Raw genomic sequence first — 57,671 nt, 5'->3', positions numbered from 1 at the left:
ATCCGTTTAGCATGTTGTGCTTTAATAGTTTCAGCTATAGGAACGATAAATTCTTTTACTTGATCTCTAAAAACTTTAACATCTTGATCACTATATCCAATCCTTTGCATGCGATCATAACCAAGTTGAACAAAATTGTCATATCCTAATTTTATAGCTATTTCATGTCTAACTTGAACAAGTTCATCATAAATTCGATCAAAATCTTCTAAATGAGCCTTGAAAAATTTTTCTTTCGTTATGTATGCCTCTCTACGTATATTTCTATCTTTATTTATTAAATATTTGCTAAACTGTGATAAATTTAATTGCTCTCCTTTATATTCAATTTCTGCTGAGGCAACTAATTTATCATATTTACTTACTAACTTATTTTCTTTTACGAGTAATTCATTGATTGAAGGGTGATAAGTGTTTAAAGCAACTTCAGCTAAAGAAAATAATTGTTGACCAAAATGTTTAATTAGCTCGTCTTTAAATTTAGAATTAAGCAATGATTCATAAAATAGGTTATCTAAATTTTGTATTTTAGGCATATTTTCATCAAAAAAGTCTCTTTCCTTACTATAAAAATCATCGTGACTGTCGATAGATGCTCTAATGTAAGCAATGTTGAAGTATGTATCTGTATGATTTCTTATTTTGTTTATTTTATTTATAGTTTCTATAGCTTCAGCAATTGTTTCAGCGTGATTTAATATTTTTAAAAGTGATTTCGTTTTTTGTTCTTTTTCTTCAATGTTTATTTGTTCATATTGATATTCTTTAAATGTAAGTGTCATAATTTTCCCTCCATATTAAAAGTATTATAACATTATCAATATAATAATTACTTGAAAATTGCGAAAACTGTAATGTGGGCATATAATATTATTTGAAAAGAGGTGTATTGATATGACTAAAAATAATGAACAATTATCTTTAGAAGTAGCAGCTTTAACTAGGGAAACTAAAGAACTTGGAATTCCTATTATGATTGTATTTGAGGGTGTTCCAGCTTCAGGGAAGACAAGACTATCTAACGAACTTTTATTAACACTTGATGCAAAATACACGCGTTTTATACCTACAAAGTCTCCTACAGAAGATGACCTTAGGTACCAATTTTTGCAGAAATATTGGAACAGTTTACCTGCTAGAGGAGATATTAACATTTATTTTAGAAGTTGGTATGCATATTTTATTGAATACCAAGAAAATAAAATCAAGAATTCCATTTATAATAAATATCATGTATTAAAAAGACAAATACAGAATTTTGAATCGATGATTAAAGATGATGGGTATGAAATAATTAAGTTTTATATTGAGATTAGTGATAAAAAAAGAAAAGCGCATTTAAAAGAAATGAAGGAAAATCCACTTACAAATTGGAAAGCACAAGAATATGAAAGTGCTATAGCTGATGATGTTTACCATAAAGAGATGCATAAAATTTTAAAAGATGCACCTAAAGATGAATGGAAAATTATTGATTATACAGAAAAAGATGAAGCTATTAAATCAATGAATCAACATATTATAACGCGTTTAAAAAGTGCCATTCAACTACATAAAGATACTAAGAAAGTAAGTGATGGCGATTTTAGTGATAATTTCAAATCTGAATTACTCAATCAATCTATTGAAAAGATAAACAATAAAACATACAAATCATTAATAGGTGAACTACAAAGCAGGTTAAAAGAGCTGCAATTTGCTTTGTATGAAAGAAAAATACCTTTAATATTGGTGTATGAAGGAATGGATGCTGCCGGTAAAGGTGGAAATATAAAAAGAGTAAGAGAAAAATTAGACCCAACTGGTTATGAGGTCAATGCAATTAGTGCGCCTACAGATGTTGAACTTACTCATCATTATTTATGGCGATTTGCAAAAGATATGCCAAGAAGTGGGCATGTTGAAATATTTGATAGAAGTTGGTATGGCAGAGTCTTAGTTGAAAGAGTCGAAGGATTTGCAACTAAAGATGAATGGTCACGTGCGTATCAAGAAATTAATCAATTTGAGAAAATGTGGACCGATGAAGGTGCAATTGTATTAAAATTCTTTTTAACTTTAGATAAGGATGAACAGCTAAAAAGATTTAAAGAAAGAGAAGAAACCCCTGAAAAACAATGGAAAATCACCGATGAAGATTGGCGTAATCGAGAGAAATGGGATTTATATATTGAAGCTAGTCACGATATGATAGAAAAAACAAATACTGATTACGCACCATGGCACATTGTACCAGCTGATAATAAAAAATCAGCAAGAATTGAAGTGTTAAAGTATATCATTAAAAAATGTGAAGAAGCTTTATGGGGCGTTAAACAATATTAAAAAATAAAAGCCAAGGATAAAATATCCGAGGCTTTTTATTTTTATGAATACATATTAATAAATGTTTGATAAATAAGGTTAGATACTTGTGATTGTTTTTCTATTTGGTCATTAAGTTGATCTTTAAAAACAATTTGACCTAAAACTACGATACCATTCATTCCCATATGGGCAACGATTGGTACGATGATTCTTTTAGTTAAAACATATAGCCCACTAAAAACAGTTCCCATTACTACATAGATTAAAGTATGTTCGGGGTCTGAATGTGCTAGAGAAAAGACAAACGAACTGACTAAAACTGCGATTATAAAACTTAACCATTTAGGTGCTTTAATCATATTATATATTTCACCAAAAATTAATTTTCGGAATATCAGTTCTTCAAGTATAGGACCAGCTAATACGATATAAATAATCAATATATGTGATTGTTGTGCAATCTTCATAAGATTTTGCGTGTTACCGCTCTCCATAGGTTGATTAAGAATATAAGTATTGATTAAAGCTGCGATTATTTGTCCGAACATTGCAAGAAATATTCCCGCTATGCACCAAAAAATAACATATACCCATGGTTCTTTTGTTTGTTTCTCAAGACGAGTTGGATTTTTAATATTTGAGTTCATAAACCATAATAGTAACACTGCAATGATAGCTGAAGCAGACATCCAAGTTAAACTAATCTCTAATCTTGTGATTTTAGATAGTCCTGAATCCGCGTATAAGCTATTTGGTATAATTGCTATCGTTTGTACAACGGCAAATAATAGTAATGTAGCAATGTTGACAGTTAGTCGATTAAATTGCATATTTCAATTCCTCCAAAAATAAACATGTACATATTGTACCTTATTTAGTACGAAAAGAGAAAAAATTAAGTTATATTGCTTGTAATTTTGACCAAATTTGATTATTATAAAAATGTAGTTAGCACTTAAGTATTAAGAGTGCTAATATTAATAGCGCCAAGGAGGATTTTATAAATGTTAAAACCATTGGGAGATAGAATTATTATCGAGAAAACAGAAACAGAACAAACTACAGCTAGCGGAATTGTATTAACAGATTCAGCTAAAGAACAGTCTAACGAAGGTAAAGTTGTAGCTGTTGGACCAGGTAAGCGTTTAGAAGATGGCACAAGACTTACTGTAGATGTTGCTGTAGGAGATCAAGTTGTTTATCAACAATATGCAGGAACAGAAGTTAAACGTGATAAAGAGACATATATTATCCTTTCAGAAGAGGATATTTTAGCAGTTATAGAATAATTAATTTAGATTTGTTGAAGATATATTATGGAGGTATTATAAATGGCTAAAGAATTAAAATTTTCAGAAGATGCACGTCGTTCAATGCTCGCTGGTGTAGATAAATTAGCTAATGCAGTTAAAGTTACATTAGGACCAAAAGGACGTAATGTCGTTTTAGATAAAAAATTCACTTCACCATTAATTACTAATGATGGTGTAACAATTGCAAAAGAAATTGAATTAGAAGATGCATACGAAAATATGGGAGCTAAGTTAGTAGCTGAAGTTGCTAACCAAACAAATGATGTTGCTGGTGACGGTACGACTACAGCGACAGTGTTAGCTCAAGCTATGATTCAAGAAGGTTTGAAAAACGTAACAAGTGGTGCTAATCCTGTTGGTATTCGTGAAGGTATCGATAAAGCTGTTAAAGTAGCATTAGAAGAGTTACACAGAATTTCACAACCAGTTGAGAAGAAAGAAGAAATTGCTCAAGTTGGTTCTATCTCAGCAGCTGATGAAGAAATAGGTAAATTTATTTCAGAAGCTATGGAGAAAGTCGGTAATGACGGTGTAATTACAATTGAAGAATCAAAAGGATTCAGTACTGAATTAGAAGTCGTAGAAGGTATGCAATTTGATAGAGGATATACTTCTCCATATATGGTTACAGATTCTGATAAAATGACAGCTGAATTAGAAAATCCTTACATTTTAATTACAGATAAAAAAATCTCATCATTCCAAGATATATTACCTATTTTAGAAAAAATATTACAAACAAACAGACCGATTTTAATCGTTGCTGATGATGTAGATGGTGACGCATTAACTAACTTAGTATTAAATAGATTACGTGGAACATTTACTGCTGTTGCTGTTAAAGCACCAGGATTTGGTGATCGTCGTAAAGCAATGTTAGATGATTTAGCTATTTTAACTGGTGGACAAGTAATTACTGATGATTTAGGTTTAGACTTAAAAGAAACATCATTAGATATGCTTGGAGAAGCAGGTAAAGTTCAAGTAACTAAAGATGATACAACAATAGTTGAAGGTCAAGGAGATTCTGTTAATATAGATGCTCGTGTTGGTCAAATTAAAGCACAAATCGAAGAAACTACTTCAGATTTCGACCGTACAAAATTACAAGAACGCTTAGCTAAATTGGCAGGCGGTGTTGCAGTTATAAAAGTAGGTGCAGCAACTGAAACTGAATTAAAAGAACGTAAATTAAGAATTGAAGATGCATTAAACTCTACACGTGCTGCAGTTGAAGAAGGTATTGTAGCAGGTGGTGGTACTGCACTTGTTTCAATATATAATAAAGTAGCAGAAGTAGATGCTAAAGGCGACGTTCAAACAGGTGTGAATATTGTATTGAAAGCTTTAGAAGCACCATTACGTCAAATCGTTGAAAATGCTGGATTAGAAGGTTCAATTATAGTTGAAAAACTTAAAAATGCAGATGAAGGTATTGGTTTCAATGCAGCGACAGACGAATGGGTAAACATGTTAGATGCAGGTATTGTAGATCCAACAAAAGTTACACGCTCAGCATTACAAAATGCAGCATCAGTAGCAGCAATGTTCTTAACTACTGAAGCGGTAGTAGCAGATATACCAGAAGACGAACCAGCTGCACCAGATATGGGCGGCATGGGCGGTATGCCAGGCATGATGTAAAATAGCCCTCAAACGTTGATTTGAAGGCATTTAGCAAATGTTAATGACATAATTTTTATTGACGTTTTCCATTAGGTTACTAAACCTTTGGGAAGCGTCTTTTTTGTATTGTCTCAAGAATGTGATAGGTTATTGAAGTGTTTTTTCTTTAGTAGCGTTATAATCTCATTAAGAAACAAAAAAGGCTATACGTCTAATAAGGAGTTGTCCAATTATGACAGAGGTTGTAGCAAAATTAGAAAATGCTACTAAGTACTATGATAAAGTAGCAGTTTTAAATAATATAAATATAGAACTCAATTCTGGTACGATATTAGGATTAATTGGTCCTAGTGGATCAGGGAAAACAACTACCATTAAATGTTTGATGGGTATGGAAAGTTTAGAATCAGGTCATGCTACAGTATTTAACAAAGATATACCAAATAGAAAAGTGCTTAACCGTATAGGTTATATGGGCCAAAGTGATGCATTATATGAAAATTTATCTGCTCGAGAAAATTTAGTATTCTTTGGTAATCTAATGGGGTTAAAAGGAAAAAAATTAGAACAAGAAATGGTAACAAATATGAAGTTAGTAAACTTGGAGCAAGAAATGGATAAAATTGTTTCTACTTTTTCTGGAGGTATGAAAAGAAGGCTTTCTTTAGCTATTACACTTATTTCAAACCCAGACCTTATAATTTTAGATGAACCAACTGTAGGTATTGATCCTAGTTTAAGAAGGGATATTTGGAAGCAGTTGAACAGTTTAACTAATAAAGGTAAATCAGTGATTGTGACAACGCATGTTATGAGTGAAGCGGAAAGATGTGATTATATTGGTTTAATAATTGAGGGTAAACTTTTTGAAATAGGTACACCACAAGCATTGAAAGATAAATTTAATGTTAACACTATTGAAGAGGTGTTTTTACAAGCTGAAGAAGGTGATCATTATGAGGTTTAAAGCTATTTTTATAAGAGTTGTCAAAGAGCTCATTAGAGATAAAAGAACACTTGCTTTAATGCTTTTGGCACCAATATTAGTATTAACACTTATGTATTTCATATTTAATACAAATTCAGAAACTAATTTAACAATAGGTATAAATGAGAATGTTCCGAGTACAATTACAAAGGAAATACCAAAAGATAAAGTAGATATTAAAAGTTATGAGAATACACATTCGATTAGAAAAACGATAGAAAAATCAGAATTAGATGCATATATAGAAAAAAGAGGTTCGGATTTGTATGTCACATATACAAATGAAGATCCAAGTAAGTCTAGTGCGACTAAGCAAATAATAAGTAGCGTATTACAAAAAAATAAAATGCAAGATGTGGTTAATGTTATTGAGAAACTGCCTAATAATCTGAAACAAAGTAACTCAAAAGCTTCTGAAGAATTGAAATTAGACAATCATTATTTATATGGAGATTCAGATAGTACTTATTTCGATAAAATGTTTCCTATACTAATTGGATTCTTTGTATTCTTCTTTGTATTTTTAATATCTGGTATTGCTTTATTAAGAGAGAGAACAAATGGTACTTTAGAACGTTTGCTTGCAACATCAGTTAAAAGAAGTGAAATAGTATTTGGATACTTAGCAGGATATGGCTTATTTGCTATTTTTCAAACAATCATTATCGTTTTTTATGCAATTTACTTATTGAAAATAGATTTAGCTGGGAGTATTTGGTTGGTAATATTAATTAATATTTTAACTGCTCTTTCAGCTTTAGCAATGGGAATATTTGTTTCTACATTTGCAAATTCTGAATTCCAAATGATTCAATTTATTCCTATAGTAGTGATACCACAAGTATTCTTCTCTGGTATTATTCCGTTAGAAAATGTTGCAAGTTGGATTAGCGTAATTGGTTATTTATTCCCATTAAGATATGCCGGTGATGCTTTGACGAATATAATGATTAAAGGACAAGGATTTGAATACATTTGGTTTGATATGTGTATATTACTTGTATTTATAATAGGATTTACAATTTTGAATATAGTGGGATTGAAGAGATATAGAAAAGTATAAACATAATTAAAAATACGGTCATATTTTAGTTGGAGAGTGAATAAAAGGCTTGAATTTATCAAGACGAGGCAAACATGATAAATAGAGCGGCTGAATATTGCAAGACGAGGTCAACATGATAAATAGAGCGGTTGAATTTATCAAGACGGGGCAAACATGATAAATAGAACGCCTGAATATTGCAAGACTTGGCCAACATGATAAATAGAACGCCTGAATATTGCAAGACTTGGCCAACATGATAAATAGAGCGTTTGAATATTGCAAGACAGAGCAAACATGATAAATAGAGCGGTTGAATTTATCAAGACGAGGCAAACATGATAAATAGAGTGCCTGAATTTATCAAGACAGAGCAAACATGATAAAATAGACATAATTTGTAATAAAGGGGAATAGCTATGATTAGAGCTGCTCAGAAGAAAGATGCTAAACAGTTAAGTGAGTTAATGTATATTATATGGAATGATATGGAACTGCCTTTAGTTGTTAATAATGACAAAGATACAGTGTTGAAAGTCATTGAACAAAGTATAGTTGAAGGAAATTACAGAAATAACTATAAACATATCCATGTATTCGAAGTTGATGATGAATTAGCTGGTTTTATAAATTGTTATGCTGGCGATGATGAAGCACAACTTGAAAACAATTGGTTAGAGATTGATTTTAACGAATCATTTAATTTAGAAAGTACACCTTTACCTGAACACGAAACAGACAATGGAGATTTTTATATAGAATCTGTTGCAGTATTTACGAAATATAGAGGAAAAGGGATTGCATCTAAACTAATAGAATTCACTTTTGAAAATGCTAAAAAATTAGGATTTAAACAAGTTTCATTAAATTGTGATTTTGATAATAAAGGTGCATTGAAATTGTATAATAAACTCGGCTTTGAACCTTTAACTGATAGAGTTCTAAGTGGACATGATTATAAATATATGGTGAAGAAAGTTTAATAGAGAAAAACTAACACTTGATTAGCGCTAATCAAGTGTTAGTTTTTTTCTATTTCTAGTAGTAATTCTTTTCTTTCTATACCACTAGAATATCCTCCTAATGAACCATCTGCTGCGATCACTCTATGACAAGGGACTATAATCGTAATGAAATTTTTGCCATTTGCATTTGCAACTGCACGAAAGGCAGTCGGTTTACCTATATTTTCTGCAAGTTGTTTATAAGAAATGGTTTCTCCATAAGGTATTTCACATAATGCAGTCCAAACTTTTTGTTGAAAAGGTGTGCCAAAATTAAACTTAATCGGCGTTGAAAATGAATCTAATTTACCATCGAAGTAGCTATTTAATTCTTGTTCAAGATTATCTAATACTTTATTACTTTGTAAAAGTACATCAGTCTTAAGTTGTTGTTTTACAAGTTGTAATTCTTCTTCAAGAGAAGGCTTATTAATAAAATGCAACATTAATAAATGCGTTTCATCAGCAATTGCTAACATTTCACCGGCTTTAGTATGAATAAACTTTTGATATAAAGTCATAATTATCACTCCTATTGAAATTTTAACATATTTAAACTGTATGTACTTATTTATCTTAAGTGGCTAATTACTAAGAAATATTGCTTATAATAAAGTATTCCCTTACAATAATGTTAATAAAGTTGAAAGGATGGTGTTTTATGATGGTATTAAATAACTTGTTTCAAGATAACTTAAGAATGGGTGGCCATGATTCCTAATATATAAATTATAAGGGGAATTAAATGAATTTATACCAACTAGGCATCAAAAAAGAACAGCTAGATTTTTTCGAAGAATACTTTACAAGTGACTTTCAACTTGGAAGAATATCATTTGTTGCTCAAAATCATTTTAGAATTTTAACAACAAAAGGTGAATGTAAAGCAGAAATTACACAAAAATTAGTTCAAAATAATTCTATTCCTGCAATAGGAGATTGGGTAATAGTTAACGAATTAGCTGATTTTCAATTAATTATTGATATATTACCGAGAATTAGTGAATTAAAACGTCAATCAAAAAAACATGAATCACTAAATCAATATATTGCGACAAATTTAGATGAAGTATTTGTCGTAATGGGTTTGGACAACGATTTCAATTTAAATCGGTTAGAAAGATATATTATTCAAATAAATGAGAGTAAAGCTAACCCAGTCATTATATTGAATAAAATGGATACAATAGAAAATTATAAAGATAAGGTAAAGCTTGTAGAAGATAGAGTGAAAGATATACCAATTATCGTAACAAGTGTAACTAAAGGTATCAATTTAGAACGAATAAAAAATAGATTTCATGAAGGTATGACAGCTACTTTAGTCGGTTCTTCTGGAGTGGGTAAGTCCAGTATTGCTAATTACTTGATAGGGAATGATACATTAAAAGTAAATTCAACGAGAGATGTAGACAGTAAAGGTCGTCATACAACTACTCATAGAGGATTATATTTCATTGAACCTAATGGGATTATAATAGATACGCCGGGTATGAGAAGTCTTTCGATATCAGCTGATAAAGAAGTTATTGAGAATAGTTTTGAAGATATTATGGATTTAGCAAAATATTGTAAATTCAAAGATTGTTCTCATGATAATGAACCAGGATGTAGAGTTCAAGAAGCTATAAAAAGTGGTGAATTAGATCGAAGTAGATACGACAATTATTTAAAGCTGCTCAGAGAAGAAGCGTTTAATGAATCTAAGGTATCAAAGAAAGCAGCTTCAGAGAAAAAACAAGAATGGAAAAGTATTACAAAATCTAATCGCAAACGAAATAAAGTGAAATATTAAAATAACAGGCTGAGACATTTAATTGTCCAGCCTGTTATTTCTTTTTATTGCTCTTTTTACGATCACTACTTCTACTAATGAAGGCAGCAACTAAAAATAAAATGGAAGCTAATGTAAATTGAACACCAGATTGTCCGCTAATTTCAAAACCTAATCCAATAATTAATGAGACAATCGCTAATCCTAATAGAGCTTTTGTAATTGTAGACATAAAATTGACTCCTTTTCTTAATTTATATTATATCAATTTTTATATTGTAATCCAAAAGGATAAGTACTTTTAAAAATAAATTATGAAATTTAGTAAACATGCTTTTAATTTTTATAATTCTCGTCTAGTATAGAGGTATCATAACAATGAAAGAGGATGACTTTCTATGAACCCACTAGCTTTAGAATTGAACGAACAATTGAAAAAGGAATATCCAGTATTATTAGATATGCTTTCTGATTTAGGTAAATCAATTTATTATCCAAAAGGTATATTATCACAATCTGGTGAAGCAAAAGGTACTAAATATAATGCTACGATTGGTATGGCTACAACTGACGAAGGTATCATGTACGCAGATGCTTTATATAATCAGTTTGGTGATCAAGATCCAAGTGATATTTTCCCTTATTCTCCACCACAGGGTGATGAGAGATTACGTACACTTTGGGAAAAGAAAATTTTAAAAGATAATCCTGATTTAAGTTCTAATGACATTTCTAAGCCAATAGTCACTAATGCATTAACACATGGTTTATCATTAGCTGGTGATTTATTTGTAAATGCTCAAGATACAATTTTGTTACCAGAACATAACTGGGGTAACTATAAACTAGCATTTGGTGTAAGACATAGTGCTAATATTGAAACTTATCAAGCTTTTGAGGAAGATGGTAGCTTTACATTAGAATATTTTAAAAATGCTCTTGAAAATTATAATAAAGAAAAAGTAGTATTAGTATTAAATTTCCCTAATAATCCAACAGGTTATACGCCAGTGGTTAAAGAAGTTGAGGAAATGGTAGCATCAATTAAAAAATTAGCAGATAAAGGCACACAAGTTATTACATTAGTTGATGATGCTTATTATGGCTTATTCTTTGAGGATGTATATAAACAATCTGTTTTTACAGCTTTAACACAGTTAGACCATGAAAATGTAATGCCAGTCAAAATAGATGGTGCAACAAAAGAGTATTTCGCTTGGGGATTCCGAGTAGGGTTCCTAACTTTTGGAAGCAAGAACGAGAAAGTTAAAGATGTATTAGTAGCAAAATTAAAAGGATTAATTAGAAGTAATTTATCTAGTTGTTCTTTACCTAGCCAAACAGCAATTATTCATGCAATGGAAGATCCATCATTCCAATCACAAATTGATCAAAACATTAATATTTTGAAAGAAAGATATGAAGTAACTAAAGAAGTTGCATATCGTGATGCATATAAAGAATTGTGGACACCGTATGCATTTAATTCAGGCTACTTTATGGCTGTTAAAGTAAAAGATATAGACCCAGAAGAATTAAGATTACATCTCATTAATAATTATAGCATTGGTATTATTGCTTTAAACAAAACAGACATTAGAATTGCATTTAGTTGTATCGAAAAATCAGATATTGAACATGTATTTGAATCAATCGCTAACGCAATTCATGACTTGAAATAATAAATTCAAAGTAGTCCGGATACAAAAGTTCTGGAAAATTAATAAGAGCAAAAATTCAATGTTAACATTGAATTTTTGCTCTTATTTTTTCTGACTTGTGAGAATAAAGGTATTCTGTGACTAAGTGGTATCAGTAAAAGCGCTTATAAAGCTAGCGAAAAAGTAGATTATTTATATAATTTATTTACATTAAGTATTATATATCCTACAATTGCACAAGTTAATCATAATCAGTTTGGTGCTATTATCCCAAACATGATTCAATATATAGATAATTTGATTGGCGTGTTCTATATCCATACAGAAGTATTTTCTCAATATGATATGGAAATATATTTAGGCTGTTCAATTATATTATTTGTTATAACTTATATCTTAGCTATTAATAAAGCACGTAAAAATACTATTACAATTTAAAGAAGAGGTGAGTAGTTGTGAAATTAACTCAAATACAGAAACATTACGGAAAACAACATGTCCTAAAAAATATAGATTTTGAATTTGGTGAAAGCCAAATTGTAGGTTTAATCGGAAAAAATGGTGTTGGTAAAACAACATTAATGAAAATTATGAATGAAAATATTGTTAAATATGATGGTACTTTTAGTAAAGATAATAATACTAAAGTCGGCTATTTAATAGAAAATCCTAAATTATATTTGAACAAAACTGGCTATTATAATTTAAACTTTTTTAGAAATGTTTTGGGTACACAAGTTGATGATCAATATATCAATCAATTAATAGAATCATTTGGTATAAAACCATATATCAATAAAAAAGTTAAAAAGTATTCTATGGGAATGAAGCAGAAGCTATCGATAGCAGTTGCTTTAATGAACAAACCACAATACTTAATTTTAGATGAGCCTACAAATGGAATGGATCCAGATGGTTCTATCGATGTATTGAAGACGTTAGAAAGAGTTAGTAAAGAATTGAATATTAAAATTTTAATTTCTAGTCATAAATTAGAAGATATAGAGCTAATATGTGACAGAACAGTGTTTATGAAAGATGGCGCGATTGTTGAAGATTATAATATGAAAGATCAATCAACGGATGTAACGAAGTTTACTTTTGTACAAGAAGTTTATAATGAAGCACTTAACATACTTACTATGAAGTACAAAGTAGTAGCAAGCAATAAGCAAGAATCAGTAATCTCTGTTGAAGCATTACAAGATTATCAAGACGTATTAAAAGAGCTTGGCAATAAAAATATTTATCCGAAATTTATCGAAAATAATAAAACAACGTTGAGAGATCAATACTTTAATATTAATAAAGGAGTTGAAGCATAATGAATATTGGACAACATGTAAAATATGACTTAACAAGAATTTTCAAGAGTCCTTTAGGATATTTAGGATTTTTACTATCAATTATACCTGCAGTAGGTGTTATTATTTCAGTAAAAACTTTAGATGCACCTTTCAATGCACAAGTTGTTTTATCAATGTTCATTATGTTTGGTGGACTTGTTGCACTTATGTTTGCCATTAGAACGATTGTACGTGATATGCAATTCGGTACAATACAGTTATTTTTAAATTCGAAAACTAATCGAATTAAGTATTTATATGCTAAATTACTATCTGTAGTTGGTGTAGTCATTATATTTGCTGTTTTTGGTACATTATTTACATTGTTATCATCGACAATGATAGATGCAGGGAATTTAAGTTTCACTGATTTTCTAAAAATGTTAGGCGTATTAATGTTAATCATTGTTTTCTATGTCACATTATTAAATATATTAAATTTATTAACAGGTAAATCTGCCATTGTTTATACGGCTGCAATACTTTGTATGATTTTATTACCTAATATATTTGAGGCATTCATATTTATACCAAAAATTGGCGAAGATTTAGCAAACATGATGAAATATAATCCTTTAGACTTTTTACCTAAAATATTAAATCAAGGTATGATATCAATGAAGGTATATCAAATTTGGATTTCAATTGCATGTATAGTTATTTTCACAGCAATTAATCACTACATTATAAGAAATAAGAATATATAATGGTTTATCCCTCATTTCTATGTTAAATTTAACTTATTAGATATATGAATGAGGGATATTTTTGGGTAAAAAATTTATAAAACATTATATCATAATAGGTGTATTGTGTATTATCGGGAGTTTCTTTTTCGAAGGAACACCTAAATCATTAATGATTGGTGCAGGTCTAGGATTTTTCCTTACAGCAATTTTAGCTATTTTTGAAAAAGAAGATAAAGTAGATGAGCATCCAGACAAAACTAAAAGTGAAGAAGATAAAAAGTAACTGCTACTTCGTGTAGTAGTTACTTTTTATGAAATTGGGGTGAACATATGTTACGAAGTTTATTATTTAAAAAGTTAGAACAAAAAGAGCAAAGTATGATAAAACATTATAAACATTTGCATCAGTACCCAGAACCATCTTTTAACGAAGTCATAACATCACAATATATTGAGTCATTCTATAAAGATAAAGATGTTAAAATACATAATCGTATTGGTGGAAATTATGGATTAATAGTAGAAATAGAAGGTAGTAAACCAGGTAGGACCATCGCTTTAAGAGCAGACTTTGATGCTTTGAATATTACTGAAGATACCGGTCTACCATTTTCATCTAAACATGAAGGTTGGATGCATGCATGTGGTCATGATGCACATACTGCTTATTTAATGGTGCTTGCAGAAAGTTTAATTGAGTTGAAGGATCATTTACCAGGTAAAATAGTTATTGTACATCAACATGCTGAGGAATTAGCACCCGGTGGAGCAATTGATATGATAAACTCGGGATATTTAAATGATGTTGATGAGATATATGGTATACACTTATTCCCAGATTACACACCAGATGTTATTTCATATAGAAAAGGGCCAACAATGGGAGGACGATCATTATTTCATTTAAAAGTTAAAGGTAAAGGTGGGCATGGTTCCAGTCCTCATTTAGCAAATGATGCTATTATGGCAGCGAGTACTTTTGTTACTAATGTTCAAACGGTAGTTTCAAGAAGATTAAATCCTTTTGATATGGGTGTAGTAACTATAAGTTCATTTAATGGCTTAGGTTCATTAAATGTAATACAAGAAAGTGTGGAACTAGCAGGTGATGTACGGTATATGGAAAGCCGTATTGGCCATCAAATACATGACGAAATAGTACAATTAATTGAGGGATTAGAAGAAACATTTGGTGTATCTTGCGAATTTAAATATGAATTAGATTGTATACCTTTAATCAATCATTATAAACAAACTGATTATTTAGTTGATATTTTAGCAACAAGCCAAGGTGATTATTTTGAATCGTTAAAAGAGCATGAGCAACTTACGAGTTCAGAAGACTTCGCGAGTTATTTAGAAAAAATCCCTGGCACATTTTTCTTTATAGGTTGCAAACCATATGATATTGATGAAGCATTTTATAATCATAGTCCTAAATTTATCGTTAACGAAGATGCTTTATTAACTGCAAGTAAAGCATTAGGAGAAGTTGTTTTAAACAGATTATATATTGAATGAATTTTACTTTAAACACACACTAACAATTTGTTAGTGTGTGTTTTTACTTTAAAAAACTAATCGTAACCGTTTACAAATATGTAGAAAACGTTTACAATAACTTGTATACAAGTATACGGATGATTTTGGAGGGATTTTATGAAGCATCATTATCACTATCCTAGCGATTGGTTAAAACATCGTTCTACTGGAGAACAAGTGGCGAGTGAACTTAGATTAGCTATTATAAGTAAAGAAATTGCAGAAGGTGACAAGCTAAGCGAAAACAAAATTGCTCAACAGTTTGAAGTCAGCCGTTCACCCGTGAGAGATGCACTTAAACTACTTCAACAAGATGGGCTAATTTCTCTTGAAAGAATGGGAGCCGTTGTTATTGGTTTGTCTAACACTAATCAAAAAGAAATTTATGATATTAGGTTAATGTTAGAATCGTTCGTTTTTGAAAGACTACAGTTAGAAAATAATACAGAAGTCATCAAACAATTAAATAAAATCTTGAAAATGATGTCAGTTGCAGTTGAATTTGAAGATGCAGACGAATTTACAAGACTGGATCTACAGTTCCACGAATCTATGATTACAGCAATTAATCATCAATATATTGAAATGATATGGCATAACTTAACCCCCGTTATGGAATGTTTAATTTTAGTTTCGATGAGGCAAAGAATGGAAAATGATTTAGATGACTTTAAGCGAGTTATTCATAATCATAAAGTATATATAGAAGCTATTGAAACTAAGGACAGAAATAAGATGAAAGAAGCATTTCACTTAAACTTTGATGATGTAGATGAACAAATAGATGTTCTATGGAATTCGCAAATAAATATAGATAGAAAGTAGGATTATAAAATGAAATACATGATTGGTATTGATATCGGTACGACGAGCACGAAAGCTGTTATATATGATGAAGAAGGCAATTTTTTAAATAAACATAGTATTGAATACCCTATGTCAACAAAAGAAATTGGTGTTGCTGAGGAAAATCCTGAAGAAATATTCGATGCTGTCATATTCACAGTTAAAAAGGTGATTAGAGATACTGGAGCAGAACCAAAAAATATTAAATTGTTAAGTTTTAGTAGTGCTATGCATAGTTTAATAGCTATGGATAAAGACAACAAACCTTTAACTGAATGTATAACTTGGGCTGATAATAGAGCAAGTAAATATGCAAATATGATAAATGAAAAACATGATGGACTTGAAATATATAAAAGAACGGGAACACCAATTCATCCAATGTCTCCTTTGTCTAAAATATTTTGGTTAAAGCATGAACACGCTGATATTTATGACAAAACTGCAAAATGGATTGATATAAAAACTTATATATTTTATCAGTTATTCGAAGAGTACGTAATGGATCATTCAATAGGTTCTGCAACGGGTATGATGAACCTTAAGTCATTAGCTTGGGATAAAGAAGTAATGTCTTTACTTGGAATTAGTGAAAGTCAATTGCCAAATTTAGTTTCCACTACACATATTATGAAGAACGTTAATAAAAAATATGCAGATTTAATGGGCATTGATGAAAATACACCTATTGTAATCGGCGCATCTGACGGCGTACTTTCTAATTTAGGCGTGAATAGTTACCGCGAAGGAGAAGTTGCTGTAACAATTGGTACAAGTGGAGCTATAAGAACAATTATAGATAAACCTAAGACAGACGAAAAGGGAAGAATATTTTGCTACGTATTAACTGAAGATCACTATTGTATTGGTGGACCAGTTAATAATGGTGGTGTTGTACTTAGATGGTTAAGGGATGAATTATTAGCTAGTGAGGTAGAAACAGCTAAGCGATTAGGTGTTGATTCATATGATGTCTTAACTAAAATTGCGAGCAGAGTAAAACCTGGCGCAAACGGATTAATTTTCCACCCTTATTTAGCTGGAGAGCGTGCACCGTTATGGAATGCTAATGCAAGAGGTAGTTATTTCGGTCTGACATTATCACACAAAAAAGAGCATATGATTAGAGCAGCATTAGAAGGCGTACTTCTAAACTTATATACTGTATATCTTGCATTAATCGAAGTTATGGAGAAATCACCAGAACAAATTAATGCGACAGGTGGATTTGCTAAAAGTGAAGTTTGGAGACAAATGATGGCAGATATCTTTGATACTTCAGTTGAAGTTCCTGAAAGTTATGAAAGTTCTTGCCTAGGCGCTTGCGTTTTAGGATTAAAAGCACTAGGAGAAATTGAAGATTTTGAAGTATTGGACAAAATGGTAGGTAAGACGTATCAGCACGAACCAGAACAAGAAAATGTTGATATTTATCAATCACTTATACCAATTTATATAAATTTAAGCCGTAAATTAACTGAAGAGTACGATTTGATTTCAGAATTTCAAGCAACACATTCATAAGGAGATGTTAATATGTTTTCAGATATTGCACCATTATTAATAGTAGCAGTAGCAATTATATTATTATTAGGTTTAATTATGTGGTTAAAACTTAACACTTTTGTATCGTTAATTATAACTGCAATGGTAACAGGCATAATGTTAGGAATGCCATTAAGTAAAATTATTGGAACAATTGAAACAGGTATGGGATCTACACTTGGTCACATTGCATTAATATTTGGTTTAGGTGCGATGTTAGGTAAGTTATTAGCAGATGGAGGTGGTGCAACAAGAATTGCACACACACTAATTAATAAATTTGGTCAAAAACGAATTCAATGGGCAGTTGTTACTGCATCATTTATTATCGGTATAGCACTATTCTTTGAAGTAGGATTAGTATTATTAATTCCTATAGTATTTACAATAGCTAAAGAATCAAAAGTTTCTACATTATACTTAGGAATTCCAATGACAGCAGCATTATCAGTAACTCACGGATTTTTACCACCACATCCAGGTCCAGTTATGATTGCTAAGGAATTTGGAGCGGAAATTGGTCAAGTTTTAATATTTGGTATCATTGTAGCAATACCCGTTACAATAATTGCTGGACCCATTTTCACTAAATTTGCTAGAAAGATTATACCAGAAGCATTTACAAAATCGGGTGACTTAGCATCTCTAGGTAAACAAAAATCTTTCAAAATTGAAGAAACACCAGGGTTTGCAATTTCAGCATTAACGGCTTTATTACCAGTATTTATAATGCTTGTTTCAACAGTTGTAGATTTAGTAACAGGTTCACCAGAGAATCCAGAAGGCATATTAGGTTTTATTAGTTTTATAGGTGAAGCGGGTACAGCAATGTTAATTTCAGTATTGTTTGCTATTTATTCAATGGGAATTAACAGAGGATATAAAGTTAATCAAGTTATGGATACATTAACTAATGCCATATATCCAATTGGTATGATGCTACTAATCATTGGTGGTGGCGGTGCATTCAAACAAATATTAATCGACGGTGGAGTAGGTAAAACTGTCGAAGAACTATTTACAGGTTCAGCAATGTCACCAATATTACTAGCTTGGATTGTAGCAGCTGTATTAAGAATATCGCTAGGTTCAGCGACAGTAGCAGCAATTTCAACAGTAGGTATTGTAATGCCATTATTAGAATCATCAGATGTTAACCTTGCTTTAGTAGTATTAGCAACAGGTGCTGGTAGTGTAATAGCATCACATGTAAATGATGCAGGTTTCTGGATGTTTAAAGAGTATTTCGGATTAACAATGAAAGAAACATTCTTATCTTGGACATTATTAGAAACAGTTATATCAGTATCAGGTATCATATTCATACTATTTATTAGTTTATTTGTTTAATAGAAAAAATTGTGACATAAGTGTCATAGAAATTTTATAAAAATCATTTTGGTAACTCTTAGAGTTATCATTAGAGTGTCGGCAAAGTCTTAGACTTTGCTGGCATTTTTTTGTGCATGCTTTCCTCTTTTGTGAATACAGACATCCATACTTACACTTCAACTGACTTGTGTTAACATAGGCATCCTTACTTACACTTCACTCGACTTATGTGAATATAGACACTTAAGATTAATTGCCTTTAACATAAATGTCCTAGTATTTTAATGAGAATCATTTAGCTAACACCATTTTCCTATATAAAAATGGATATTGAGAACGATTTTGTAAAGTGCTGACGCCTGAGGGAATAGTATGCGTGAGAGACTACAGGCTCGAGCCATACCCCTAGGCAAGCATGCACGAACAAAATCGTAAGATTGTATAAAAATAGTTATAGGTAACGATTTTGAAAAGTGCTGACGCCTGAGAGAATAGTATGAGCGAGAGACTAGTGACTCGAGCCATACCCCTAGGCAAGCATGCACGAACAAAATCGTAAGATTTTATAAAAATGGTTATTAGTAGAGATTTTGAAAAGTGCTGACGCCTGAGAGAATAGTATGAGCGAGAGACTAGTGACTCGAACTATACCCCTAAGCAAGCATGCACGAACAAAATCGTAAGATTGTTATAAAAATAGTTATAGGTAATGATTTTGTAAAAAATAAACATATAATTGTGAATTTAAGAAGTCAATATTAACAATGGTTTTAACAGTTAGGCATGCCTAACTGTTAAAAAATCTTTCAATAAATACACTTAAGAAATGAAATATTTGAGTTAAGAATGAATGCACAAAAAGTCATACTGTACTGATATACTTTAGTCATAGATAACACAACACGAAGCACAATACATTCAATTCCTCAAAACTTATTTCGTATATGTTTTTCATAATTGCAAATGACTTTGTGTAGAACGTGTTTAGATAGTTATCTGTAATTGTAACGTTGAAATGGATCATAAAATGATTCAAGTTATTTATACGAGGTTTCCCGGCTTTGTATAAATACATGTTTCCTTAATTAATAACCCTTCCCCGAAAAGCGCTCGTTAATTCCCGGACGAGCGCTTTTCACTTGCAGATTTTTATATGTGAACTTAAATAACATAGATTTTTAGATTAAAGAAAATTAGTGTAAAATGAATTTATCGAGCCATGGGGATGGTGAGAAATCCTACTATGAGTAATAGGGGACTTATACATAATTAAGAGGCTGAGACAATATTTGTCTCAGCCTCTTATCATTTATGAAATTGAACTTACGATTGATTCGTATACGTCATCCCAAAATTGTGTATTATTTTGATAAGTTTCATGAATTTTATGATGAACATCTTTTTCTTTTTCAGCGTATGTTGGATCATCTTTGCTTGGTAAGTCTTTACGTAATTCTTCTACTTGTTTTTGTACACTTATAGCTCTTGGTCCCCATACATGTTCTTGCTTATGATGTTCATTTAAAAATACGAAAATAGGTATTGATCTTGCTGTACCGTTTGTTAAATATTGATCAATTAGGTTAGTATCTTCATCACGGTGAAATGCTTTTACTTCAATATTCGTATAATCAGCAATGTTCAATAATACTGGTATGTTCATCATGGCATCTCCACACCAATCTTCAGTAATGACAAGTACTTTATAATTTTTATCTTTAATTTTATCTAAACGTTCATCATTTTTAGGTAATTTAAAAGATTGGTAAATATCGAGCAATTGTTCTTTATTTGTAGTCATTTCGTTTACGTATTCTTTAATTGGTTGTGCTTGTTCAAAATATGTAACTAACTTAGTCATTTTGTTAATCCCCCTTCAATATATTAAATATTATAACAATTCTGAAATAAATCGCAAAGAACTAATCTCGAAAAAATATTTATTTAACAGCGTTATCTAATATTTTGAAAGTTTTATTTTCAACATCCAACTCTGCTTGTGCCCCATAAGGTATGACACATTTAGGTTCGTTATGTCCAAAACTAGCATTATAAAAGACAGGCATATCTTCTTGATCCCATTCTTTTAACATTTTAACCCATACTTCTTTGTATTCTTCGTAATATGCATCATCTTGTGGACGTCCAATAATCACGCCATTTATTTTATCAAAGATTCCCATTGAACCAAAAGCACGTACGTAATCTTCCATTAACCAAGGGGGTGCTTGAACTTCTGCTGTTTCAATGAATAAAATTGCGCCATCAAAAACTTCTTTATTTGGAAAAACATCTGTTGCTTTTAATGAATGGAAAAGTTCCATACATCCACCAATTAAATGTCCTGTAGCTTTTCCTTTACCATTTAAAATTTCATATCCTTGACTGTCAAATGATGGTCTAATAATGTCTTTATTTTTCTCTTCCCATGATAAACCATATTTTCTGAATTGTGGTGAGGCGGGTACATTTCCAACTGGACCATTTTGGAACCATGTTTGATTAATTGACTCAACTGTATAATCATCCATAGCAACATTTTCAGCAAAGTCTGTTAAAAGTGCTGGACCATAAAAACTTGATACACCTGCTTGATAGAACATAAAATGTATTGCAGTTGTATCTGAATAGCCACTTAATATTTTCGGATTATTTTTAATGATATTTAAGTCGATATATGGCCATAAACGAACAGAATCATCTCCACCCAAAGTACAAATAATTGCTTTTACTTCAGGATCTTCAAGTGCTTGGTGTAAGTCTTCTACACGTTTTTTTGGATTGTTATATGTAAAGTCTGCTCCTTTAAGTGCATGTGGCATAACTTTCACTTTTAAACCGAATACTTCTTTCAATCGTTGAATACCAACTTCTGTTCTCCAAATTACTTCTTCTTCACCGGCGTAACCTGAGGATGGTGAAACGATTGCGACAGTGTCCCCTTTAGAAAGCTTGTTGGGTTTGATTAATTCTTTCATTCTTAATGCCCCCTTATTTAGATATTTAAGTTAGTATATCACAGTGGTATCACTTGAAATCAAATATTTCAAATGATAGTATAATGTTGTTTGTAAAAGAATGGTAATATAATAAAGATGTAAGGTTAATATCACAATAAAAGGGGCAAAACCAATGGATAAAATAACCTTCCTTAATTACCTTGAGGATGAATTGTCTCGTTTGCCTAAAGTTGAGCGAGATAAAATAATGTATGAATATGAAACAAAATTTTTTGAAGCAAAAAATGAAAATGAATTAATGAATGAATTAGGTGAGCCTAAGGAAATTGCAAAGAAAGTTTATGCAACGAGCGCCATTCATGATGCTGAAATAGCACCAAACTTTAAAAATGTTTTTCAAGCAATTATGGCAACATTAGGCTTAAGCTTTTTTAATATATTTTTTATTATTATACCGTTTCTAATTATTGCGTTTATACTTTTAATTGTCGTAGTAGTTGGCGCATTGATGATGTTAGGACCTATAGTAAGTGTTATAAATATTATATTGTATGGATTTTATTGGATTGATATTACAAACATAATTTTTTCTATATCATTTTTAGGATTAGGGTTAATGTTGCTCATTACTGGATTAAAATTAATAGAACTGAGTTACAAAGGCATCTTAAAATATTTAAAATGGTGTGTAAAAGTCATTAGGGGGCATGCTGAATAATGAAAAAGTTATTTTTGATAGGATTAGGCATCTTCTTAATTTTTGGCTTAATAGGTACAATTCTTTGGTTTACGGTTAATAATAAATTTGAGAAGAATGAAACTTATGAAAAAGTTTTTGAGGATGATCAAGTTGAACAAGTTATCGTGAATGGACAAAATACAAATGTTGAAGTGAAAAAGGGTAAGACGTTAGGGATAAAGTATAACGGCAAACAACATGTAAATGCGAACATAGAAAATAATTTACTACATTTCACAGAACAAGATAGTAAGTATCAATTCAATGCCAATTTTATACCTTTTAGAAAAACGACAAATCATTTAGTAATCACTTTACCAGAGAAACAATATCAATCATTTAATATAACAACAAATACGGGAGATATTTTAATTAAAGATGTCAGTAGTAACAACAGTAATATGATTACGGATACAGGGAATATTTCTTATAATAATGTGAATTTAAAATACGCTAAAGCAATGTCTAGTTTAGGAAGTGTTCAAGTTAAAAATTCAGCACTATCAGAATTTAATGGTGAAATTGAAACAGGAAATATAACAATAGCGAAAAGTAGCCTCATTAATAGTGAATTGATTACTTCGTTGGGGAACATAAATATTAGCCAACTTAAAAATGAATGCGATATTAAATCATCTACAGAAGATGGGGATATTTCTTTATCTTACGAAGAACCTCCTAAAAATACTTTATTACAATTACAAGCTGAATCAGGCAGTACACATATAAAAAATAAAGCATTTAAAGGAGAAAAAGTAGGTAACGGTAAACACGTAATTGAAAGTTATACGGATAATGGCGATATTATAATTAAGTAATACAAAAAGCACGATAAGCTAGGAGCTTATCGTGCTTTTTGTATTACTATCAAGTTGTGTAAAGATTTTTTATTCACTTGCGAACAAGATGTCTGTATCAATTTGTCCTGAAATTGAATTTAAATCTATAGGCTTTCCATCTAACCAATCTTGGAAGCTAAATGTATGTAACATACCATTTTCTCCAAGAGCAATTTTCATTTGTAATTGATCAGGTATATAAGCTGAAGTGTGAATGGTACCGGACCAGCTTTTAAAAAGCTTACTATAAATTTCATATTGTGGGTCGTTAAAATAACGAATAGCATCTTCTAAAGACATATGCTCATTTGTAATATGTTCGATTCTATTGTATCTTTCTATAGATTCTTTTATATAATTTCGGTTCTCATGTGTTAATACTTCAAAGTGATTCGTACATAAATTATTTTGTTTCGTAACAACTGAACGAGGGGTAGCTTCTACTGTTATTCTTCTGTTTTGCTTATCCATTAAAATATAGCTGAAAGAAGTACGATGAGGTATCTCTTTTAATAAAGCTACTGCTTCATCAATATTTTTACAGGTTTCTAAAATTAGTCTTCCAATCATATAACATACAAAGCCGTCACCAGGTTTTTTTCTATGCATAAAATTATATCCCATAGATAAGCCATGTTCATTCATACCATCCATACGTCCGGTAACTCTCGATGTTGGACCAATTTGCGCATATCCACCATCATTTGGTTGAAATAAACTAAATCGGCCATCATAAGTGGCAGGGTTATAATCATAATTTCTCACCATATAATCAGTACCTAAAAATATAGAACAACCACTATCTTTTGCATAAACTCTGTAATGTCCATAATTTAATAGAATCTGTTCGAGTGGATACTTTAATGTATCTTGTAATCCCATAAGTTCATCCCATATTGGTGGTGCAAATTCTTGATAGATTTTCTTAGTTTCATCTATATCTATATCAAAGCGCGGTCTTCTGATTTTCCATTCTTTATCTCTATTCTCTAACATTTTGGTAGATTTTAACCATTCAGCTTGTGCGACGCCGTGATCATAATGGTTACCTCTAAATTCAAATGTCTGCATATTAACATTTTGCAACATAATCACTCCTATTAAATACATTTTGATTGAAATATTGCATTTTGTCACGTAAATTAGATTAAGAATATTAAGACTGGAAATGTGATATTAAAGAAACTGTAATAATGCTTTAACCTATGTAATTTCTCACCATGTTATATTTAGGGTACCAAATATCTCACAAGTAATGTGAGAAGGAGGTATGTATAATGTGGAATCAAGGATATATCTACGTAAAAAAAATATGGCAAGAGTGGTATAGAAGATAATATAAATTTATTAAATGACACTTATAAACAACTAGAATATATATTTTTGAAATTAGAAAGGCTGAGACAAATTAATTGTCTCAGCCTATTATTATGATTTACAATACTTGATCGGTTGCAGTAGAATATTGTTTTTTGCGTTCAGTTCGTTTCGTTTGGTTAGACCAAATAATTGCAATGGTTGGACCAGTTAATAGGTGAATAAAACTGAATATAGCTCCTGGAACTGCAGATAAAGGATTAAAATGGGCTGTTGCAAGTGATACAGCTAGTCCAGAATTCTGCATACCTACCTCTATGGAAACAGCACGTTTATCAGGTCTGTTTAGTTTAAAGAGTTTAGCTAATAAATATCCAATTGTTAAACCACTTACGTTATGAAGCAATACGACGCCAAACATAATCAAACCTGTTTCTATAATTTGAGCTTTATTACCTGCTACCACACTCGAAAGAATTAATGAAATTGAAATTACAGAAATAATTGGTAATATATCAATTGATTTTTCGGCAACTGGTTTAAAAAATCTTTGTACTATAAAGCCTAAAATAATAGGAATTAATACAACTTGTACGACTGATATAAACATAGATGAGAAGGATACTTGTAACCATTCTCTTGCAAACAAATAAATTAAAGTTGGTGTAATGATGGGTGCTAATAATGTAGATACAGTAGTGATGGATACTGACAATGCAGTATTTGCTTTAGCTAAGTAACTGATAACATTCGAAGCAGTACCACCAGGACAACAACCGACCAATATTACACCTAATGCAATATCAGAATTTAAGTTAAATCCTTTTGCAATTAAATATGCTGTTACTGGCATTATTGTATATTGTAGAATTACGCCAATGAATACACTTTTCGGTGATTTAAACACTTCTTTAAAATCATTTGTTGAAATCGTCATCCCCATGCCAAACATTACAATTCCTAATAAGTAAGGGATATAAGGTGCTACTTGAGCGATGACATTAGGAAAACTAAAACCTAATATTGCAGCTAATAACATCCAAAGAACGAATGTTTTATTAATGAACTGACTAAACTTTTTAATATTGTACATATATACACCTTCTAATTTTATAATAATCAGAATATTAACAATAATACAAAAATATTTCAATAGCTTTATGGAAATAAGTGGGGCTTCGCATTTTTAAATGAGAATTGATACATATAATGAGTTATTTTATACTTTTATACATAAAAATTTAACTATATATACAGCAGTATAAGCGTAATATCTTTTATGTATTTTAAAAATTATGTTATGATGAAAGAGGTAGAAAATGATGATAGAGGTGACTTCAATGGATTGTATTAAAGGGATATTCAAATTCTTTTTCATCTTAATTGCTATAACAACAGTTGCTGTTGGGGCAGGTATTGCTGTCTTAGCATTTGTATTTAAAAAAGATTTTGAAGAATTAGAACAAAAGACTAAAGAAATTGTATCTGAGATCGAATCTAATAATTAAAATAAAGGAGCAATCACTATAATTATGTGATTGCTCCCTTTTTTTAAAATAATATTAGGAGGGTATATATTTTGCAATATGAAAGCAATGTGTTAATATCTCCAAGATTAGATTATCGTATGACCAATCAATTAAAGGATTTATCAAGAAGTTTGGAAGTGCCTAGTGTAAGAGAACTTCAAGCCTTAATTGAGACTATAGAATATGATCAGCCATTTTTAAAATCTATAACTATTGGTACGAGTAATGAAAATGAGATGGTTAACGCTGCATTTCATTTAAAGTCTTTGATTGAATCTACATGGTATGAAAATAAGAAGTCCGAAGTGTATGTTAATGTTGTGATTTGGAAGAATCATGTAGGTTCATCTAAAAAGTATGTTAATAAGTTTGTATCAAACTCACCTGATGTTTGGATTACGCTCGGTTCACAAATAGGATTTTGTAATGTAGTAAAGCGATTGTATCGCACTGAAAAATGGGATTCGAAAAGAACCTATTGTTTGAGTTCATTGTTATCTCAGGCGATGATAAATATAGTAGGAGTAAAATATTTCGAGGGTATAAATGGTATAAATTACCATGGAGAAATTTATAAAGTTGAAAATGGATACATTACATCAAATCCTAATTGTTTTGCTGAGCCTTCTTTTTTCTAATAATAATAAATAAAATAGTGGTAATACATATGAGTAATGAACTCATAACATACTTAAAGTAATTTGTTGATTTTTGACCAGTTTCAGGAAGCTTTTTTGTTTCTGAGTTGGTCTTTTTTTCTTTTTCAGAAGTGGATTGGTTAGAATGGTTAGGAATTAAGAAATCTTTAACTACTGATATTTGATAAGACTGTGGGTTGTTTTGATTATGATTTAAGCTATTTGTATTAGGTGGGGATTGTTGATTCTCGTGGTTATTATCTAATTGATTGTGTTGTACGGAATCTTGAATAAAAGGTGATACAGATTTGTTGTCAGAATTGAATGTATAATATTTATCATCTCCTATTGAAATTGATGAATGAGTATCTATTCCGTTAATTTTTACATCGAATGCGGTGTCTCTAGGAATATTTGAAGGAATGTTAATTGTAGTTGAACCCTCATTGTTAGTCTTACCTATAAATTCTTGGTTCTGTGCTAAAAGTTTAACTTCTACATTACTTAAAGGTTGATATGTTTTGGAAAGTACTTCGATTGTAATATTTTGGTTATTTATAGAAGGTGTATTACGAATTTGAGAATCAGAAGAAGTTAATTGATATAACTTATTAGGTTCAACAGTAAAAGTCTGTTGATTTGAAGTAGTTAAAGTATAATGAGGTTTAATATTCTTATTTGGAATTTCAACAAAAGCCAGTCCATCTGATCTAGTTGTTAGATGCTTAACTTCATTATCTAACTGAAGCTGAAACGTTTCATTAGATATAGGCATATTGCTCGCAGTTAAGAATTGAAATCCAATCGGAGTCATATCAGTACTTGCGTAAGTGACATGAGTCATATTGAGTGATGTAGCTACAAAACAAACAATACTGTAAAGAAAGATTGAAAACGTCTTCATCGGGTCCTCCTTTCTTGCTTATTTAACTATTATCATATGATAGCTATATTATTGCATAACTCGCTTTAATATTCAAGTATTATTTTATTCTTTTTTTATAAGAATTTATTTTTATCTAAAGATGAGTTAAATACATGCTTTTAACAAAATTGTATAACCTATATTATCTTCTGTTTTGCAAGAGAAATAAAAAAAGCGTAAAATAAAAGCATAATTTAAAAGGGGATGTTAAATATGAAATGTGTAAGTTGTAATCAAGAAATGATAAATGACCTTCGTATAAACGTTCCAGGAACTTTAGTAGATGTGAGATTAATTAAAGAAGAAGAAAATGAAGACATATTAAAAAAAGCGATTGCTATACCTAAAGCTGCAGTTTGTTTAAAATGTGGCGAAGTCAAATATTACATAGAGGATATAGAGTCGTTTAGAAATGCTTTAGATCAAGTGTAAATCAATTAAATAATCTATATAAATAAAAACAGAGAGAACTTTTATACACTAAAAGTTCTCTCTGTTTTCTATTATTAAAAAGAATATCTCAATATTTAATTATATCTTTTTGATGTTTCTAACTGATGCATAACAATGTTCACCATTATTAAAGTAAACAGTACGATCTTTCGTATCAATTGTATCAACGTTATTTCGATTAATAACATAACTGTTATGACATCTAAAGAATCTATCATCTAAATTCGATAAATCCTTTAAACTACCATAAAACTCAATTTGTCTATTATCAAGATGAGCAATTAGTCTGTGCGATTTCGTTGAAGATTCAAAAAACATGACATCATCATATTCGACGTAAACTGAATTACTACCTCTAGTTAATTCTATTTTTTCAACATTAGTATTTTTAGATAACATACCTAAACGAATATAAGCAGTATCTAAACAGTCTAATACTCTAGTCTTTAATTGATCAGGATCATCTTTAAAGATGAAATCCATTGCTGCTACTTTATAAACGAACGTTAAATATGTTAATTCACTATGACTCGTAACAAAAACGATATTACCAATCGGATCATATTTACGTATGTTGCTCGCTAAAGTAATACCATTTATGTCAGCATCAAGTTGAATATCTAGAAAATAACAGCCTATATCATTCGCTGTTTTGACATACTCTAAAAGTTCGTAAGGATCATGAGTAGCAAGTTCAATAGACATTTCTTTTTCTTCAATCATAATGTAATTATTTATAATCGTTTGCATACGTTCTAATTGTTTCGGGTCATCTTCACAAATGACGATTTTCATCGAATCACTTCCTCAGTGCTATCATTTAAAATTTCAAGCTTTTGAATAAAGTATTGATTATTGATAAAAGTGTCTAAGAAAACATGATCCGTTTTCTCAGTAATTTCTTTCAACGTCGTTAAACCAATACCACGTTTACGACCTTTAGTAGAATAGTGATCTTCAAATAACTTATGTACTTTTGGAGTATCTTTAGAACATTTATTCATGAATACAAGTAATATAGATTCATCATTTTTAATAAAAGCAATTTGAATTGTAGGATTATCTACAAACTCAGAAGCTTCAATCGCATTATCCATAATGATTCCAATACAGCGACTCAATTCAACAATGTTCATATTTATATGATCAATCTGTTCAGTAATCTCAACACTAATATTGATATTCTGTTCCTGAGATTGAATAATTTTTGTAGTTAATAAACCTTTAATTTCTCTCACATGTAAATTTTGTAGCCCATTAATTTTAATCGCATTTACTTTCATATCATCATGAAGGTGCGCTATATTTTGATCAAAATAAACCCTTAATCCTTCCATATCATCTTCTCTAATATAATCAGATAATGTTGCTAAAATATTCACATAATCATGACGAAACTTACGCATTTCATTATTAATTTGTTCAATCTGCAACGTATATTTATAATATTGATTAATCTCTTTTTTAGTACGCTGTAAAGCCATTTCGCGCATAACCGTGAAAGAAATTAAAATTATAAAAATAGCAGCAACACAAATATATATGACATAAAATAAAGTCTGAAATTCGAACTCTTTTTCGGTACTATATGTCTTTGGCATATATATATAAAATACAACGAATGATAGTGAAAGAAATGCAGCTAATAATATTAAATAAATACGGTTATTATACAAATAACTGATTTTAAGTCTATTCATTAATTCTCTAATTACAATAGCAATTGAGACTGAAATTATTAAGTGAAAGACAAAATATAATATATGAATAGAAATGTCATTAGGTTCAATGTTAAATAACAGTCGATTTAGTAAAGATGATAAATAATCTGAAGCTACTGAAATAATAATTACTAATAAAGTATTTATTATCCCAAATATTCTAAATTTATTGTAGAAAAAGAAACCTAGAAAAGTAATAACAAATATTATTGATGCAACACCAATAATAAAATACAAAGCAAGAGAAGGGATCATGTATCCCATCAATAGAATGACATAATCCCTTTTTGAATATCGATAATTTTGAGTTATAGCCAGTAAAACTACAAATAAAGTAGTTTGAAATAGACCATATATAATAGTTTCTGTAATTGTTAAATCCGCCATAATCTTACACTTCCCTAAAACAATCTTATTGTTTTTCTTTTAATAATTCCGCTGGTACTTCTGTTTCATCTAAGAATACGTTACAACCTCTAATTACCGCTTTTTCACCAATTGCTGAAAGGATATTTGATACTGATTTTGAAAATAAACTAGTTAATAAATTCATGATAATGTTTCCTCCTCTTTGTAAAATATAGGTAATAGTGATACTGCTTCGAAGATCAATCCTAAGCATACTAATTGTTGATACGGTTCTTTTATGAATAATGAAAGAACTATCAATATAGTAGCGACTATGATTGATCTTAGTTTAAGTCCTTTTTTCCATTTGCCTAATATGGGATGTTTCTTTGTTTGCATTGGTGCGTACTTTATTATAATAAGATAACCAATTAGTGCTAGGGCAAGGAATGCCCAATACGACAAGTTAGTATTTATTATAATAAGTGGCGCCAATACAAACATTATGATGCTTTGTATTGTGCATAAAAAAGTGGACTTAGCGTGTGCACCAAACGCGAAATATCTAACGGCAAAATAACTAAGATGAACAATAAGTGTGTATAAAAATATATGGCATAGAAGGGCGGCACCATATATGACTACAGTCTTCATGATATTCCCTACAAATACTTCTAGTCCATACTTTACCTTTAAATAACTAACATGATCTAGGTTATTTGAATTTTGAAGATTTGCTGCAATCTTATCTATTTGTGTTTGTACAGGCTGATACATAGCGGCCCTCCTTCATTATGATTATAGAACAAATTGATTTACATTTTACTTCTTTTGCCTAACTGTATTATTTTAATGCCTAACTGTTTGAATTACGAATATATTTGTATTTTAACATAATATCAGTGCAGTTAAGAACTTAAAATAATGACTTAGGGAAAATATTAAAAACACTTATCAAAATAATATAAGATAATATATGACTATTATATTTTATAGATTAATTTATAAATCTCAAATATAAAGGGGGATACTTTATGGCAGGCGATATCGTAAATGCTATTGGTAGTATTTTTAATTGGTTTCTAGAAATTTTCAGTGATATAAGTAGTTAAACTTCTAAAGTCTTATATATGAATTTAGAATATTAAATTATACAACGTGTACCATTAGGTATGCGTTTTTATTATAGTTATTGAGCGTTTTCATGTAGAATGATATTAAAGATAAATTTAGGGAGGATTTTAATTTTATGAAAACGAAAGGTTATATTGGTAGTTACACTAAGAAGGATGGTAAAGGGATATATAGATTTGATGTAGATGAAAATGATCAAACTATTGAAAAGGTAGAAGTAGGCTATGAAGTTGAAGCATCTACATATATTACACAACATAATCAGTTTTTATATGCTATTAAAAAAGATGGTGAAGATTGTGGGGTTGCCAGCTTTTTAATTAATGAAGATGGTAGTTTAACTTTTATAAATGATTGCTTAGCTTCTCAAGAAGGTACAGGTTGTCATATTTCAGTTTCTAATGACGGTAAATACTTATTTGAAGCTGTATATGGAGCAGGTCTTGTTAGAATTTATAAACTTAATCCTGATACTGGAGAATTAGTTGAGTTAATTGATTTTTATCGTGGAGAAGGACAAGGGCCAAATGAAGCGAGACAAGAAAGTAGTCATATTCATTATGCTCAACAAACACCAGATTTAGATTTTATTGCTACAGTTGATTTAGGGGCAGATGTTGTTAGGACATTTAAGTTTTCTGATGAAGGACTAGAATTAGTTGAAACATTAGAAGTACAAGCAGGTAGTGGACCAAGACATTTAGCGTTCCATCCAAGTGGTGATTATGCATATTTAGTAAGTGAAATGAGTAATACAATTCAAGTGTTATCTTATAAGAACGGTGTATTTGCTGAGATTAGTCCAAGATTAATGACTATACCTGAAGATTTTGATTTAAATTCACAAGTTGGTGCAGTTAGATTAAGTCATGATGGTCAATTTATTTATGTTTCAAATAGAGGTCATAACAGTATAGCGGTATTTAAAATATTAGGTGATGGCGCCAATATTGAAAGTGTAGAAATAGTTACAAGTGGTGGAACATGGCCAAGAGATTTTAATATCACACCAAGTGATACTTTCTTAGTAGTGGCACATGAACATTCGTATAATTTAGTTTTGTTTACTAGAAATAAAGAAACAGGTAAATTAACAGAAATAGAAAATGAACAAAAAGCTTCAGAAGGCGTATGTGTTCAATTTATATAACAATGGTAGGTGATTAGCTTTGAAAATTGCATTATATCAAATGCATGTTATACCAGGTAAACCAGAAGAAAATATTCAGAAAATAGATCAATGGTTCGATCAACTTGATGAAGATATCGATATAGCGGTATTACCTGAAATGTGGAATACATCATATCGATTAAAAGATTTAAATGAACTTGCTGATAATGATGGTGAAGTTATCCTTCCTTTTTTACAAAAGAAAGCTAAAGCGCTCAAAAAACATATTGTTGCTGGGTCTATTGCTTATAAAAAAGATCAAGAAATTTATAATAGAGCCATTGTCATCAATAAAGAAGGTAGTTGCATTAACACCTATGACAAGGCACATTTAGTACCGATGTTAAATGAACATCATTATTTAACGTCAGGTGAAAAAAAGCCTACAGATTATAAATTAGATGAAGTCGATATGGGTACAATTATATGCTATGACTTAAGGTTTCCAGAATTATCTCGCTCTTTAGCATTAGAAGATGCAAAGGTTATATTTGTACCAGCACAATGGCCAAAGTCAAGAATCGATCATTGGAAAGCATTACTACGTGCTAGAGCAATTGAAAATCAAGTTTATGTCATTGCGTGTAATAGTGTAGGATTTTGTGATGAAAATGAATTTGGTGGTAACAGCTTAGTATATGGTCCAGATGGCACATTAATGGATAGTTTATATTATGAAGAAGATACTTTAATTGTTGAAATAGACTTTGAAACACAAGAACAAATTAGAGAAGCAATTCCAATATTTAATAGTCTAAGAACTGATTTATATTAAGAAGAATGAGGCTGAGACAATAATTTGTCCAGCCTCATTGTATAGTTAAAACTATTTTCATAATCTACTTGGCTATGGTACAGTCTCAGCATGTAGTCTTCGACTTGTACTGTTTCCACAGTCGTGTAGGTTATGAAAGTGTCTTATAGTGGTTATATATGTAAGTTTATAGAAACCTGTTTATAAATGTTAGTTGAAGTGAATGGAGATGATTGTTTGGAAAGTAATATATCAGTTCAATTTAAAAATGTTGAATATGAAATTGAAAACTCTAAAATATTAAAAGAAATAAATGCTGAAGTTTATAAAGGTAAGTTGACATCTATTATAGGACCTTCTGGTGCTGGGAAATCTACTTTATTATCTTTAATAAATTTATTAAAATCTCCTTCTAAAGGTGACATTTTGATAAATGATGAAACAATTAATTCATATAATCCGATGGAATTAAGAAGAAAAGTACAATTAGTTTCTCAAGAAGCTACTATGATTAAAGGGACTGTTAAAGATAATTTAGAGCTTCCTTTAACACTTCAAAATAAAAAGATGACAGATGAAGAAGCGAAATACTTTTTAGAAAGAGTGGATTTATCAGTAACTTTTTTGAATAAAAATAGTAAAGAGTTATCTGGAGGAGAAAAACAAAAATTATCTTTAGCACGTGCACTTGTTAATAAACCAGAAGTTATTTTATTAGATGAGGTAACGTCTGCACTTGATAGAAATTCTAAACAAGCGATAGAATTGTTACTCAAAAAAATTAATAAAGAGCATAATGTAACGATGATTTGGGTGACGCATGATATTAATCAGGCTTTAAGATTGAGCGATTATGTTTGGGTTATGATTGATGGAGAAGTAGTTGAAGCTGATATTGTTGAAAATATTAAACATACTAAAAATTCTGAGGTCAGAAATTTTATAGGAGATAAAGTATTATGAGCATAACATCTATAATATTAATGTTTATTTTTATCATCATTCCGATAGTCTTATCTAAGAGTTTTAATTTAGGATTAGAAAAAGATACTACAGTCGCTGCAATACGATCTTTCGTTCAGCTATTAATTGTAGGTTATATATTACAATTTATATTTGACCAAGATAGTTATATATTTATTGTATTAATGGTCATACTCATAATTGGTGCAGCAACTCAAAATGCAAGGAAAAAAGGGTTGGAAATACCAGGCATTACATGGAAATTATTATTAGCTTTTATATCCATTGAAATCATTACGCAAGGGATATTAATAGGTTTTAATATAACACCTGCTACAGCACAATATATCATTCCTATAAGTGGAATGATAATAGGGAATTCTATGGTGCTAAGTATATTATTTTTAAATAGATTTATGTCTGAAATAAAACAAAACGATAACATAATAGAGCTTATTTTATGTTTAGGTGGAACACCTAAACAAGCGATTCATAAGCAGTTAATTACATCTATTCAATCAAGCGTTATACCTACAATAGAACAACAAAAAACAATTGGTTTAGTACAGTTGCCAGGCATGATGAGTGGTCAAATTATTGCTGGAGCTGATCCTTTAGAAGCTGTGCTCTTTCAAATATTAATTGTATTTATGCTGTTAACGGCAGCTACTATGACAAGTGTAATACTAGGGTTTTTATCGTATCCAACTTTGTTTAATAAGAAGCAGCAATTAATAGAAAAGCATTTCAAATAAAAAAGCTAGGACAATTAAATTGTCCCAGCTTTTTTATTTTTTAAACATTGCTCTTACATATTTACCTTTTCCTTTATAAGGGGGGAAAAGTACTCCTGTTTCAAGTTTAGTTGTTTTGAACATTATGCCTTTTTCATTACTAAATAATTCAAATGAGGCTTTACCATGGTATTTACCTATTCCTGATAGTCCAACTCCACCAAATGGCAAGTTATGATTACCTACATGTAAAAGGGTGTCATTTATGCAACCACCGCCAAATGAAATTCTTCTTACTACTTCATCAGTATGATTCTCATCTTCACTAAATAAGTATAAGGATAATGGTTTTGGTTTGTTCTTAATGAATTGTATTGCATCTCCAAAGGCTTCATAAGTCATGATTGGAAGGAGTGGACCGAATATTTCATCTTCCATTAGAATGTCATCGAATTTAACATTATCAATGACAGTTGGCTCGATATAGCAATGATCTAAATCAGAATTGCCACCATAAACGATATCACCATTTGTATTTTCTAAAAGATGTATTAATCTATCAGTATGTCTTTCATTAACAACTCTACCAAAATCTTCACTGTCTTGAGCGTTTTTGCTGTAAAATTCTTGAATTGTAGACTGTAATGCTTTTATAAATTGTTGTTTTATAGAAGCATCGATAATGACGTAATCAGGTGCTACACAAGTTTGACCAGCATTAATGAATTTACCAAAAGCAATTCTTTCAGCAGCTACTTTAATATTGGCAGTCTTATCAACTATAGCTGGGCTTTTTCCACCTAATTCAAGTGCTACAGGAATCAACTGTTTACTAGCTTGCTCGTATACACTTTGACCAATTTTTGTTGAACCTGTAAAGAACACAAAATCAAATGGAAAAGTTAATAATTCTTCTGTAACCGTTTTGTCACCAGTAACACAAGAAACGAAAGAAGGATCAAATGATTCTTCAATTATTTTTCGAACGATTGCACTGACATTAGGTGTTAATTCTGATGGTTTTACAACAGCACAATTACCGGCTGCTATAGCCCCGATTAAAGGTTCAATGACAAGTTGGAAAGGGTAATTAAATGGACCAATAATTAGAACTGTACCATATGGTTCATATACTGTATAACTTTTACTAGGGAAAAGGAAAACAGGTGTATTAGCATTGTTTTTACTGGCTAAACCCTTGACTTCTTTTAACATGAAAGAGATACTTTTATAAATATAACCGATTTCTGTTGCATAAGATTCAACTGCATTTTTGCCTAAATCGTGTTGCAAAGCTTCTATTAATTGACTCTCATTTGATTTAATAGATTTTTTTAGTAATCTTAATTGTTTTTTTCTAAATTTAATATCTTTGGTAATATCGCTATCGAAGAACGATTGGATATTTTCAAATTGATTTGCTATAGACAAGATTGATAACCCCTTTATACTTCTGTTGTTTATATTTTAACAATAGTTATAATTAAAAGCGAAGTCTTTATTTATTAAAGACCATTTTATTAAGAATATATTATGAAAAGGTGAAACTATATGAAATTTGGATTTATAGGTACGAACTGGATTAGTGACAAATTCATTGAAAATGGTAGTCAAGTAGAAGGTTTTGAGCCATATGCTGTATTTTCACGTACAGATGAAAGAGCAAACTATTATAAAGAAAAGCACCAACTAATTGAAACATTTACAAATCTAGAACAATTTTGTGAATCACCAAACTTTGAAGCGGTATATATTGCTTCGCCTAATGCATTTCATTTTGAGCAGGCAGCATTAGCCATAAAAAATAAAAAGCATGTCATAATCGAAAAACCAGCAACTATAATCCAAGCACAATTTGAGACCCTTTCAAAACTTGCTAGTGAATATAATGTTACTGTTATGGAAGCAATGAAGTCAACATTATTATCACCATTTGTAGAATTTACAAATGCAAAAATTGATATTGGTGAAATACGATATGCAGATTTTCATTATCATCAATATTCATCAAGATATGATAAATATAAGAATGGTATTGTTGAAAATGCATTTAAACCAGAACTTGGTAATGGTGCATTAATGGATCTTGGAGTTTATACTGTAGCGCCAATTATACATTTGTTTGGTATGCCTGAAAATATTCAAGCAAATGGATTTAAACTTGATACCGGAGCAGACGGACAAGGAAATGCAATACTCGATTTTAATACATTCCAAGCAACAATTAGTTATTCTAAAATATGCGATAGAGTTAGCCCTTCAGAAATTATTGGAGAAAATGGTTATGTGATGATAGATAAAATTAGCGCCCCGTCTAATATAAAAATGTTTAATAGAGATGGAGAGCTGTTGAACGAGTTTACAGGGGACGAAACATATACAATGAAAGAAGAAATTATAGAATTTATGAAATGTGTCAAAGAAAATAAAATAGAATCAACTATTAACACACATGAAAGAACATTAAACACTATAAAAGTATTAGATGAAATAAGAAAGCAAATAGGAGTAGAATTTAATGTCTAAAAAAGTTTTTGCGATTGTAAGTATTCTATGTATAGTTATATTATTAATGGTTACATTAGTTCCATTTAAACAAGAACCATCTTCAACAACTAGAGTTGTAGTTGATCATTTTAATCATAAATATGCTTTTCCAAGCTGTTATGATTATGAAGAAGCATCAAATTACATAGATGAAGTTACTTTAAAAGACGCACAAGACTTAAAATATCCACCTATAAATAAATGTACAACAGAGAAAGCTAAGCCACAGTACAAATCATTGTTAAAGAGATTGCTGGAAAGTACCGAAATATAATATTCTGGAATTAATACTTCAATATCTAGTGACAATGTTTTAAGAGTTATGCTTTAAATTTTTATAAATTCATGTAAGTAACTTATAGAACTACCATCAGAGTGCCAGCAAAGTCTTAGAACTTTGTTGGTATTTTTTATGCGCATGCTTTCCGCGGGCATGTTCTCAGCCTGTAGTCTTCGAATCATGCATTACCCGGCGCACTTTTAAGAGTATCAGTATAAGCAGGTTTAAGAGAAATTGCTGATAAGAGTATCAGTAAAAGCAGGTTTAAGAGAAATTGCTGATAAGAGGTGCAGTATAAGCAGATTTAAGCTAAATTACTTATAAGATTAGCCATAAAACCAGCTTTGATTACAAATAAAAAGTGCCTAAATTGAGAGCGATTTTGTGAAGTGCTGACGCCTGAGGGAATAGTATGCGTGAGAGACTACAGGCTCGAACCATACCCCTAGGCAAGCATGCACGAACAAAATCGCAAGATTGTATAAAAGGTAGGCAAGCATGTACGAACAAAATCGTAAGATTTAAAAAATAAGCATATCACTGTAAAACTGAAAAATTCAGTTAAGTGATATGCTTATTTATTTTGAGTTAGGAATTATATCCGGACTCTTATCATTATTTTTTTAATACGTCGTGTGTGCTTTGGTCTTTAGTCATAACATCTTGAACGTAAGGGCATACTGGATCAATAACTTTACCTTCTGATCTTGCTTTATCAATTACAATATCAACTAGCTTTCTAGCCATTCCGTGACCTCTTAAAGAAGGGTCTACAAATGTATGATCTACAACGAGCGTCTTACCATCCAAATCTTGATACGTAATTTCTGCCTCAAAATCATTTTCCGAGTTACCTACATAAAACTTGTTTGTACCTTGTTTGATTTCCATTGCAATCACACTCCTTATAAATTATTTACCTAATAATTCATCGATTGGTGGTACAACTTGTTTCTTACGTGACACAACGCCAGGTAATACTGCTACATTACCATTTAATTCAGTATTAAATGCTTTTGCAATAGCTTGTTGTTCTTTACCTAAAGCAATCACTGTTGAATCACTGTTTAATATATCAGTAATAACAAATACGAATAAATCGTATTGTTCATTTGCAATTATTGCGTTGATTTCATTTTCAACATCTTCTTGAATTTCAAGAACTTCATTTACGTCTACAGTGTTAACTTGAGCGATACGTACAAGTTTGTCACCCATGTTGAATGATTTAGCATCCATATTTAATAAAAATTCTGGTGTTTTACCTTTAACTGAAGCACCAGCTTTAAGCATTTCTAATCCATATTCATTTAAATCAACATTGGCAATTTTAGCTAATTCTTCACAAGCTTTTTTATCTTGGTCTGTACATGTTGGTGATTTAAATAGAAGTGTGTCAGAAATAATAGCTGAAATCATTAATCCAGCAATTTCAGGTTTAATTTCTATACTGTTTTCTTTGTACATTTTTTTAAGGATTGTAGTTGTACAACCAACTGGTTCAGCTCTGTAATATAATGGGGCACCAGTTTCAAAATTACTAATACGATGATGATCAACTACCATTGTTATAGTCGCATCTGTAATATCATCTGCACTTTGTTGGAATTCGTTATGGTCAACTAAAATAACGTCTTTACCTTTTAAAGGTGTTTCTAATAATGCAGGTGCATCAACTTTGAAATAATCTAATGCGTATTGTGTTTCGTCAGAAATTTCTCCAAGTCTAACTGCTTGAACATCATTTCCAAGTTCTTTTTGTAAATCTTCCATTACTAATGCTGAAGCAATAGTGTCTGTGTCTGGATTCTTATGTCCAAATATAAATGTGTTTACCAATGTAAATTCTCCTTTAGCTTTGAATATTCTGTCACTTTATTTTACCACGAACATCTTGTCTATTCTACAAACGCGCCTATACTATTTTCAAAATGTGTAAGTGCCCAATCATGTCCAGCTTGATTAAATGAGGCTACACAATTTTTAGGAATACGAATTTTATAATTTAGATTATAAGCGTCTATAGCAGTATGGAGTACACAAATATCAGTACAGACACCAACTATCTCAACAGTATCCACTGCTCTTTCTCTTAACAAACTATCTAGATTCGTACCGAAAAATGCACTATATCTTGTTTTATCTAACCAAAATACATTTTTGGAATTTTGGATTTCTTCGTATTGAGATTTTAATGTGTTGTATAATTCTCTACCGTTCGTTCCCTTTATATTATGGGGTGGAAAGAGTTTAGTTTCAGGATGATAAGGATCATTTTCAAAATGGTAATCCATTAAATAAAAAATTAAATCTTGATTAGTATTATAATCTTCAATTTTGTTATATATATTTTTTTCGATTTTTTGACCAGGTTTACCACAAGTTAGTTTCCCATCAGTAGCAACAAAATCATTTGAATAATCTACAACTATTAATGCTTTCTTCAATTAAATTCCCCCTAATTGTCTATAATTTAATTTCAGTGTAATATGAATATATATGAAAGTATACGCTATATTAAGGTGGTTATGAAGTATGAAGAATATAGTTAACGTGAAAAATTATGGTGCTAAAGGTGGGTGTGGGTTAACCGATACAATTGGTATCCAATTAGCATTGTTACAAGCAAGAAAAGGACCAGTAACTGTTTATATCCCAAAAGGTGTTTACCATATCATTTATGAATTAGTTATTTATGAAAATACAACACTTATTCTAGATGATGAGGCAACTCTTATAAGAAAATCATCTAATGCAATGTTGAAAAATGGTCATAAATTTAAAAAATACTATGGATATAACGGCCATAGTAATATAAATATTATTGGTGGAACTTTCGATGCGTATGGACATACTAATAATACTAACAACACGATTATGTCGATTGGTCATGCTAGCAATATTCAAATTCATAACGTAACTTTTAAAAATGTTGTAGGTGGACATGCAATTGATGCGTGTGGTTTAGATGGTTTTTATGTGAGTGAGTGTAAATTTTTAGGATTCCGAGATGATAGTGGTAAGAGACTATTTAGTGAAGCGGTACAGATAGATATACAAACTAAGGGTGCATTTCCTAAGTTTGGAGCACCTGATGGTACGATTACTAAAAATGTCATAATAGAAAACTGTTATTTTGGAAACTCTGGAGACCCTAATATGTCAGCATGGAATAGGGCGGTTGGCTCACATGCAAGTATGTATAATGCGTTTTATGAAAATATTCATATTCAAAATAATACATTTGAAGGCTTAGGAGATTTTGCGGTTACACTTTTAAAATCAAAAGAAACAACAGTAACAAATAATACATTTATTGATTGTGAAGGTGGCGTCCGCTATTTAGCAGTACCGACCGGTAAATATTCATTAGATATTAATAAGTTTGATAGAGGTGGACAAGCAGGTTCAGCATTATTAATTGGAGAAAATACATTTAAAAACATTAAAAGTAAACAAAGTATTCTTGTTAAGAGTTATGAAAAAGTTAAGAATAAAGATATTTATATTTTCAATAATCATTTTGAAGGAGACACTTCAAATAACATTAAATTCATAAAATCAACTGATATATATTTGATGAATAATAAGAATTTAACGCGCATTGACAAAGATAAAGTAGATAGACTAATACAAATATAAGAGGTGTATCTAATGAATGAAATAGAAAGTTATATTGATCAAATCGATGCAAAAAGAAAAGAAGCTTATATTAAATTGTATGAAGTAATTCAAGAACATCTTCCAAGTGGATTTGAACCAGTATTACAATATGGCATGCCTACATTTGTAGTACCACTTAATACTTATCCAAAAGGTTACTTAAATAGAACTGACGAACCACTGCCATTTATTAGTATAGGCGTTCAAAAAAATCATATTGCCTTATATCATATGGGATTGTACGGAATGGAAGAACTCAAAGAATGGTTTGAACGTGAATATGCAGAACGAGTTCCAACGAAATTAAACATGGGTAAAAGTTGCATCAGATTTACAAATACAAAAACGATTCCCTATGATTTGATTGGTGAGTTGAGTGAAAAAGTTACAGTAAAAGAATGGATAAATAAATACGAAACGGGTCATAGAAATAGTGAATAAATAAAAGAGTGGGACGAAGAAATCTTTTTATAAAATCAGATTTCTGTCCCACTCTTTTTATATATGTTTATCAAAATTACCTAGTACTTTCACATTAAATTCTAAAGTTTTCAATATCGTAATAACTTTTTTCATTTCTACATCATCTGCACTACAATCAGCTTGTACAAAGAAATGATACATTCCAAGTTGAGTCTTTAGTGGACGTGATTCAATCCATGAAAGGTTAATGTTAAATAGTGCAAATGTATTTAATATACTTGCTAGTAGACCAGGTTTATCTTGGTCTGGAGTGATTAATAGTATACTGTCTGTTGCTTTTTTAACTGGTTTTTCTTGAGCAGATAGTACTAAAAACCTTGTTGTGTTATGTGGATAGTCTTCAATATGTTGGTGTAGAGCGATTATTTCATTATTGGTTTCTTCTAAACCAATTGGTGCAATTGCAGCAGTATGATCATCTATCTCATCTAAACTTTGTACAGTACTGTCTGAATACCGATATGTAAAGTTATGATTTTTTATGAATTTTGAAGTCTGATTAATAGCTGGTGCAATTGAAACGACTTCATTTATATCTTCTAATTTTGTTCCTTTTTTAACATAAAGTGAAAAGGAAATGTCTAAATGTAATTCATCTATAACATGAATTTTTTGTTCTGTTAATGAGTCTGCAATTATGTTGATCGTTCCTTCTATAGAATTTTCTATAGGAGCAATTGCTATATTTTGTGGATCTGTTTCTATTGCTTTAACAACTTCGTATAAATTTGATTTTGGTATATATTCTTCTATTTCATTTTGTTTATATTTTAATGCAGCCATATGTGAAAATGTTCCTAATGGCCCTAAATAATATAATTTCATAAAAGACTTCCTTTCTAATGGAATGGACAACCTTGTTCTGTTTGTTTATATAAAAAGTTAGGACTTCTCATTTCATTATCATAGCCTTTATGATAATTATGTACAAGTGAGGGTGAAAGAGGGGGAGCTAGCCAACTCCATTTACCTGTAACTTTTCTATTAACATTATTTTCATTGTCTTCGAACTTTTTAAACTGCTTTGATGCGTTGTAATGATCTACTATTGAAACTCCAGATTGTTTAAACGAATGAAAAACAGCGTAGTTAAATTCTACTAAAGCTTTATCTCTCCAATAACTTGATGTTGTTGATGTATCTAAATTAAAAGATTCAGCTATATCTTTCAATTTGTCATAACGATATTCATCTGTAAAGTTTCTAACCCCAATTTCAGTTTCCATATACCAACCATTAAAAGGAGCAGTATGATAATAAAGCCCACCAATTTCTAAATCCATATTAGATATGATAGGTACTGCATACCATTTTAATTGCAACTTTTCTAAAGCAGGAAATTGCTCATGTTTGATTGATACTTCTTTAATTAATCCTTCAGTATAAGAGTGGAATTTCAGCGGTTGTTTATTAATACGATAAATAAGTGGGAGTATATCAAAGTCAGAATGCTTACCTTGCCAATTTAGGTGTTGAGCGAGTTGAGTGGTTTCTCTCGACTTAGGATCACCATAATTTTCATACCCAGCATATCGGATAAGCTGTTCATTCTTAATTTCAATTTGATTAGAGTATATACTAATCATAGGTTTAATTTTGCCATTATTCGTAGCTTGTTCAATATGTTCTTCAATAGAGTGTAGAAATTGTTTTTCACTATTGATATGTCTTAAATCTCTGACAGTTAATTTGTCCCAAAAAAGGCGTCCTATACATCTATTAGAATTTCTCCACGCTACTTTAGCACCATACTCAAGTTCATCTTTATTATGTGTATATGTTCCTGTTTGATTAATTTCATCTTGTATTTCTTGAATTCTTTTATGCGCTTTTGTTTCATCTATATTAAGTTCTTTATACATATCTATAATAAAAGTAGTCGCTTTTTCTTGTATCATAATTACACCTCTATGTACTAGTATAAGCGACTACTATATTTTGGCAATATGTGATTTATGACAAATTACCAATTATTAATATTCTTGCGTTCACCTTTAAAATTACCTGATTTTTTGTGACGTTCTTTCAATACATCAACTACTTCTTCAAATTTCACGCCTCGATCATGAAGAAGAACAAATAGGTGGTAAAGTACATCTGCTACTTCATTAGTTAGTTCCAAGTTATCATGTTTCATAGCAGCTATAACAACTTCGAAAGATTCTTCACCAAATTTTTTTGTGATTTTATCTATACCTTCAGATAACAAATAGTTAGTATAAGATTTTTGATTATTTGAGTTTGCACTTTCTTGAATTGTTGACTCTAACGATTCAAGAGAATAAGGTTCATCGGTATTGAAACAACTAATCGAACCAGTATGACAAGTTGGTCCATCTGGATTAACTTGTAATAAAATTGTATCTTGGTCACAATCTAATTTTATATCTAAAACATGTTGAATATTATTTGAAGATTCACCTTTTTTCCAAAGACGATTTTTACTTCTTGAATAAAACCAGCACACTTTTTCTTGAACTGTTAAGTTATAAGCTTCTTCATTCATATAGCCAAGCATTAGTACTTGACCTGATTGGTAATGTTGCAATATTGCAGGCACTAAACCTTTTGAAAAATCAGGTGTTAATTGACTCATCGTACATTCACTCCTTCTTTAGATAAATGTGTTTTAACGGCTTGAATTGTTGTTTCTTTATCATGGAAGATACTAGCAGCAAGTCCAGCTGATACGTCTGTTTCTGTGAATAAATCGACAAAATGTTGACTATTACCTCCGCCTCCTGAAGCTATGACTGGAATGTTTACGAGTTTAGTAATTTCACTTAATAATTTGTGGTCGAAGCCTTGTTTAACACCATCATAATCCATACTTGTTACAAGCAATTCACCTGCGCCTAAACTTTCTACTTCTTTGACCCAGTCTAGCACACGTTTATCTGTTCTTTGTTTACCACCGTGAGTATAGCAATACCAATCTTGAAGTTGTTCTTCCCACTTAGCATCAACAGCTATACAAATACATTGTTTTCCAAACTTGTCACTTGCTTCACGTATGAAATTAGGATGACGTAAAGCACTTGAGTTTAAAGAAATTTTATCAGCACCATGATTTAGAAGGGTAGAAATATCGTCTAGAGTACTTATGCCTCCACCAATAGTTAGAGGAATAAAAAGTTTAGAAGCAGTTTGACTAATAATATCTAACATCATTTGATGTCCATTTTCAGTTTTAGATATGTCTAAAAACACGAGTTCATCTGCTGCTGCTTCGTTATAATATTCTGCTAATTCGACTGGGTGTCCTATATCTCTTAATCCTTTAAATTTTATACCTTTAACGACTCGACCATCTTTTACATCTAAACAAGGGATGATTCTTTTCTTGATCATGAAATACCCTCCCAGAATTCATCAGTATTTGCTGCTTTTCCAACTATAGCTGCATGGACGTTTAATTGATTAAGTTGATCGATATCATCTTTGTTTCTTATTCCACCAGATGCAATAATTGGAATTGAAGTTGATTGCACTAATTTGCCAGTTAACTCAAAGTTAGGTCCAGATAACTTACCATCTTTTGATATGTCAGTATAAATAATACCTCCGATTGGAAGATGTTCAATTCTTTTAATGAAGTCGAATAGATTCATACCTGCATCTTCAATCCAACCGTTTAATTTGATTTCTTCAACGTATGCATCAACAGATAAATAAATTTTGTTTGGAAACTGGTTTGTAATTTGTTTTAACCAATTTAAATCTTGAATGCCTTTTGTTCCGACAATGATATATTCTATTCCTTTGTCGAAATATGATTGAATCGTGTCGATACTTCTAATGCCACCACCAACTTCAATTGGTAAATGTGTTAAATTAACAAGTTGTTCTATGTAGTCCGCTTCTGTTGGTTGCTGTTTTTTTGCTCCTATTAAATCGATAACATGAATTCTAGAGACTTGGTCAAATTTTGAATAGAAGGCGATGGCTTCTTCGGCTGTGCGTGCCATGGATTCCTTTGAATCATATTTACCTTCAGTTAATCTCACACTTGTTGAATCAATTAAATCAATTGCTGGCCATATTTCAATCATTTAAAAACCCCTCTTTCAATGCTAAATCTAAAATTTCAAGTCCATAGTCACCACTTTTTTCAGGATGAAATTGAATGCCAATAATATTTTTTTGTTGAACAATTGCAGTAATCGGTTGCCCATAATCTGCAGTCGCTATAACAGGTAAATTAGTTGAAACGTGATATGAATGTATAAAATAAACATCACCATTTAATATAGGATGCTCACTTTGTAAATTATTCCAACCTAAATGTGGTACTGGATAGGGACTTTCTATAGGGTTAACTTTACCTTCAAGTAGACCGAGTCCTTTAGTAGCACCTTCCTCGCTAAATTCAAATAGAACTTGCATGCCTAAACAGATTCCAATAATTCTATGTGTATCTTTTATTTCATTAAGTACTTTATCTAAACCACTTTTTTGTAATTGATTCATTGCATCTTTGAAATGACCAACACCAGGTAACACTACATGTGTACTATTTTTTATAGTCGTAATGTCTGATGTTAATTCAGCTTCATAACCTAAATGGAGAAGGGCACGTTCAATATTTTTAATATTACCTAAACCGTAATCGATAATTGCTATCATTATTCAATCACACCCTTAGATGATGGGACACCATCGAAATCATCTTTACTTAAGGCAATTTTTAAACTTCTTGCAAATGCTTTAAATATAGCTTCAATTTCATGATGCGTGTTACCACCTCTAATTAAATCTATATGTGTTGTTAATCTAGCATTAATTACAAGTGCTCTAAAAAATTCTTCTACAAGTTCAGTATCAAAAGTTCCAACTTTTTCACGAGAAAATTGTGCATTAAATGATAAGAAGGGACGACCGCTTATATCTGTTACAACACGCGCTAGGGTTTCATCCATTGGAATATAAAAAGTGCCATACCTACTAAATGATTTTTTGTCCTTAATTGCTTCTAAAAGTAATTGACCAATTACAATACCTATATCTTCAACTGTATGATGGTCATCTACATGTGTATCACCATCTACATTTACTTTTAAAGTTATCCCACTGTGAAAACTAAATAAAGTGAGCATATGATCTAAAAATCCTACACCAGTATTAATTTGAGATACTTCATCATTAAATAACAATTGAATATTAATATCCGTTTCTTTAGTTGATCTTGCTTTTTGATAAGTCATATCTTTGCCTCCATTCTTTTACGACTTTTTCTAAGTCTTCTAACTGTGGTTCAGTTGCGATAGAGTAGCGTACAGTTTGATTCATGTTAGGTTCATCATAAAACCTAGGTAAAAACCCTTTACTATAAATATATTTGCCTAAATCTTGAGCTAAGTTACCATATGTTAATACGAAATTTGTTTTTGATGGCAAAACATTAATAATGTCACTTACATTATTTTCGAATATTGTTCTAAGTTTTACACATAATTGTCTTTGTCGGTTCAATAAAGAGCTTACAAGGTCCTTATCATTAAATAGCGCAGTTGCTATTGTTAAAGTTAAAGTGTTTAAAGGATAGGGATGTGCAATACTATTTAAAGTTTGAATCGTTTTTTCTGTAGAAATAACTATACCAACTCTTAATCCAGCAAGTGCGAATGCTTTACTTAATGTTCTCATTTGAATGATGTGATCTTTCAATTCGATTTCATAAGCATCACCAAAATCTAAATATGCCTCATCAATAACAAAGTATCCTCCGATTTCCTTCATCAACTTAGAAATTTCTTCTAAAAATTCTGGAGAGTATTGAATACCTGAAGGATTATGTGGAACACTCATAATAAAAAATGCTGGTTTGATACGACGTATTTCATTTTTGATTTTGTCTAATGAAAATGTATAGTCTTGTTCAGCGTCAACATAATGGATAGGGCGATTAATTTGATGAGCATATGCTGTGTACATGAAAAAGTCAGGGTTCAATGTTAATACTGGACCATCTGGTAAAGCAATCATACATTTTTGAATCCATTCATCAGAACCATTTGCTGCTGAAATTTGATTAGGTGATAATTGATAATAATTAGCATAAGCATTTATAAATGCATCATATTCTTCATCAGGGTAAAAGTTAAAATCTGAATTGGATATAATTTCTTTTAATATTTCTTCATCCAAAGCAGGAATTGGACTTTCGTTTTTGTTAATTCTAATCATATTTCACGACTCCTCGTTGTTTGTTAATCTTACTTCTAATGATTGTTTATGTTGGTATAAACCTTCTTCTTCAGCTAATGCAATTGCACTCGGCGCAATTTCTTGATAAGCATGTTCATCAAGATGAATAACAGAGTGGCTAGTTAAGAAATCATTTACAGTAAGACCATTTGAAAACCTTGCTGTCTGATCTGTAGGTAGTACATGACTTGGACCTGCAGCGTAATCACCAATTGCTTCAGGTGAGTATTGACCTAAAAACATTGCGCCAACATATTTGATTTTGCCAATATATAAGTTTGGTTCAGTCGTTTGAATAGATAAATGTTCTGGTGCGATATAATTTACGACTTCAATCGTTTCATTAATATCTGTTGTTAAAATAGGATAATGAAAGTTTTTTATGCTTTTCTCAATAATGTTTTTTCTAGGTGCTTGATCTATTGCTTGTTGAAGCTTTTGATTAACTTTACTTATAAATGACTGATCTGTTGATAATAAGAAAGTTCGAGCTTGTTCATCGTGTTCAGCTTGAGCTAAAATATCTTGAATGATATAGTCCACATTTGAATGCTCATCAGCAATAAGTGCAATTTCACTTGGACCAGCTATTTGATCAATACCAACTACACCATATAGTAATTGTTTACTTAGTGAGACAAATTGATTACCGGGACCAACAATTTTATCTACTTTAGGTATTGATTCTGTACCATATGCAAGTGCTGCAATACTTTGAGCACCACCTACTTGAAACACACGATTTACCCCTGTAATATGACATGCTGCTAATATAGCAGGGTCAATGCCATCTTTTTGTGGTGGGGTAACAACTATGATTTCTTTAACATTTGCTACTTTTGCAAGAGTAGCTGTCATTAAAACTGTTGAAGGATAACTTGCTTTTCCACCTGGAACATAAATACCTACTTTTTCAATTGGATGGTAAAGTTGATAAGTTTGTCCTGTAGTTACATTTTCGTGCTTTATTTTTTGTTGAAACGCTTTAATATATTTATGACTCGTTTCGAGTGCTGATTTTAATTCATTTGAGATAAGATTAATACTGTTCTTAATTTCATGTTGAGGCACTTCAATTTGTTCTAGATCAATATTGTCAAATTTTTTATTATATTTAAATATTGCTTGATCTTTATTTGTTTTTACATCTTGAATGATGTTTTTTACACTTTCAGTATTACGCTCATCAGCAAGTCTGTCTTGCTCAAATTGTTTAATAAACTGTGTTTTAGATAGCATTGATAGACACCCCAATTTCTTCTATAAATGATTCGATCACATTAGATTTACTAAAGAAAGCATGTTTATTTGTTATTAATTTTGCATTTATATCCCCAATAGATTCTTTTTCAACAAGTCCATTAGATTTTAAAGTAGTGCCAGTTTGAACAATATCAACTATTGCATCAACCATATTCACAACGGCAGCTAATTCTACTGAACCAGATAGGGGAATGATAGAAACATCTTGTCCTTTATTTTTAAAATATGCTTTAGTAGTTTTCACATATGTTGTGGCAATTTTTTTATATTCTGTAACATCTGGTTTGCTTGCAACTGCAAAATGACAAAACCCAAAAGGTAAATCAACCAAGTTATTAACATTGAGTTTGTCTTTTTCATCAAGAATATCACTGCCCGTTATACCAATATCAGCAATACCTTGTTCAACATAAGTTGGTACATCATGACCTTTAACTAAGATAAATCTTACATTTTCGACTTGAATTTGCAGTTTACGCTCTCTTTTATTAAGCGCGTCTGACCATTTTGAATTTCCATTTGAATCTATAAATTTAATAAAATCTTTTAAAAGACGTCCTTTACTTAGCGCAACTGTTAACATAATAACCTCCTAAATTAATTTAATTGAATACCGAACCCGAAACCTTCTAAAGTACCGTTATAGTGTCCACCCGATGCAATAGGGTTACGATTATTATTTTGATAAAGTTGTATAAAACTTCCTACATAATATGATTTTGGAGGCATCGTTGTAATATCTAAATGGATATGATTAATGCCTGATGCCTCAAGAGTAGATTTCCAATACTGTAACGATTTATATGTTGGATGTTCAACATCAGCAAAATTCGTTAAGAAATCTAATTGATGATGTGTTGGTGTTTTTAATAGTTGAACTAAAGTATGGTTTTGAGAAAGTAATTTAGAAATTTTTGAAATATTTCTTTCACTTATTGCTAGAAATAATTCTTCAGTTTGTTCTTCTTTAGGCAATAAAAGGTCGAATAATTGATAATGACCAATAACTGCAAAGTCTACATTAAGTTCAAGTTCCTTTTGAATGAAATCATGAATGTACTGATAACATTGCAACATATCATTTCTTGTTGGATTAAATATCTCTACACCTAAATTAGTAAATATATGTTCATTAATTGAAATAGGACCAGCGTATGTAACACGAGATGCTTTTAATTGATATTCGCGGCTATAATGCTGAATTTGATCAGTCCAGTCATTTCTTAAACTATAAAAAGCATCACCATTTTTCCAAATACTTCTAGTATCTAGACTATTTAAATCATCCTGAGTCAATTGTTTCCATTGTAGTTTTTCAATGAAGTTCATATCGATGACTTCAAAATCTTTAGAACTAAAATACTTTAAGAACTTAAGTTCCTTTTCTTTCTTATTAATAACGTCATCTTTATATTTTACATAATCCATATTATAAACCTCGCTTTTACTCTCTACCAAGTTAAAGTATTTTTTTAATTATAAATGATACTATAACATGCATAAACTAACTAATCAATTGAAAGTTCTGAATATTTAAATTATCAAACAACTATAAATTAAAAAAACCAAATTGCATATGCAATTTGGTTCGTCCGTATTTTATATTTCGTATATTATTCTATTTGTTGTGGTGTTCGGTGAACTAATAGTAGTATGAACACGATAAATACAAATACAGCAATCATTGTGAAGAATATCGTTCCGTTTGATATTTGAATAATTGTTCCGCCTAATATTGGTCCTATCATACTACCAATACTGAATGACATTGCGATCATTAAGTTTCCAGCGGGTAGGTTATGCTTTGGTGTTAAGTCTGTCATATAACTTACACCTAAACCATAAAATGATCCTGTAAAGAGTCCTGCAATTAAAAATAATCCCATCATTATAAAGGTTGTATTAGGTAAAAAGTCACCTAAGAGGAATATGATACTTCCAATTAAAGTTAAACAGAGTAATACTTTTTTTCTACCATGAATGTCACTAAACATTCCTAACGGTACTTGGAATAGAATAGCACCTAAGCTGAACGCTGGTAATATTAATGTGATACTCGTTACATCAAGACCATTTCTTAAACCATAAACTGGAAAGTTACTATGTAGTCCCGCTTCGAATAATCCATATAATAATGGAAACATGAAAGCAATCCATGATGTTTTTATGACGTCTCCGAAGTTTTTCAATGTATTAATCATGCTAATAGGACGCACATTCGATGAAGGAAATTCATTATGAATTAAAAGTACTAACGAAATGGTAATGATAGAGAGCATTGCTGAAAGAATAAATGGTAATGCTTCTGAAATGTCTACGAGTTTAGCTAATAAAGGTCCAAGCATAAACCCTGCTGAAAAACTGAATCCATATACTGAAATTGTTCTACCAAGTTTATGTTTCGGTGTCATATGTGTTAACCATGTTTGTGTACTAAAATGAAGCATGTTATCACCAACACCAATTAAAAGTCTTAAAATAAACCATATAGATAAAGTTTTTAATGTAGGGAATAACAATAAAGATAAGGCAACTATAGCGCCACCAATTAGTATCATATATTTAAAACCGGATTTACGTACAAGTCCTTCAATAAAGAATGAAGAAAGAAATACGCCAATATATAAAGAGGTTGCATGTATACCGTTTAATGAACTAGAAATGCCGTTACGTTCAAATATTACTGAAATTAATGGTAAGAGCATTCCTTGTGAGAAACCGGAGATAGCTACAATAATTGAAAGTATAATAAATAATTTTTTGAATGAAGAATTTTTCATTTGTTAGCCTCCCACTAAATTTTACATCTTAAGTATTTTATCATAGAGATAAATGACTTGATATATTTAAGTTACTTTTTAAAATTTAAATTAGAAAGTATGATAAAATAATATAAAATTATATAACCTGAGGAGTATTGAATAATGTATAAATATGAAGACGATAGTTTAATGTTACACACGGATTTATATCAAATCAATATGGGCGAAACTTATTGGAATGATGGGATTCATGAACGTAAAGCTATATTTGATCTATATTTTAGAAGTATGCCATTTAATAGTGGGTATGCTATTTTTAGTGGATTAGAGAGAATTGTACAATTTATTGAAAATTTCAAGTTTACAGATTCAGATATTGAATATTTGAGAGAAATTGGATATCAAGATGATTATTTAGATTATTTAAAAGCTTTACGTTTTACAGGTAACATTAGAGCGATGAAAGAAGGGGAGTTATGTTTTAATAATGAACCTCTCCTTAGAGTTGAAGCACCATTAATTCAAGCTCAACTAGTTGAAACAGCGCTATTAAACATCGTGAATTTCCAAACTTTAATTGCTACGAAAGCAAGTAGAATTAAGCAAGTGGTACGTGATGAAATTGTCATGGAATTTGGTACAAGAAGAGCACAAGAAATGGATGCTGCTATATGGGGTGCAAGAGCAGCGGTCATTGGGGGCTTTGACTCAACAAGTAATGTTAGAGCAGGTAAATTATTTGGTATTCCGATTTCTGGGACACATGCTCATTCAATGGTACAAACTTATGACGATGAATACATTGCTTTTAAAAAGTATGCTGAAAGACATAAAAATTGTGTTTTCCTCGTAGATACATTCCATACACTTAAATCCGGTGTACCAAACGCTATTAAAGTAGCAAAAGAGTTAGGCGATAAAATTAATTTTATAGGTATTCGATTAGACTCAGGTGATATTGCGTATTTATCTAAAGAAGCAAGAAGAATGTTAGATGAAGCGGGATTCACTGATGCAAAAATATTTGCTTCAAATGACTTAGATGAAGAAACAATCACAAGTTTAAAAGCACAAGGAGCAAAAGTTACAGCTTGGGGTGTAGGTACTAAACTTATTACCGCATATGATCAACCAGCTCTTGGTGCTGTATACAAACTTGTGGCAATTGAAGATGAGAATGGTGAACTTTCAGATCGTATTAAAATTTCTAACAATGCAGAAAAAGTTACGGTCCCTGGTAAGAAAAATGTCTATAGAGTTATTAATACTTTAACGAACAAATCTGAAGGAGATTATATAACTTTAGAACACGAAGAGCCAAACAAAGAAGAACGTTTAAAAATGTTCCATCCCGTTCATACTTATAAAATGAAATATATTAAAAACTTTAAAGCTGTTGATTTACATCACGATATTTTTACAAACGGTAAACTTGTTTATTCATTGCCAGAAATTAATGATATAAAACAATTTGCATTTGATAACCTTGAGATATTATGGGAAGAAAATAAACGTTATTTAAATCCTGAAGAGTACCCTGTAGACTTAAGTAAAGCTTGTTGGGATAATAAGAATAAAAAAATATTTGAAGTTGCAGAAAGAGTTGCCGAATCTATTAAGGATGTGGAACAGTAATGAGAGATTTGCAATCAATCATAGTTAAAGAAATGAATGTAAAAAAAGTAATAGACCCTAAAAGTGAATTTGAAGAGATTAAACATTTTTTGAAATCTTATATAAAAGCTCATAGTTTTGTGAAGTCATTAGTATTAGGTATTTCAGGCGGTCAAGATTCAACATTGCTAGGTAAAATAGCACAGTTAACAGTAGAAGAATTAAATGCTGAAGAAAATGAACAATATCAATTTATCGCTGTTAGATTGCCTTATGGTGAACAGTTTGATGAACAAGATACACAAGATGCTTTAGATTTTATTAATCCAAGCAAACGTATAACAGTGAATATTAAACCTGCAGTTCAAGCAAGTATTCAATCATTAAAAGAATCAGGTGTTGAACTTACAGATTTTCAAAAAGGAAATGAAAAAGCGAGAGAGCGCATGAAAGTTCAATATTCAATTGCTTCAGCACATAGCGGTATTGTACTAGGAACTGATCATTCGGCTGAGAATATTACTGGATTCTTCACTAAGTTTGGTGATGGTTCTTGTGATATAGCTCCTTTATTTGGCTTGAATAAAAGACAGGGTAAAGCAATCTTAAAATATTTAAATGGTCCAGAACATTTAATTAATAAAGTACCTACTGCTGATTTAGAAGAAGATAAACCAGCTTTACCAGACGAAGAAGCTTTGGGAGTAACTTATGATGTAATTGATGACTTTTTAGAAGGTAAAAAAATAAATGAAAAAGATCAAGAAATTATTCAGAATCATTATGTAAGAAATGCACATAAAAGAGAAATGCCTTATACAAGATATACTTGGCCAAAATAATGCGTGACTTTCATAAGTTTGATTGATAAAATAATTCCAGTATTTTAATAAATGGAGGGTTTGCATGTCAGCTATATTAGATAATCCATGGCTAATGGTACTTTCTATATTTGTAATTAATATAGTATATGTATCCTGTTTAACAATGAGAACGATTTTAACACTAAAAGGATATCGATATATAGCCGCTGCTGTGAGTGTACTTGAAGTAGTCGTTTATGTTATCGGGTTAGGTTTAGTAATAAATAGTCTTGACCAAATTCAGAATATATTAGCTTATGCACTTGGATTTGCAACGGGTATTATTGTAGGCATGAAGATAGAAGAAAAGATAGCATTAGGTTATATCGTTGTGAACGTTACAACTGCAGAATATGAAACAGATTTACCTAGAAAGTTGAGAGACTTTGGGTATGGTGTTACACATTATGTTGCAAAAGGAAGAGATGGAGATCGTCTTGTAATGCAAATATTAACACCACGTAGATTTGAATTGAAATTAATGGACACAATAAAACAGTTAGATTCAAAAGCTTTCATTATTGCATATGAACCTAAAAACATTCACGGTGGTTTCTGGGTTAAAGGTGTACGAAGTAAAAAATTAAAGGCGTATGATACTGATGAAGTTTAGAGTTGAAGAAAATGAAACGATAGAAATGTGTCTTAATAGAATGAAAGAACAAGGTTATACACCAGTGAAAAGATTTGAAAAACCTGTCTTTATCGAAAAGAAGAACGGTGATATTGAAGTACTTAGACAAGAAATACAATTTGTAGGCAAAAAAATGAATGATTAAATGATTATTTGAAATCAAAATACCCTTGGAAGTTAGTCGAAAAATATAACTTCCAAGGGTATTTTATTTTTATATTGTCTTTATTTTTTATGAAAAAACAAAGATGCGATTATAAGAACATATAAATTATAAATGGGAAACTACTTTCAATTTATTATCCGACTGTTACAATATATAATGAGAGAGATAAATGATTTAACAATCTAATTACGAACTTTATTTGATATTTTATAAATAATGTACGTGTTACAAAATGTTTGTTATAATGTAAATGACTAAAAAATGATAGGAGAATTTATCAATGATTGAACGTTATTCTAGAGAAGAAATGGCTAATATTTGGACTGAACAAAATCGTTTTGAAGCATGGTTAGAAGTTGAAATACTAGCGTGTGAAGCATGGAGCAAGTTAGGACATATTCCAGCTGAGGATGTTAAACTAATAAGACAAAATGCTAAAGTCGACGTTGATAGAGCTAAAGAAATTGAACAAGAAACGCGCCATGATGTCGTAGCGTTTACTAGACAAGTATCTGAAACATTAGGTGAAGAACGTAAATGGGTACATTATGGTTTAACGTCAACTGATGTTGTTGACACTGCGCTTAGTTATGTAATTAAACAAGCTAATGAAATTATAGAAAAAGATATAGAAAGATTTTTAGAAGTCTTAAAGAATAAAGCGATTGAACATAAGACAACGTTAATGATGGGTAGAACACATGGTGTACATGCTGAGCCAACAACATTTGGTATAAAAATGGCACTTTGGTATACAGAAATGAAACGTAACTTAGAAAGATTCAAACGTGTTCGTGAAGAAATTGAAGTTGGAAAAATGAGTGGTGCAGTTGGTACTTTTGCGAATATTCCACCTGAAATTGAAGAGCATGTATGTAAAGAATTAGGTTTAGATTATGCACCTGTTTCTACACAAACACTACAACGTGATCGCCATGCTTATTACATTGCAACTTTAGGCTTAATTGCAACTTCTATTGAAAAATTTGCAGTAGAAGTACGTGGTTTACAAAAAACTGAAACACGTGAAGTAGAAGAAGCATTTGCAAAAGGTCAAAAAGGATCATCAGCAATGCCACACAAACGTAATCCAATTGGATCTGAAAATGTAACAGGTTTAGCTCGTGTTATTAGAGGATATGTTACAACTGCATATGAAAATGTACCATTATGGCATGAAAGAGATATCTCTCATTCATCAGCTGAAAGAATCATGTTACCAGATGTTACAATTGCTTTAGATTACGCTTTAAATAGATTCACTAATATCATTGATAGATTAACTGTTTATCCTGAAAATATGAAACGTAATATCGATAAGACATTTGGACTTATTTATTCACAACGTGTTATGTTAACACTTATTAATAAAGGGATGGTTAGAGAAGAGGCTTATGATATCGTTCAGCCAAAAGCAATGGAGTCATGGGAAACACAAACACCATTTAGAACTCTAGTAGAACAAGACGAGAAAATTACGAACTTGTTAAGTGAAACTGAATTAGATGAATGTTTCGATGAAAAGCATCACTTAAATCAAGTAGATACTATATTTAGAAGAGCTGGTATTGAATAAAATTCTTTATACTGTACTTTAATAGGTTAGTGCGTTAAAATGCAATTAATGAACTTATATTAAACAGGGGTTGATTTTTTGCAAATCGAAAAATTAAGAGGTAAAGCATTAGACGAACTATTTGATGCTGTACTAACACTAGAGACTAGAGAAGAATGTTATCAATTTTTTGATGATTTATGTACTGTCAATGAATTACAGTCATTATCACAACGATTACAAGTTGCGAAAATGATCAAACAAGGATTCACATATGCACATATCGAGAAAGAATCTGGCGCATCAACTGCGACTATTTCTCGAGTTAAAAGATCTTTACAATGGGGTAATGATGCATACACGATGATACTTGAAAGAATGAATATTGATT

General features: G+C 30.7%; 64 protein-coding genes (2 of these 64 cut by a window edge). 35 read left to right on the top strand and 29 right to left on the bottom strand.

Annotated elements, in window-relative coordinates:
- Positions 1-782, bottom strand: partial view of a M3 family oligoendopeptidase gene (locus LQ608_RS09185; RefSeq protein ID WP_239751442.1) — the 5' end (the start) only. It extends 919 nt beyond the left edge of the window; the window shows 782 of its 1,701 coding nt (coding positions 1-782); it begins with the start codon at positions 780-782; the stop codon falls past the left edge of the window.
- Positions 783-894: 112 nt separating this feature from the next.
- On the opposite strand from LQ608_RS09185, the gene LQ608_RS09180 reads away from it, so the two are divergent.
- On the top strand, positions 895-2,325 hold the full coding sequence (locus tag LQ608_RS09180; protein WP_239751439.1) for a phosphate--AMP phosphotransferase: 1,431 nt from the start codon (positions 895-897) through the stop codon (positions 2,323-2,325).
- Between the two features lie 41 nt (positions 2,326-2,366).
- On the opposite strand, the gene mroQ is transcribed toward LQ608_RS09180, so the two are convergent.
- Positions 2,367-3,137, bottom strand: a complete 771-nt coding sequence (mroQ, locus tag LQ608_RS09175) for an intramembrane glutamic endopeptidase MroQ (RefSeq protein WP_239751437.1) — start codon at positions 3,135-3,137, stop codon at positions 2,367-2,369.
- Between the two features lie 174 nt (positions 3,138-3,311).
- Between mroQ and groES the strand changes: the two genes are divergently transcribed.
- From groES to LQ608_RS09150, 5 genes are all read left to right on the top strand, one after another.
- Positions 3,312-3,596 carry a co-chaperone GroES gene (groES, locus tag LQ608_RS09170; protein WP_078358274.1) on the top strand — a complete coding sequence of 95 codons (285 nt, stop codon included), beginning with the start codon at positions 3,312-3,314 and terminating at the stop codon, positions 3,594-3,596.
- Between the two features lie 42 nt (positions 3,597-3,638).
- Positions 3,639-5,264 (top strand): chaperonin GroEL, encoded by a 1,626-nt coding sequence (groL, locus tag LQ608_RS09165; RefSeq protein ID WP_078358271.1) that lies wholly within the window; start codon positions 3,639-3,641, stop codon positions 5,262-5,264.
- A gap of 214 nt (positions 5,265-5,478) precedes the next feature.
- The gene (locus LQ608_RS09160) at positions 5,479-6,213 is read left to right on the top strand and encodes an ABC transporter ATP-binding protein (protein WP_239751434.1); all 735 of its coding nucleotides are present in this window, start codon (positions 5,479-5,481) and stop codon (positions 6,211-6,213) included.
- Positions 6,203-7,297 carry an ABC transporter permease gene (locus LQ608_RS09155; protein WP_239751431.1) on the top strand — a complete coding sequence of 365 codons (1,095 nt, stop codon included), beginning with the start codon at positions 6,203-6,205 and terminating at the stop codon, positions 7,295-7,297. The genes LQ608_RS09160 and LQ608_RS09155 overlap by 11 nt, the downstream gene beginning before the upstream one ends.
- A 401-nt stretch (positions 7,298-7,698) precedes the next feature.
- Entirely contained in the window at positions 7,699-8,262 is a 564-nt protein-coding gene (locus tag LQ608_RS09150; protein ID WP_239751429.1) for a GNAT family N-acetyltransferase, read from the top strand.
- Positions 8,263-8,300: 38 nt separating this feature from the next.
- On the opposite strand, the gene LQ608_RS09145 is transcribed toward LQ608_RS09150, so the two are convergent.
- Positions 8,301-8,804 carry a methylated-DNA--[protein]-cysteine S-methyltransferase gene (locus LQ608_RS09145; protein WP_239751426.1) on the bottom strand — a complete coding sequence of 168 codons (504 nt, stop codon included), beginning with the start codon at positions 8,802-8,804 and terminating at the stop codon, positions 8,301-8,303.
- Between the two features lie 224 nt (positions 8,805-9,028).
- Between LQ608_RS09145 and rsgA the strand changes: the two genes are divergently transcribed.
- Positions 9,029-10,078 carry a ribosome small subunit-dependent GTPase A gene (gene rsgA, locus LQ608_RS09140; protein ID WP_239751424.1) on the top strand — a complete coding sequence of 350 codons (1,050 nt, stop codon included), beginning with the start codon at positions 9,029-9,031 and terminating at the stop codon, positions 10,076-10,078.
- 34 nt (positions 10,079-10,112) lie between these two features.
- Here rsgA and LQ608_RS09135 read toward each other — a convergent pair whose 3' ends face one another.
- Positions 10,113-10,289 (bottom strand): hypothetical protein, encoded by a 177-nt coding sequence (locus LQ608_RS09135; RefSeq protein WP_239751420.1) that lies wholly within the window; start codon positions 10,287-10,289, stop codon positions 10,113-10,115.
- 166 nt (positions 10,290-10,455) lie between these two features.
- Here LQ608_RS09135 and LQ608_RS09130 point away from each other — a divergent pair, with 166 nt between their 5' ends.
- From LQ608_RS09130 to LQ608_RS09090, 9 genes are all read left to right on the top strand, one after another.
- Positions 10,456-11,739 carry an aminotransferase class I/II-fold pyridoxal phosphate-dependent enzyme gene (locus LQ608_RS09130; RefSeq protein WP_239751419.1) on the top strand — a complete coding sequence of 428 codons (1,284 nt, stop codon included), beginning with the start codon at positions 10,456-10,458 and terminating at the stop codon, positions 11,737-11,739.
- 255 nt (positions 11,740-11,994) lie between these two features.
- Positions 11,995-12,156: a hypothetical protein gene (locus LQ608_RS09125; protein WP_239751417.1), complete on the top strand. Its 162-nt coding sequence runs from the start codon at positions 11,995-11,997 to the stop codon at positions 12,154-12,156.
- 17 nt (positions 12,157-12,173) lie between these two features.
- Complete coding sequence (gene pmtC, locus LQ608_RS09120; RefSeq protein ID WP_239751415.1) at positions 12,174-13,043, top strand: phenol-soluble modulin export ABC transporter ATP-binding protein PmtC; 870 nt, start codon at positions 12,174-12,176, stop codon at positions 13,041-13,043.
- Positions 13,043-13,771 (top strand): ABC transporter permease subunit, encoded by a 729-nt coding sequence (locus tag LQ608_RS09115; protein WP_078358541.1) that lies wholly within the window; start codon positions 13,043-13,045, stop codon positions 13,769-13,771. The genes pmtC and LQ608_RS09115 overlap by 1 nt, the downstream gene beginning before the upstream one ends.
- 61 nt (positions 13,772-13,832) lie before the next feature.
- Complete coding sequence (locus tag LQ608_RS09110) at positions 13,833-14,036, top strand: hypothetical protein (protein WP_078358540.1); 204 nt, start codon at positions 13,833-13,835, stop codon at positions 14,034-14,036.
- Positions 14,037-14,083: 47 nt separating this feature from the next.
- Positions 14,084-15,274 (top strand): amidohydrolase, encoded by a 1,191-nt coding sequence (locus tag LQ608_RS09105; protein WP_239751412.1) that lies wholly within the window; start codon positions 14,084-14,086, stop codon positions 15,272-15,274.
- Positions 15,275-15,412: 138 nt separating this feature from the next.
- Positions 15,413-16,120: a GntR family transcriptional regulator gene (locus LQ608_RS09100; RefSeq protein WP_239751411.1), complete on the top strand. Its 708-nt coding sequence runs from the start codon at positions 15,413-15,415 to the stop codon at positions 16,118-16,120.
- Between the two features lie 9 nt (positions 16,121-16,129).
- On the top strand, positions 16,130-17,665 hold the full coding sequence (gntK, locus tag LQ608_RS09095) for a gluconokinase (RefSeq protein WP_239751410.1): 1,536 nt from the start codon (positions 16,130-16,132) through the stop codon (positions 17,663-17,665).
- A 12-nt stretch (positions 17,666-17,677) separates the two neighbouring features.
- Positions 17,678-19,036 (top strand): gluconate:H+ symporter, encoded by a 1,359-nt coding sequence (locus tag LQ608_RS09090; RefSeq protein WP_208143671.1) that lies wholly within the window; start codon positions 17,678-17,680, stop codon positions 19,034-19,036.
- Positions 19,037-20,327: 1,291 nt separating this feature from the next.
- Here LQ608_RS09090 and LQ608_RS09085 read toward each other — a convergent pair.
- Both LQ608_RS09085 and LQ608_RS09080 read right to left on the bottom strand, forming a co-directional pair.
- A complete protein-coding gene (locus LQ608_RS09085; protein ID WP_239751408.1) occupies positions 20,328-20,879 on the bottom strand; it encodes a thioredoxin family protein in 552 nt (183 codons plus the stop codon).
- A gap of 79 nt (positions 20,880-20,958) precedes the next feature.
- The gene (locus LQ608_RS09080; protein ID WP_239751406.1) at positions 20,959-21,996 is read right to left on the bottom strand and encodes a S66 family peptidase; all 1,038 of its coding nucleotides are present in this window, start codon (positions 21,994-21,996) and stop codon (positions 20,959-20,961) included.
- Positions 21,997-22,150: 154 nt separating this feature from the next.
- Here LQ608_RS09080 and LQ608_RS09075 point away from each other — a divergent pair, with 154 nt between their 5' ends.
- Both LQ608_RS09075 and LQ608_RS09070 read left to right on the top strand, forming a co-directional pair.
- The gene (locus LQ608_RS09075) at positions 22,151-22,696 is read left to right on the top strand and encodes an HAAS signaling domain-containing protein (protein ID WP_078358458.1); all 546 of its coding nucleotides are present in this window, start codon (positions 22,151-22,153) and stop codon (positions 22,694-22,696) included.
- Positions 22,696-23,535, top strand: coding sequence for a DUF4097 family beta strand repeat-containing protein (locus tag LQ608_RS09070; protein WP_239751405.1), 840 nt, complete (start codon positions 22,696-22,698; stop codon positions 23,533-23,535). The genes LQ608_RS09075 and LQ608_RS09070 overlap by 1 nt, the downstream gene beginning before the upstream one ends.
- A 69-nt stretch (positions 23,536-23,604) precedes the next feature.
- On the opposite strand, the gene LQ608_RS09065 is transcribed toward LQ608_RS09070, so the two are convergent.
- Both LQ608_RS09065 and LQ608_RS09060 read right to left on the bottom strand, forming a co-directional pair.
- Positions 23,605-24,642, bottom strand: a complete 1,038-nt coding sequence (locus LQ608_RS09065; protein WP_481817133.1) for a C45 family autoproteolytic acyltransferase/hydolase — start codon at positions 24,640-24,642, stop codon at positions 23,605-23,607.
- A 349-nt stretch (positions 24,643-24,991) separates the two neighbouring features.
- On the bottom strand, positions 24,992-25,966 hold the full coding sequence (locus LQ608_RS09060; RefSeq protein ID WP_239751403.1) for a bile acid:sodium symporter family protein: 975 nt from the start codon (positions 25,964-25,966) through the stop codon (positions 24,992-24,994).
- Between the two features lie 247 nt (positions 25,967-26,213).
- On the opposite strand from LQ608_RS09060, the gene LQ608_RS09055 reads away from it, so the two are divergent.
- Together LQ608_RS09055 and LQ608_RS09050 are read left to right on the top strand one after the other, a co-directional pair.
- The gene (locus LQ608_RS09055; RefSeq protein ID WP_049320466.1) at positions 26,214-26,381 is read left to right on the top strand and encodes a hypothetical protein; all 168 of its coding nucleotides are present in this window, start codon (positions 26,214-26,216) and stop codon (positions 26,379-26,381) included.
- A gap of 71 nt (positions 26,382-26,452) precedes the next feature.
- Complete coding sequence (locus tag LQ608_RS09050; protein ID WP_239751402.1) at positions 26,453-27,040, top strand: hypothetical protein; 588 nt, start codon at positions 26,453-26,455, stop codon at positions 27,038-27,040.
- On the opposite strand, the gene LQ608_RS09045 is transcribed toward LQ608_RS09050, so the two are convergent.
- The gene (locus LQ608_RS09045) at positions 27,009-27,944 is read right to left on the bottom strand and encodes an LPXTG cell wall anchor domain-containing protein (protein WP_239751401.1); all 936 of its coding nucleotides are present in this window, start codon (positions 27,942-27,944) and stop codon (positions 27,009-27,011) included. The two genes, LQ608_RS09050 and LQ608_RS09045, sit on opposite strands and share 32 nt — an antisense overlap.
- Before the next feature lie 234 nt (positions 27,945-28,178).
- On the opposite strand from LQ608_RS09045, the gene LQ608_RS09040 reads away from it, so the two are divergent.
- Positions 28,179-28,397, top strand: coding sequence for a hypothetical protein (locus LQ608_RS09040; protein ID WP_078358464.1), 219 nt, complete (start codon positions 28,179-28,181; stop codon positions 28,395-28,397).
- Positions 28,398-28,496: 99 nt separating this feature from the next.
- On the opposite strand, the gene agrA is transcribed toward LQ608_RS09040, so the two are convergent.
- Genes agrA through LQ608_RS09020 form a run of 4 tightly spaced genes read right to left on the bottom strand, consistent with a single transcriptional unit; the run spans position 28,497 to position 31,264 of the window.
- A complete protein-coding gene (gene agrA / locus LQ608_RS09035) occupies positions 28,497-29,213 on the bottom strand; it encodes a quorum-sensing response regulator AgrA (protein WP_078358465.1) in 717 nt (238 codons plus the stop codon).
- Positions 29,210-30,526: a quorum-sensing sensor histidine kinase AgrC gene (agrC, locus tag LQ608_RS09030; RefSeq protein ID WP_239751400.1), complete on the bottom strand. Its 1,317-nt coding sequence runs from the start codon at positions 30,524-30,526 to the stop codon at positions 29,210-29,212. Before agrC ends, agrA begins: the two co-directional genes overlap by 4 nt.
- 25 nt (positions 30,527-30,551) lie before the next feature.
- A complete protein-coding gene (gene agrD / locus LQ608_RS09025) occupies positions 30,552-30,692 on the bottom strand; it encodes a cyclic lactone autoinducer peptide AgrD (RefSeq protein WP_239751399.1) in 141 nt (46 codons plus the stop codon).
- Positions 30,689-31,264 (bottom strand): accessory gene regulator AgrB, encoded by a 576-nt coding sequence (locus tag LQ608_RS09020; protein ID WP_078358468.1) that lies wholly within the window; start codon positions 31,262-31,264, stop codon positions 30,689-30,691. The genes agrD and LQ608_RS09020 overlap by 4 nt, the downstream gene beginning before the upstream one ends.
- A gap of 472 nt (positions 31,265-31,736) precedes the next feature.
- Here LQ608_RS09020 and pglS point away from each other — a divergent pair, with 472 nt between their 5' ends.
- From pglS to LQ608_RS09000, 4 genes are all read left to right on the top strand, one after another.
- On the top strand, positions 31,737-32,771 hold the full coding sequence (gene pglS / locus LQ608_RS09015; RefSeq protein WP_078358469.1) for a 6-phosphogluconolactonase: 1,035 nt from the start codon (positions 31,737-31,739) through the stop codon (positions 32,769-32,771).
- A gap of 19 nt (positions 32,772-32,790) precedes the next feature.
- Positions 32,791-33,567, top strand: a complete 777-nt coding sequence (locus LQ608_RS09010) for a carbon-nitrogen family hydrolase (RefSeq protein WP_239751398.1) — start codon at positions 32,791-32,793, stop codon at positions 33,565-33,567.
- 216 nt (positions 33,568-33,783) lie between these two features.
- On the top strand, positions 33,784-34,509 hold the full coding sequence (locus LQ608_RS09005) for an ABC transporter ATP-binding protein (protein ID WP_239751397.1): 726 nt from the start codon (positions 33,784-33,786) through the stop codon (positions 34,507-34,509).
- Complete coding sequence (locus tag LQ608_RS09000) at positions 34,506-35,264, top strand: ABC transporter permease (protein WP_078358472.1); 759 nt, start codon at positions 34,506-34,508, stop codon at positions 35,262-35,264. Before LQ608_RS09005 ends, LQ608_RS09000 begins: the two co-directional genes overlap by 4 nt.
- 33 nt (positions 35,265-35,297) lie before the next feature.
- Here the strand turns inward: LQ608_RS09000 and LQ608_RS08995 are convergent, their stop codons facing one another.
- Positions 35,298-36,677, bottom strand: a complete 1,380-nt coding sequence (locus tag LQ608_RS08995) for an aldehyde dehydrogenase (RefSeq protein WP_481817134.1) — start codon at positions 36,675-36,677, stop codon at positions 35,298-35,300.
- A gap of 117 nt (positions 36,678-36,794) precedes the next feature.
- Here LQ608_RS08995 and LQ608_RS08990 point away from each other — a divergent pair, with 117 nt between their 5' ends.
- Together LQ608_RS08990 and LQ608_RS08985 are read left to right on the top strand one after the other, a co-directional pair.
- On the top strand, positions 36,795-37,769 hold the full coding sequence (locus LQ608_RS08990; RefSeq protein WP_239751393.1) for a Gfo/Idh/MocA family protein: 975 nt from the start codon (positions 36,795-36,797) through the stop codon (positions 37,767-37,769).
- Complete coding sequence (locus LQ608_RS08985; protein WP_239751391.1) at positions 37,762-38,064, top strand: hypothetical protein; 303 nt, start codon at positions 37,762-37,764, stop codon at positions 38,062-38,064. Before LQ608_RS08990 ends, LQ608_RS08985 begins: the two co-directional genes overlap by 8 nt.
- A 621-nt stretch (positions 38,065-38,685) precedes the next feature.
- Here LQ608_RS08985 and LQ608_RS08980 read toward each other — a convergent pair.
- Genes LQ608_RS08980 through LQ608_RS08970 form a run of 3 tightly spaced genes read right to left on the bottom strand, consistent with a single transcriptional unit; the run spans position 38,686 to position 40,517 of the window.
- Positions 38,686-38,961 carry a GNAT family N-acetyltransferase gene (locus LQ608_RS08980; RefSeq protein WP_078358185.1) on the bottom strand — a complete coding sequence of 92 codons (276 nt, stop codon included), beginning with the start codon at positions 38,959-38,961 and terminating at the stop codon, positions 38,686-38,688.
- 21 nt (positions 38,962-38,982) lie between these two features.
- A complete protein-coding gene (locus LQ608_RS08975) occupies positions 38,983-39,909 on the bottom strand; it encodes a manganese-dependent inorganic pyrophosphatase (RefSeq protein WP_239751390.1) in 927 nt (308 codons plus the stop codon).
- A gap of 59 nt (positions 39,910-39,968) precedes the next feature.
- The gene (locus tag LQ608_RS08970; RefSeq protein WP_239751389.1) at positions 39,969-40,517 is read right to left on the bottom strand and encodes a cysteine hydrolase family protein; all 549 of its coding nucleotides are present in this window, start codon (positions 40,515-40,517) and stop codon (positions 39,969-39,971) included.
- 88 nt (positions 40,518-40,605) lie between these two features.
- Between LQ608_RS08970 and LQ608_RS08965 the strand changes: the two genes are divergently transcribed.
- Positions 40,606-41,712: a glycosyl hydrolase family 28-related protein gene (locus tag LQ608_RS08965; protein WP_239751388.1), complete on the top strand. Its 1,107-nt coding sequence runs from the start codon at positions 40,606-40,608 to the stop codon at positions 41,710-41,712.
- Between the two features lie 12 nt (positions 41,713-41,724).
- Positions 41,725-42,174, top strand: coding sequence for an iron chaperone (locus LQ608_RS08960; RefSeq protein ID WP_239751387.1), 450 nt, complete (start codon positions 41,725-41,727; stop codon positions 42,172-42,174).
- 57 nt (positions 42,175-42,231) lie between these two features.
- Here LQ608_RS08960 and LQ608_RS08955 read toward each other — a convergent pair whose 3' ends face one another.
- From LQ608_RS08955 to LQ608_RS08900, 12 genes are all read right to left on the bottom strand, one after another.
- Positions 42,232-43,041 carry a prephenate dehydratase gene (locus LQ608_RS08955; protein ID WP_078358196.1) on the bottom strand — a complete coding sequence of 270 codons (810 nt, stop codon included), beginning with the start codon at positions 43,039-43,041 and terminating at the stop codon, positions 42,232-42,234.
- Between the two features lie 14 nt (positions 43,042-43,055).
- The gene (locus LQ608_RS08950; RefSeq protein WP_239751386.1) at positions 43,056-44,114 is read right to left on the bottom strand and encodes a nitric oxide synthase oxygenase; all 1,059 of its coding nucleotides are present in this window, start codon (positions 44,112-44,114) and stop codon (positions 43,056-43,058) included.
- 65 nt (positions 44,115-44,179) lie between these two features.
- Positions 44,180-44,812, bottom strand: a complete 633-nt coding sequence (gene hisIE, locus LQ608_RS08945) for a bifunctional phosphoribosyl-AMP cyclohydrolase/phosphoribosyl-ATP diphosphatase HisIE (protein ID WP_239751385.1) — start codon at positions 44,810-44,812, stop codon at positions 44,180-44,182.
- Positions 44,809-45,567 (bottom strand): imidazole glycerol phosphate synthase subunit HisF, encoded by a 759-nt coding sequence (gene hisF / locus LQ608_RS08940; RefSeq protein ID WP_239751384.1) that lies wholly within the window; start codon positions 45,565-45,567, stop codon positions 44,809-44,811. The genes hisIE and hisF overlap by 4 nt, the downstream gene beginning before the upstream one ends.
- The gene (gene hisA / locus LQ608_RS08935) at positions 45,564-46,268 is read right to left on the bottom strand and encodes a 1-(5-phosphoribosyl)-5-((5-phosphoribosylamino)methylideneamino)imidazole-4-carboxamide isomerase (protein WP_078358207.1); all 705 of its coding nucleotides are present in this window, start codon (positions 46,266-46,268) and stop codon (positions 45,564-45,566) included. Before hisA ends, hisF begins: the two co-directional genes overlap by 4 nt.
- Positions 46,261-46,842 carry an imidazole glycerol phosphate synthase subunit HisH gene (gene hisH / locus LQ608_RS08930; RefSeq protein WP_239751383.1) on the bottom strand — a complete coding sequence of 194 codons (582 nt, stop codon included), beginning with the start codon at positions 46,840-46,842 and terminating at the stop codon, positions 46,261-46,263. Before hisH ends, hisA begins: the two co-directional genes overlap by 8 nt.
- A complete protein-coding gene (hisB, locus tag LQ608_RS08925; protein ID WP_239751380.1) occupies positions 46,842-47,420 on the bottom strand; it encodes an imidazoleglycerol-phosphate dehydratase HisB in 579 nt (192 codons plus the stop codon). Before hisB ends, hisH begins: the two co-directional genes overlap by 1 nt.
- The gene (locus LQ608_RS08920; protein ID WP_239751377.1) at positions 47,392-48,402 is read right to left on the bottom strand and encodes a pyridoxal phosphate-dependent aminotransferase; all 1,011 of its coding nucleotides are present in this window, start codon (positions 48,400-48,402) and stop codon (positions 47,392-47,394) included. The genes hisB and LQ608_RS08920 overlap by 29 nt, the downstream gene beginning before the upstream one ends.
- 3 nt (positions 48,403-48,405) lie before the next feature.
- The gene (hisD, locus tag LQ608_RS08915) at positions 48,406-49,662 is read right to left on the bottom strand and encodes a histidinol dehydrogenase (protein WP_239751375.1); all 1,257 of its coding nucleotides are present in this window, start codon (positions 49,660-49,662) and stop codon (positions 48,406-48,408) included.
- The gene (hisG, locus tag LQ608_RS08910) at positions 49,652-50,269 is read right to left on the bottom strand and encodes an ATP phosphoribosyltransferase (RefSeq protein ID WP_078358216.1); all 618 of its coding nucleotides are present in this window, start codon (positions 50,267-50,269) and stop codon (positions 49,652-49,654) included. The genes hisD and hisG overlap by 11 nt, the downstream gene beginning before the upstream one ends.
- Positions 50,270-50,283: 14 nt before the next feature.
- A complete protein-coding gene (locus tag LQ608_RS08905; RefSeq protein WP_078358217.1) occupies positions 50,284-51,114 on the bottom strand; it encodes an ATP phosphoribosyltransferase regulatory subunit in 831 nt (276 codons plus the stop codon).
- A 185-nt stretch (positions 51,115-51,299) separates the two neighbouring features.
- Positions 51,300-52,466 carry an MFS transporter gene (locus LQ608_RS08900; RefSeq protein WP_239751373.1) on the bottom strand — a complete coding sequence of 389 codons (1,167 nt, stop codon included), beginning with the start codon at positions 52,464-52,466 and terminating at the stop codon, positions 51,300-51,302.
- A gap of 144 nt (positions 52,467-52,610) precedes the next feature.
- Between LQ608_RS08900 and LQ608_RS08895 the strand changes: the two genes are divergently transcribed.
- From LQ608_RS08895 to LQ608_RS08870, 6 genes are all read left to right on the top strand, one after another.
- A complete protein-coding gene (locus tag LQ608_RS08895) occupies positions 52,611-54,083 on the top strand; it encodes a nicotinate phosphoribosyltransferase (RefSeq protein WP_078358220.1) in 1,473 nt (490 codons plus the stop codon).
- Complete coding sequence (nadE, locus tag LQ608_RS08890) at positions 54,083-54,904, top strand: ammonia-dependent NAD(+) synthetase (RefSeq protein ID WP_239751371.1); 822 nt, start codon at positions 54,083-54,085, stop codon at positions 54,902-54,904. Before LQ608_RS08895 ends, nadE begins: the two co-directional genes overlap by 1 nt.
- Before the next feature lie 64 nt (positions 54,905-54,968).
- Positions 54,969-55,538 (top strand): DUF2179 domain-containing protein, encoded by a 570-nt coding sequence (locus LQ608_RS08885; RefSeq protein WP_078358224.1) that lies wholly within the window; start codon positions 54,969-54,971, stop codon positions 55,536-55,538.
- The gene (locus LQ608_RS08880; protein WP_078358225.1) at positions 55,528-55,704 is read left to right on the top strand and encodes an NETI motif-containing protein; all 177 of its coding nucleotides are present in this window, start codon (positions 55,528-55,530) and stop codon (positions 55,702-55,704) included. Before LQ608_RS08885 ends, LQ608_RS08880 begins: the two co-directional genes overlap by 11 nt.
- 301 nt (positions 55,705-56,005) lie before the next feature.
- On the top strand, positions 56,006-57,301 hold the full coding sequence (gene purB, locus LQ608_RS08875) for an adenylosuccinate lyase (RefSeq protein ID WP_115337266.1): 1,296 nt from the start codon (positions 56,006-56,008) through the stop codon (positions 57,299-57,301).
- A 78-nt stretch (positions 57,302-57,379) separates the two neighbouring features.
- On the top strand, positions 57,380-57,671 hold the 5' portion of the coding sequence (locus tag LQ608_RS08870; protein WP_078358228.1) for a YerC/YecD family TrpR-related protein. It continues 11 nt past the right edge of the window; only the first 292 of its 303 coding nucleotides appear in the window; its start codon is at positions 57,380-57,382; its stop codon lies off the right edge, out of view.

This window comes from Mammaliicoccus sp. H-M34, from assembly GCF_022386495.1.
Lineage (GTDB): Bacteria > Bacillota > Bacilli > Staphylococcales > Staphylococcaceae > Mammaliicoccus > Mammaliicoccus fleurettii.
The sequence above is the reverse complement of the archived record's forward strand: the minus strand, read 5'-3'. Positions and strand labels throughout refer to the sequence as shown.

Excerpts from the sequence above, each read along its gene's own strand:
- LQ608_RS08880 (WP_078358225.1), top strand. The coding sequence starts at position 55,528 with ATGAAGTTTAGAGTTGAAGAAAATGAAACGATAGAAATGTGTCTTAAT.
- LQ608_RS08960 (WP_239751387.1), top strand. The coding sequence starts at position 41,725 with ATGAATGAAATAGAAAGTTATATTGATCAAATCGATGCAAAAAGAAAA.
- LQ608_RS08895 (WP_078358220.1), top strand. The coding sequence starts at position 52,611 with ATGTATAAATATGAAGACGATAGTTTAATGTTACACACGGATTTATAT.
- LQ608_RS09125 (WP_239751417.1), top strand. The coding sequence starts at position 11,995 with ATGATTCAATATATAGATAATTTGATTGGCGTGTTCTATATCCATACA.
- hisIE (WP_239751385.1), bottom strand. The coding sequence starts at position 44,812 with ATGAGTCAATTAACACCTGATTTTTCAAAAGGTTTAGTGCCTGCAATA.
- LQ608_RS08980 (WP_078358185.1), bottom strand. The coding sequence starts at position 38,961 with ATGGAAATCAAACAAGGTACAAACAAGTTTTATGTAGGTAACTCGGAA.
- mroQ (WP_239751437.1), bottom strand. The coding sequence starts at position 3,137 with ATGCAATTTAATCGACTAACTGTCAACATTGCTACATTACTATTATTT.
- LQ608_RS09060 (WP_239751403.1), bottom strand. The coding sequence starts at position 25,966 with ATGTACAATATTAAAAAGTTTAGTCAGTTCATTAATAAAACATTCGTT.
- hisD (WP_239751375.1), bottom strand. The coding sequence starts at position 49,662 with ATGCTATCTAAAACACAGTTTATTAAACAATTTGAGCAAGACAGACTT.
- LQ608_RS09075 (WP_078358458.1), top strand. The coding sequence starts at position 22,151 with ATGGATAAAATAACCTTCCTTAATTACCTTGAGGATGAATTGTCTCGT.
- LQ608_RS08920 (WP_239751377.1), bottom strand. The coding sequence starts at position 48,402 with ATGATTAGAATTAACAAAAACGAAAGTCCAATTCCTGCTTTGGATGAA.
- LQ608_RS08885 (WP_078358224.1), top strand. The coding sequence starts at position 54,969 with ATGTCAGCTATATTAGATAATCCATGGCTAATGGTACTTTCTATATTT.
- pglS (WP_078358469.1), top strand. The coding sequence starts at position 31,737 with ATGAAAACGAAAGGTTATATTGGTAGTTACACTAAGAAGGATGGTAAA.
- LQ608_RS09130 (WP_239751419.1), top strand. The coding sequence starts at position 10,456 with ATGAACCCACTAGCTTTAGAATTGAACGAACAATTGAAAAAGGAATAT.
- LQ608_RS09155 (WP_239751431.1), top strand. The coding sequence starts at position 6,203 with ATGAGGTTTAAAGCTATTTTTATAAGAGTTGTCAAAGAGCTCATTAGA.
- purB (WP_115337266.1), top strand. The coding sequence starts at position 56,006 with ATGATTGAACGTTATTCTAGAGAAGAAATGGCTAATATTTGGACTGAA.
- groL (WP_078358271.1), top strand. The coding sequence starts at position 3,639 with ATGGCTAAAGAATTAAAATTTTCAGAAGATGCACGTCGTTCAATGCTC.
- LQ608_RS08955 (WP_078358196.1), bottom strand. The coding sequence starts at position 43,041 with ATGAAATTATATTATTTAGGGCCATTAGGAACATTTTCACATATGGCT.
- agrD (WP_239751399.1), bottom strand. The coding sequence starts at position 30,692 with ATGAATTTATTAACTAGTTTATTTTCAAAATCAGTATCAAATATCCTT.
- LQ608_RS09040 (WP_078358464.1), top strand. The coding sequence starts at position 28,179 with ATGAAATGTGTAAGTTGTAATCAAGAAATGATAAATGACCTTCGTATA.
- hisB (WP_239751380.1), bottom strand. The coding sequence starts at position 47,420 with ATGACTTATCAAAAAGCAAGATCAACTAAAGAAACGGATATTAATATT.
- LQ608_RS09105 (WP_239751412.1), top strand. The coding sequence starts at position 14,084 with ATGTTACGAAGTTTATTATTTAAAAAGTTAGAACAAAAAGAGCAAAGT.
- LQ608_RS09135 (WP_239751420.1), bottom strand. The coding sequence starts at position 10,289 with ATGTCTACAATTACAAAAGCTCTATTAGGATTAGCGATTGTCTCATTA.
- groES (WP_078358274.1), top strand. The coding sequence starts at position 3,312 with ATGTTAAAACCATTGGGAGATAGAATTATTATCGAGAAAACAGAAACA.
- agrC (WP_239751400.1), bottom strand. The coding sequence starts at position 30,526 with ATGGCGGATTTAACAATTACAGAAACTATTATATATGGTCTATTTCAA.
- nadE (WP_239751371.1), top strand. The coding sequence starts at position 54,083 with ATGAGAGATTTGCAATCAATCATAGTTAAAGAAATGAATGTAAAAAAA.
- LQ608_RS09080 (WP_239751406.1), bottom strand. The coding sequence starts at position 21,996 with ATGAAAGAATTAATCAAACCCAACAAGCTTTCTAAAGGGGACACTGTC.
- hisH (WP_239751383.1), bottom strand. The coding sequence starts at position 46,842 with ATGATAGCAATTATCGATTACGGTTTAGGTAATATTAAAAATATTGAA.
- LQ608_RS09090 (WP_208143671.1), top strand. The coding sequence starts at position 17,678 with ATGTTTTCAGATATTGCACCATTATTAATAGTAGCAGTAGCAATTATA.
- LQ608_RS09085 (WP_239751408.1), bottom strand. The coding sequence starts at position 20,879 with ATGACTAAGTTAGTTACATATTTTGAACAAGCACAACCAATTAAAGAA.
- LQ608_RS08965 (WP_239751388.1), top strand. The coding sequence starts at position 40,606 with ATGAAGAATATAGTTAACGTGAAAAATTATGGTGCTAAAGGTGGGTGT.
- LQ608_RS08985 (WP_239751391.1), top strand. The coding sequence starts at position 37,762 with ATGTCTAAAAAAGTTTTTGCGATTGTAAGTATTCTATGTATAGTTATA.
- rsgA (WP_239751424.1), top strand. The coding sequence starts at position 9,029 with ATGAATTTATACCAACTAGGCATCAAAAAAGAACAGCTAGATTTTTTC.
- LQ608_RS08900 (WP_239751373.1), bottom strand. The coding sequence starts at position 52,466 with ATGAAAAATTCTTCATTCAAAAAATTATTTATTATACTTTCAATTATT.
- hisF (WP_239751384.1), bottom strand. The coding sequence starts at position 45,567 with ATGATCAAGAAAAGAATCATCCCTTGTTTAGATGTAAAAGATGGTCGA.
- LQ608_RS09145 (WP_239751426.1), bottom strand. The coding sequence starts at position 8,804 with ATGACTTTATATCAAAAGTTTATTCATACTAAAGCCGGTGAAATGTTA.
- LQ608_RS08950 (WP_239751386.1), bottom strand. The coding sequence starts at position 44,114 with ATGATACAAGAAAAAGCGACTACTTTTATTATAGATATGTATAAAGAA.
- LQ608_RS09020 (WP_078358468.1), bottom strand. The coding sequence starts at position 31,264 with ATGTATCAGCCTGTACAAACACAAATAGATAAGATTGCAGCAAATCTT.
- LQ608_RS09055 (WP_049320466.1), top strand. The coding sequence starts at position 26,214 with ATGGATTGTATTAAAGGGATATTCAAATTCTTTTTCATCTTAATTGCT.
- LQ608_RS09115 (WP_078358541.1), top strand. The coding sequence starts at position 13,043 with ATGAATATTGGACAACATGTAAAATATGACTTAACAAGAATTTTCAAG.
- LQ608_RS09150 (WP_239751429.1), top strand. The coding sequence starts at position 7,699 with ATGATTAGAGCTGCTCAGAAGAAAGATGCTAAACAGTTAAGTGAGTTA.
- LQ608_RS09070 (WP_239751405.1), top strand. The coding sequence starts at position 22,696 with ATGAAAAAGTTATTTTTGATAGGATTAGGCATCTTCTTAATTTTTGGC.
- hisG (WP_078358216.1), bottom strand. The coding sequence starts at position 50,269 with ATGTTAACAGTTGCGCTAAGTAAAGGACGTCTTTTAAAAGATTTTATT.
- LQ608_RS08990 (WP_239751393.1), top strand. The coding sequence starts at position 36,795 with ATGAAATTTGGATTTATAGGTACGAACTGGATTAGTGACAAATTCATT.
- hisA (WP_078358207.1), bottom strand. The coding sequence starts at position 46,268 with ATGATTGAAATATGGCCAGCAATTGATTTAATTGATTCAACAAGTGTG.
- LQ608_RS08905 (WP_078358217.1), bottom strand. The coding sequence starts at position 51,114 with ATGGATTATGTAAAATATAAAGATGACGTTATTAATAAGAAAGAAAAG.
- gntK (WP_239751410.1), top strand. The coding sequence starts at position 16,130 with ATGAAATACATGATTGGTATTGATATCGGTACGACGAGCACGAAAGCT.
- LQ608_RS09045 (WP_239751401.1), bottom strand. The coding sequence starts at position 27,944 with ATGAAGACGTTTTCAATCTTTCTTTACAGTATTGTTTGTTTTGTAGCT.
- agrA (WP_078358465.1), bottom strand. The coding sequence starts at position 29,213 with ATGAAAATCGTCATTTGTGAAGATGACCCGAAACAATTAGAACGTATG.
- LQ608_RS09000 (WP_078358472.1), top strand. The coding sequence starts at position 34,506 with ATGAGCATAACATCTATAATATTAATGTTTATTTTTATCATCATTCCG.
- LQ608_RS09100 (WP_239751411.1), top strand. The coding sequence starts at position 15,413 with ATGAAGCATCATTATCACTATCCTAGCGATTGGTTAAAACATCGTTCT.
- LQ608_RS09160 (WP_239751434.1), top strand. The coding sequence starts at position 5,479 with ATGACAGAGGTTGTAGCAAAATTAGAAAATGCTACTAAGTACTATGAT.
- LQ608_RS09180 (WP_239751439.1), top strand. The coding sequence starts at position 895 with ATGACTAAAAATAATGAACAATTATCTTTAGAAGTAGCAGCTTTAACT.